Annotated in this window: 54 protein-coding genes and 5 pseudogenes (1 of these 59 running past the window's edge); 29 read left to right on the top strand and 30 right to left on the bottom strand. The window is 58.9% G+C overall.

The window, feature by feature from the left end; all coding sequences use genetic code 11:
- Both AB4Z52_RS17530 and AB4Z52_RS17525 read right to left on the bottom strand, forming a co-directional pair.
- Window positions 1-185, bottom strand: the 5' end (the start) of a protein-coding gene (locus AB4Z52_RS17530; protein WP_442219203.1) for a nucleotide sugar dehydrogenase. 1105 nt of this gene lie to the left of the window's left edge; 185 of the gene's 1290 nt are visible here — the first part of the coding sequence; the start codon lies at window positions 183-185; its stop codon lies beyond the left edge, outside the window.
- 101 nt (window positions 186-286) lie between these two features.
- The gene (locus tag AB4Z52_RS17525; protein ID WP_442219202.1) at window positions 287-1351 is read right to left on the bottom strand and encodes a cyclic nucleotide-gated ion channel; all 1065 of its coding nucleotides are present in this window, start codon (window positions 1349-1351) and stop codon (window positions 287-289) included.
- A gap of 251 nt (window positions 1352-1602) precedes the next feature.
- On the opposite strand from AB4Z52_RS17525, the gene AB4Z52_RS17520 reads away from it, so the two are divergent.
- The 3 genes from AB4Z52_RS17520 to AB4Z52_RS17510 all read left to right on the top strand — a co-directional run bounded on the left by AB4Z52_RS17520 (window position 1603) and on the right by AB4Z52_RS17510 (window position 7332).
- Window positions 1603-2733, top strand: a complete 1131-nt coding sequence (locus AB4Z52_RS17520; RefSeq protein ID WP_442219201.1) for a calcium:proton antiporter — start codon at window positions 1603-1605, stop codon at window positions 2731-2733.
- Window positions 2734-2900: 167 nt separating this feature from the next.
- On the top strand, window positions 2901-4133 hold the full coding sequence (locus AB4Z52_RS17515) for an efflux RND transporter periplasmic adaptor subunit (RefSeq protein ID WP_442219200.1): 1233 nt from the start codon (window positions 2901-2903) through the stop codon (window positions 4131-4133).
- Between the two features lie 40 nt (window positions 4134-4173).
- Window positions 4174-7332, top strand: coding sequence for an efflux RND transporter permease subunit (locus AB4Z52_RS17510; protein WP_442219199.1), 3159 nt, complete (start codon window positions 4174-4176; stop codon window positions 7330-7332).
- Between the two features lie 12 nt (window positions 7333-7344).
- On the opposite strand, the gene AB4Z52_RS17505 is transcribed toward AB4Z52_RS17510, so the two are convergent.
- A complete protein-coding gene (locus AB4Z52_RS17505) occupies window positions 7345-8076 on the bottom strand; it encodes a hypothetical protein (RefSeq protein ID WP_442219274.1) in 732 nt (243 codons plus the stop codon).
- Between the two features lie 834 nt (window positions 8077-8910).
- Here AB4Z52_RS17505 and kdpF point away from each other — a divergent pair.
- From kdpF to AB4Z52_RS17445, 12 genes are all read left to right on the top strand, one after another.
- Complete coding sequence (gene kdpF, locus AB4Z52_RS17500) at window positions 8911-9000, top strand: K(+)-transporting ATPase subunit F (protein WP_442219198.1); 90 nt, start codon at window positions 8911-8913, stop codon at window positions 8998-9000.
- Between the two features lie 32 nt (window positions 9001-9032).
- On the top strand, window positions 9033-10736 hold the full coding sequence (gene kdpA, locus AB4Z52_RS17495) for a potassium-transporting ATPase subunit KdpA (protein ID WP_442219197.1): 1704 nt from the start codon (window positions 9033-9035) through the stop codon (window positions 10734-10736).
- 10 nt (window positions 10737-10746) lie between these two features.
- Window positions 10747-10905 (top strand): hypothetical protein, encoded by a 159-nt coding sequence (locus AB4Z52_RS17490; protein ID WP_442219196.1) that lies wholly within the window; start codon window positions 10747-10749, stop codon window positions 10903-10905.
- A gap of 47 nt (window positions 10906-10952) precedes the next feature.
- A complete protein-coding gene (gene kdpB, locus AB4Z52_RS17485) occupies window positions 10953-13043 on the top strand; it encodes a potassium-transporting ATPase subunit KdpB (protein ID WP_442219195.1) in 2091 nt (696 codons plus the stop codon).
- A gap of 13 nt (window positions 13044-13056) precedes the next feature.
- A complete protein-coding gene (locus AB4Z52_RS17480) occupies window positions 13057-13662 on the top strand; it encodes a K(+)-transporting ATPase subunit C (protein ID WP_442219194.1) in 606 nt (201 codons plus the stop codon).
- A gap of 61 nt (window positions 13663-13723) precedes the next feature.
- Window positions 13724-16435, top strand: coding sequence for a DUF4118 domain-containing protein (locus tag AB4Z52_RS17475; protein WP_442219193.1), 2712 nt, complete (start codon window positions 13724-13726; stop codon window positions 16433-16435).
- The gene (locus AB4Z52_RS17470) at window positions 16432-17124 is read left to right on the top strand and encodes a response regulator transcription factor (protein WP_442219192.1); all 693 of its coding nucleotides are present in this window, start codon (window positions 16432-16434) and stop codon (window positions 17122-17124) included. The genes AB4Z52_RS17475 and AB4Z52_RS17470 overlap by 4 nt, the downstream gene beginning before the upstream one ends.
- Window positions 17125-17179: 55 nt before the next feature.
- A complete protein-coding gene (locus AB4Z52_RS17465; protein ID WP_442219273.1) occupies window positions 17180-17635 on the top strand; it encodes a PTS sugar transporter subunit IIA in 456 nt (151 codons plus the stop codon).
- Between the two features lie 158 nt (window positions 17636-17793).
- The gene (locus AB4Z52_RS17460) at window positions 17794-18822 is read left to right on the top strand and encodes a sulfate ABC transporter substrate-binding protein (RefSeq protein ID WP_442219191.1); all 1029 of its coding nucleotides are present in this window, start codon (window positions 17794-17796) and stop codon (window positions 18820-18822) included.
- A gap of 6 nt (window positions 18823-18828) precedes the next feature.
- On the top strand, window positions 18829-19686 hold the full coding sequence (cysT, locus tag AB4Z52_RS17455) for a sulfate ABC transporter permease subunit CysT (RefSeq protein ID WP_442219190.1): 858 nt from the start codon (window positions 18829-18831) through the stop codon (window positions 19684-19686).
- Window positions 19676-20548: a sulfate ABC transporter permease subunit CysW gene (cysW, locus tag AB4Z52_RS17450; RefSeq protein ID WP_442219189.1), complete on the top strand. Its 873-nt coding sequence runs from the start codon at window positions 19676-19678 to the stop codon at window positions 20546-20548. The genes cysT and cysW overlap by 11 nt, the downstream gene beginning before the upstream one ends.
- A 10-nt stretch (window positions 20549-20558) precedes the next feature.
- Window positions 20559-21605: a sulfate/molybdate ABC transporter ATP-binding protein gene (locus tag AB4Z52_RS17445; RefSeq protein ID WP_442219188.1), complete on the top strand. Its 1047-nt coding sequence runs from the start codon at window positions 20559-20561 to the stop codon at window positions 21603-21605.
- Between the two features lie 21 nt (window positions 21606-21626).
- Here the strand turns inward: AB4Z52_RS17445 and AB4Z52_RS17440 are convergent, their stop codons facing one another.
- Window positions 21627-22424, bottom strand: coding sequence for an NAD-dependent epimerase/dehydratase family protein (locus AB4Z52_RS17440; protein WP_442219187.1), 798 nt, complete (start codon window positions 22422-22424; stop codon window positions 21627-21629).
- A 101-nt stretch (window positions 22425-22525) separates the two neighbouring features.
- On the opposite strand from AB4Z52_RS17440, the gene AB4Z52_RS17435 reads away from it, so the two are divergent.
- From AB4Z52_RS17435 to AB4Z52_RS17425, 3 genes are all read left to right on the top strand, one after another.
- A complete protein-coding gene (locus AB4Z52_RS17435) occupies window positions 22526-23287 on the top strand; it encodes a FadR/GntR family transcriptional regulator (protein WP_442219186.1) in 762 nt (253 codons plus the stop codon).
- A gap of 74 nt (window positions 23288-23361) precedes the next feature.
- On the top strand, window positions 23362-24264 hold the full coding sequence (gene kdgD, locus AB4Z52_RS17430; protein WP_442219272.1) for a 5-dehydro-4-deoxyglucarate dehydratase: 903 nt from the start codon (window positions 23362-23364) through the stop codon (window positions 24262-24264).
- The gene (locus AB4Z52_RS17425) at window positions 24264-25397 is read left to right on the top strand and encodes a mandelate racemase/muconate lactonizing enzyme family protein (protein ID WP_442219185.1); all 1134 of its coding nucleotides are present in this window, start codon (window positions 24264-24266) and stop codon (window positions 25395-25397) included. Before kdgD ends, AB4Z52_RS17425 begins: the two co-directional genes overlap by 1 nt.
- 30 nt (window positions 25398-25427) lie before the next feature.
- Here AB4Z52_RS17425 and AB4Z52_RS17420 read toward each other — a convergent pair whose 3' ends face one another.
- Together AB4Z52_RS17420 and AB4Z52_RS17415 are read right to left on the bottom strand one after the other, a co-directional pair.
- On the bottom strand, window positions 25428-26285 hold the full coding sequence (locus tag AB4Z52_RS17420; protein ID WP_442219184.1) for an endonuclease/exonuclease/phosphatase family protein: 858 nt from the start codon (window positions 26283-26285) through the stop codon (window positions 25428-25430).
- A gap of 108 nt (window positions 26286-26393) precedes the next feature.
- Window positions 26394-27857: a phospholipase D-like domain-containing protein gene (locus AB4Z52_RS17415; protein WP_442219183.1), complete on the bottom strand. Its 1464-nt coding sequence runs from the start codon at window positions 27855-27857 to the stop codon at window positions 26394-26396.
- Between AB4Z52_RS17415 and AB4Z52_RS17410 the strand changes: the two genes are divergently transcribed.
- Window positions 27834-28088: a hypothetical protein gene (locus AB4Z52_RS17410; RefSeq protein ID WP_442219182.1), complete on the top strand. Its 255-nt coding sequence runs from the start codon at window positions 27834-27836 to the stop codon at window positions 28086-28088. The genes AB4Z52_RS17415 and AB4Z52_RS17410 overlap by 24 nt on opposite strands.
- 231 nt (window positions 28089-28319) lie before the next feature.
- On the top strand, window positions 28320-28586 hold the full coding sequence (locus AB4Z52_RS17405) for a DUF2934 domain-containing protein (protein ID WP_442219181.1): 267 nt from the start codon (window positions 28320-28322) through the stop codon (window positions 28584-28586).
- Window positions 28587-29052: 466 nt separating this feature from the next.
- Here AB4Z52_RS17405 and AB4Z52_RS17400 read toward each other — a convergent pair whose 3' ends face one another.
- Entirely contained in the window at window positions 29053-30948 is a 1896-nt protein-coding gene (locus AB4Z52_RS17400) for a diguanylate cyclase (protein ID WP_442219180.1), read from the bottom strand.
- 215 nt (window positions 30949-31163) lie between these two features.
- On the opposite strand from AB4Z52_RS17400, the gene AB4Z52_RS17395 reads away from it, so the two are divergent.
- Entirely contained in the window at window positions 31164-31424 is a 261-nt protein-coding gene (locus AB4Z52_RS17395; RefSeq protein ID WP_442219179.1) for a hypothetical protein, read from the top strand.
- A gap of 418 nt (window positions 31425-31842) precedes the next feature.
- Window positions 31843-32094 carry an Lrp/AsnC ligand binding domain-containing protein gene (locus tag AB4Z52_RS17390; RefSeq protein ID WP_442219178.1) on the top strand — a complete coding sequence of 84 codons (252 nt, stop codon included), beginning with the start codon at window positions 31843-31845 and terminating at the stop codon, window positions 32092-32094.
- Window positions 32095-32251: 157 nt separating this feature from the next.
- Here AB4Z52_RS17390 and AB4Z52_RS17385 read toward each other — a convergent pair whose 3' ends face one another.
- From AB4Z52_RS17385 to AB4Z52_RS17360, 6 genes are all read right to left on the bottom strand, one after another.
- Window positions 32252-32497 (bottom strand): helix-turn-helix domain-containing protein, encoded by a 246-nt coding sequence (locus AB4Z52_RS17385; RefSeq protein ID WP_442219177.1) that lies wholly within the window; start codon window positions 32495-32497, stop codon window positions 32252-32254.
- Window positions 32498-33202: 705 nt separating this feature from the next.
- Window positions 33203-33400: a ribosome modulation factor gene (locus AB4Z52_RS17380; protein ID WP_442219176.1), complete on the bottom strand. Its 198-nt coding sequence runs from the start codon at window positions 33398-33400 to the stop codon at window positions 33203-33205.
- A gap of 38 nt (window positions 33401-33438) precedes the next feature.
- Window positions 33439-33624 (bottom strand): DUF3008 family protein, encoded by a 186-nt coding sequence (locus AB4Z52_RS17375; RefSeq protein WP_442219175.1) that lies wholly within the window; start codon window positions 33622-33624, stop codon window positions 33439-33441.
- 129 nt (window positions 33625-33753) lie between these two features.
- Window positions 33754-34128 carry a response regulator gene (locus AB4Z52_RS17370; protein WP_442219174.1) on the bottom strand — a complete coding sequence of 125 codons (375 nt, stop codon included), beginning with the start codon at window positions 34126-34128 and terminating at the stop codon, window positions 33754-33756.
- Window positions 34121-35176, bottom strand: a complete 1056-nt coding sequence (locus AB4Z52_RS17365) for an HWE histidine kinase domain-containing protein (protein ID WP_442219173.1) — start codon at window positions 35174-35176, stop codon at window positions 34121-34123. The genes AB4Z52_RS17370 and AB4Z52_RS17365 overlap by 8 nt, the downstream gene beginning before the upstream one ends.
- 1440 nt (window positions 35177-36616) lie before the next feature.
- Window positions 36617-36889 carry a hypothetical protein gene (locus tag AB4Z52_RS17360; RefSeq protein WP_442219172.1) on the bottom strand — a complete coding sequence of 91 codons (273 nt, stop codon included), beginning with the start codon at window positions 36887-36889 and terminating at the stop codon, window positions 36617-36619.
- 171 nt (window positions 36890-37060) lie between these two features.
- On the opposite strand from AB4Z52_RS17360, the gene AB4Z52_RS17355 reads away from it, so the two are divergent.
- On the top strand, window positions 37061-37384 hold the full coding sequence (locus AB4Z52_RS17355; protein ID WP_442219171.1) for a hypothetical protein: 324 nt from the start codon (window positions 37061-37063) through the stop codon (window positions 37382-37384).
- Between the two features lie 121 nt (window positions 37385-37505).
- Here AB4Z52_RS17355 and AB4Z52_RS17350 read toward each other — a convergent pair whose 3' ends face one another.
- The 3 genes from AB4Z52_RS17350 to AB4Z52_RS17340 all read right to left on the bottom strand — a co-directional run bounded on the left by AB4Z52_RS17350 (window position 37506) and on the right by AB4Z52_RS17340 (window position 39171).
- Entirely contained in the window at window positions 37506-37697 is a 192-nt protein-coding gene (locus tag AB4Z52_RS17350) for a hypothetical protein (protein ID WP_442219170.1), read from the bottom strand.
- 467 nt (window positions 37698-38164) lie between these two features.
- Window positions 38165-38491 (bottom strand): hypothetical protein, encoded by a 327-nt coding sequence (locus AB4Z52_RS17345; protein ID WP_442219169.1) that lies wholly within the window; start codon window positions 38489-38491, stop codon window positions 38165-38167.
- Window positions 38492-38724: 233 nt separating this feature from the next.
- On the bottom strand, window positions 38725-39171 hold the full coding sequence (locus AB4Z52_RS17340; protein WP_442219168.1) for a transposase: 447 nt from the start codon (window positions 39169-39171) through the stop codon (window positions 38725-38727).
- Window positions 39172-39394: 223 nt separating this feature from the next.
- Here AB4Z52_RS17340 and AB4Z52_RS17335 point away from each other — a divergent pair, with 223 nt between their 5' ends.
- The 3 genes and pseudogenes from AB4Z52_RS17335 (at window position 39395) to AB4Z52_RS17325 (ending at window position 40742) form a co-directional block, all read left to right on the top strand.
- Entirely contained in the window at window positions 39395-39556 is a 162-nt protein-coding gene (locus AB4Z52_RS17335; RefSeq protein ID WP_442219167.1) for a hypothetical protein, read from the top strand.
- A gap of 149 nt (window positions 39557-39705) precedes the next feature.
- Window positions 39706-40015, top strand: a pseudogene (locus tag AB4Z52_RS17330) (DUF3175 domain-containing protein).
- A complete protein-coding gene (locus AB4Z52_RS17325) occupies window positions 40005-40742 on the top strand; it encodes a glutathione S-transferase (RefSeq protein ID WP_442219166.1) in 738 nt (245 codons plus the stop codon). The pseudogene AB4Z52_RS17330 and the gene AB4Z52_RS17325 overlap by 11 nt, the downstream one beginning before the upstream one ends.
- 24 nt (window positions 40743-40766) lie before the next feature.
- Here the strand turns inward: AB4Z52_RS17325 and AB4Z52_RS17320 are convergent, their stop codons facing one another.
- Window positions 40767-40931 (bottom strand): hypothetical protein, encoded by a 165-nt coding sequence (locus AB4Z52_RS17320; protein ID WP_442219165.1) that lies wholly within the window; start codon window positions 40929-40931, stop codon window positions 40767-40769.
- A 142-nt stretch (window positions 40932-41073) separates the two neighbouring features.
- On the opposite strand from AB4Z52_RS17320, the gene AB4Z52_RS17315 reads away from it, so the two are divergent.
- Window positions 41074-41448, top strand: coding sequence for a hypothetical protein (locus tag AB4Z52_RS17315; RefSeq protein ID WP_442219164.1), 375 nt, complete (start codon window positions 41074-41076; stop codon window positions 41446-41448).
- A gap of 8 nt (window positions 41449-41456) precedes the next feature.
- Here AB4Z52_RS17315 and AB4Z52_RS17310 read toward each other — a convergent pair whose 3' ends face one another.
- From AB4Z52_RS17310 to rfbA, 5 genes are all read right to left on the bottom strand, one after another.
- Window positions 41457-42326 carry a GGDEF domain-containing protein gene (locus AB4Z52_RS17310; protein ID WP_442219163.1) on the bottom strand — a complete coding sequence of 290 codons (870 nt, stop codon included), beginning with the start codon at window positions 42324-42326 and terminating at the stop codon, window positions 41457-41459.
- Window positions 42327-42769: 443 nt separating this feature from the next.
- Window positions 42770-43669, bottom strand: coding sequence for a dTDP-4-dehydrorhamnose reductase (gene rfbD / locus AB4Z52_RS17305; protein ID WP_442219162.1), 900 nt, complete (start codon window positions 43667-43669; stop codon window positions 42770-42772).
- Window positions 43666-44739, bottom strand: a complete 1074-nt coding sequence (rfbB, locus tag AB4Z52_RS17300) for a dTDP-glucose 4,6-dehydratase (RefSeq protein ID WP_442219161.1) — start codon at window positions 44737-44739, stop codon at window positions 43666-43668. Before rfbB ends, rfbD begins: the two co-directional genes overlap by 4 nt.
- Before the next feature lie 14 nt (window positions 44740-44753).
- Window positions 44754-45305: a dTDP-4-dehydrorhamnose 3,5-epimerase gene (rfbC, locus tag AB4Z52_RS17295; protein WP_442219160.1), complete on the bottom strand. Its 552-nt coding sequence runs from the start codon at window positions 45303-45305 to the stop codon at window positions 44754-44756.
- Window positions 45305-46186 (bottom strand): glucose-1-phosphate thymidylyltransferase RfbA, encoded by an 882-nt coding sequence (rfbA, locus tag AB4Z52_RS17290; protein ID WP_442219159.1) that lies wholly within the window; start codon window positions 46184-46186, stop codon window positions 45305-45307. Before rfbA ends, rfbC begins: the two co-directional genes overlap by 1 nt.
- 313 nt (window positions 46187-46499) lie before the next feature.
- On the opposite strand from rfbA, the gene AB4Z52_RS17285 reads away from it, so the two are divergent.
- Window positions 46500-46733: a hypothetical protein gene (locus AB4Z52_RS17285; protein ID WP_442219158.1), complete on the top strand. Its 234-nt coding sequence runs from the start codon at window positions 46500-46502 to the stop codon at window positions 46731-46733.
- Window positions 46734-46798: 65 nt separating this feature from the next.
- Here AB4Z52_RS17285 and htpG read toward each other — a convergent pair whose 3' ends face one another.
- Entirely contained in the window at window positions 46799-48694 is a 1896-nt protein-coding gene (gene htpG, locus AB4Z52_RS17280; protein ID WP_442219157.1) for a molecular chaperone HtpG, read from the bottom strand.
- A gap of 236 nt (window positions 48695-48930) precedes the next feature.
- Between htpG and AB4Z52_RS17275 the strand changes: the two genes are divergently transcribed.
- Window positions 48931-49332, top strand: a complete 402-nt coding sequence (locus AB4Z52_RS17275; RefSeq protein WP_442219156.1) for a DUF1236 domain-containing protein — start codon at window positions 48931-48933, stop codon at window positions 49330-49332.
- Between the two features lie 102 nt (window positions 49333-49434).
- On the opposite strand, the pseudogene ligD reads toward AB4Z52_RS17275, so the two are convergent.
- The 7 genes and pseudogenes from ligD to AB4Z52_RS17240 all read right to left on the bottom strand — a co-directional run.
- A pseudogene (gene ligD / locus AB4Z52_RS17270) lies at window positions 49435-50286 on the bottom strand (non-homologous end-joining DNA ligase); the annotation flags it as partial.
- Window positions 50287-50490: 204 nt separating this feature from the next.
- On the bottom strand, window positions 50491-50694 hold the full coding sequence (locus tag AB4Z52_RS17265) for a DUF2188 domain-containing protein (RefSeq protein ID WP_442219155.1): 204 nt from the start codon (window positions 50692-50694) through the stop codon (window positions 50491-50493).
- 50 nt (window positions 50695-50744) lie between these two features.
- Window positions 50745-50990 (bottom strand): annotated as a pseudogene (locus AB4Z52_RS17260) (hypothetical protein); the annotation flags it as partial.
- Between the two features lie 248 nt (window positions 50991-51238).
- Window positions 51239-52004, bottom strand: a pseudogene (locus AB4Z52_RS17255) (DNA topoisomerase IB); the annotation flags it as partial.
- Window positions 52005-52015: 11 nt separating this feature from the next.
- Complete coding sequence (gene glgX, locus AB4Z52_RS17250) at window positions 52016-54175, bottom strand: glycogen debranching protein GlgX (RefSeq protein WP_442219154.1); 2160 nt, start codon at window positions 54173-54175, stop codon at window positions 52016-52018.
- Window positions 54176-54350: 175 nt separating this feature from the next.
- Complete coding sequence (locus tag AB4Z52_RS17245) at window positions 54351-55145, bottom strand: SDR family NAD(P)-dependent oxidoreductase (protein ID WP_442219153.1); 795 nt, start codon at window positions 55143-55145, stop codon at window positions 54351-54353.
- A 152-nt stretch (window positions 55146-55297) separates the two neighbouring features.
- Window positions 55298-55547, bottom strand: a pseudogene (locus AB4Z52_RS17240) (3-oxoadipyl-CoA thiolase); the annotation flags it as partial.

The following is a 55547-nucleotide window of genomic DNA, read 5'->3' as shown; positions in this document are numbered from 1 at the left end:
GTCGTCTCGCGCAGCCGCGATGCGGAAACCTCGCGCGTATTGTCCTCACCTCTTGCAAGGGCTGCGACCCGCGCTTCCTTGATGTCGAAGCCGACAACGCCTTGGAATTTTGCAGCCAGGGCGATTGCAACTGGCAATCCGACATAGCCAAGGCCGATCACTGCTATCTTTTCGTTCACGCTCATTTTCCTAGCCAACCGCAGCAATTAGCGCATAGGCGACAGGGATGTCAGCTCAAATCTTTCTGAAGGAAATGAGAGAAAGGTCCGCGATCTTGCACAATTCGTCATCCGTGCGGAATGGCTCCTCGCCGTTCGAGCGCGGTCTTGCGGATGATTTCCGCGATCTCAGGGCTGCTGCTGGACAGCATCTGGAAATCCACCGAGAAGAGGGACAATAGCGAAACTTCGGTTATGGCACTGACCGTTGCCGAGCGGGGTTCGCCGGTGATCAGCGCCATCTCGCCGAAGAAGCTCCCGGAGCCAAGCTCCACCGGGCTTGATGTCGCGACGCTGACGCGGCCCTCGACGATGAAGTACATCTGGTCGCCGGCTTCGCCCTTGCGGCAGATGACCGTACCGGCCGGCACGACGCGAGGCCGCAGCGCCCGCACGATCTCGATGAGAGCGGCCGAACCAAGCTTCTGGAATAGCGGCACCGCCGCAACCTGCTGCCAATTGCGCACGAAGTCCTGGCGACGAACTTCTTCGTAGAAGGCGGTGGCGAGAATGCCGGCCCAGAGTGCGAAGATGCCGATCCCGCTCATCATGACCAGCCCGGCAAGAGTTCGGCCGGCCAGACTTTGCGGGATTTCGTCGCCGTATCCGGTCGTCGACAGCGTCACTACGGCCCACCACATCGCCAGCGGAATGCTGCCGAATTTGTCGGGCTGGACGTCGCGCTCGGTCAGGTAGGCGGCAAGTGCTGCGGCAAAAAGGACAATGCCGAAGATTGTCGTGACGCCGACCAGGTTGCGAGCCTCGTTGGTGAGAACCCTGGCCATCAACCGGAAAAACATCGAACCACGCAACGGCTGCAGCAACCAGACGGCGCAGAAGAGACTCCAGTCACGGCTGCCGACGAACAGGAACGCTGCAGCTGGGACGATCACAGCCAAAACGTCGGCGACAACTGCGGACCTGTCACGAACGCCCGTTGCCCGGTGCAAGACCATGGTCGCGAACAGTTGCAGGAGATAGGCCGCCCAGACGCCAAAGAGCACGATCTCCAAAATGAGACTTGCTCGCTCTGTCAAATCGGGCGTCGTCAGTGCGGCGACTGCCAAAAGACCAATCGCGGCGAGTAGCGCATTGAGCAACGAATAGATCTTCGAGAAAAACAGTCGCAGCATTCGATACCCCCGGCGGACCACTTGCTCAGGATAGGACGCCTTCAGATCAAGCGCAAAGGGGTGCCGCGACAATCGAGCGACCAAAGTCTATTCTCGCTGAACGCAGCAAACGTATGTTAGTATTTCTGAATAAGACGCCGTTACCGTCGCTTGCCAGACGGCAAACGCCTGTCGTGGAAAATCTGCTTGGGGGGACATGATGGCATCGGTTATCGCTTCGCAACGACAGCCCCTTCCCGACTGTCGCTTCGATGGCTGACGGCGTTGAGTTTCGCCATCGCGGCCTGGCACGCCTCTTCCGTGAGGAATGGTTCCTGGCGATCAGCGTCCTCACGAGCCTTGCCGTCCTTGGCTTTGAGGGAGCAGTTTTCGAGCAGCTTTCCGATCCGTTTTGGCTCGGTTTCGTATTCTTCACGCTTTTTGCCGCGGTGCTCGGGTCGGCGCTTTCAGTCGTCCGGCATGCCGACCATCTGGCGGAGGAGCTGGGCGAGCCTTACGGCACCTTGATCCTGACGCTTGCGATCACCTCGATCGAAGTGATGGCCATTTCCGCCGTGATGATCCATGGCGAGAACAACCCGACCCTTGCCCGGGATACTCTTTTTGCCGTCATCATGATCATCCTCAACGGCATGGTCGGATTGTCGTTGCTGTTTGGCGCTTGGCGCCGGCCCGAGCAATTCCACAATATGCAGGGCGCCAATGCCTATCTCGGGGTCATCGTGCCGCTGGCGACGCTCAGCCTCATCATGCCGAGCTTTCTGCACACTCCGGGCGGTCCGCATCCGTCTGCGCCGAGACAGATAGTGCTCGGCGTCATCTCAATTGGCCTTTACGGCATATTCCTGATGCTTCAGGCCGGCCGTCATCACAGCTATTTTGCCGAAGAGAGCGAGCCGTCTGTTGCACAAGAAAATGGTTCCGGAGCCCGCTCGATATGGCTCCATACCGCGCTGCTGTTTGCCTATATGCTGCCGGTTGTCTATCTGGTCGAGCAACTGGCCCGACCGATCGACTACGTCATCGAAACGCTGCACGCGCCTGCGGCCTTCGGTGGCGTCGTGATGGCGGTGCTGGTCGCCACGCCCGAAGCGATCAGCGCGGTGCGCGCCTCCATATCCAATCATCTGCAGCGTTCGATAAACATCTTTCTCGGGTCGGTGCTTTCGACGATCGGGCTGACGGTGCCGGCCATGCTGGCCATCAGCTATATCGTCGGGCGCCCTGTGACGCTCGGTGTGGAAGGCTACGATCTCGTGATGCTCGTCCTGACGCTTGCGGTCAGCATCATCACTTTTTCCAGCGGACGGACCCATGTTATGCAGGGCGCCGTTCACCTCGTTCTTTTTCTGGCTTACGTGCTGCTCATTTTCCAGCGGTAATGTTCAAGCCATCCGGGTTGGCAGAGATCACAGTTGTATCCAGGCGACTCTTGCAATTTTTCGCAATGCCGCCTCATAGTGTTTTGAGCCTTGAAGCTGGCGCCCATGGTTGCCAAACCAGGCGCGCATGAAGACTGAAACGCGTAAATTGCTGGGGAGCGTCAGGAATGCGTGGAGAGTTTTCTCGAGGTCTGCAATTTCTTGTCGTGCTCCTCTGCGCGATCTCCCTTCAAGCGTGCAACGGAAGCAACAACACCTACGTGCCGCCGCCACCGCCGCAAGTGCGCGTGGCGCTGCCGTTGCAGCAGACTGTCACGCGATACTTCGAGCTGACCGGCAATACCGCGGCGATCAATTCCGTAAATATTGAGGCACGCGTCCAGGGTTTCCTCGAAACGATAGACTATCGCGACGGCATGATGGTCAAGAAGGACACGCAGCTTTTCAGCATCCAGAGCAATACCTACCAGGCTCAGGTCGACCAGGCGCAGGCGACACTCGCCTCAGCGCAGGCATCTCAGGTCGGAGCCAACCTGGAATATCAGCGGCAGCTCAATCTCTCAAAGCAACAGGTGACCACGCAAACGGCCATCGACAGCGCCAAGGCTACGCTCGATCAGGCGAATGCGACAATTCTCAACGCGAAGGCCAGTCTCGACCTTGCGATGATCAACCTTGGATACACCAAAGTCTTGGCGCCGTTCGATGGCACGGTTACCGCCCATCTCGTCGATATCGGCGCCCTCGTCGGCGTATCCGGCCCGACCATGCTTGCGACCATGGTCCAGACGGACCCTCTATATGCCAATTTCAGCGTCAGCGAACCTCAGGTGCTGTCTATCAAGCAGAGCATGGCCGCTCAGGGACGGACTTTGACGCAAGTCGACCTTCCGACCATCCCCGTTGAAATCGGCCTGCAGGGCGAGATTGGCTATCCCTTCAAGGGACATCTCGACTACGTCTCGCCGCAGATCGATTCGGCAACCGGCACCCTGTCCGTGCGCGCCCTCATCGACAACAAGGATCATGCGCTTCTGCCCGGCCTCTTCGTGCGCGTGCGCGTTCCCGTTGGACACGAGGACAAGGCGCTTCTGGTGCGGGACGACGCAATCGGCACCAACCAGCAGGGCACCTATGTGCTGGTCGTCGGCAAGGATGAAACAGTCGCGCAGAAGCTAGTGAAAACCGGCCAGCGCGAGGGTCCCCTGCGTGTCATAGACGCTGGGCTTGATGCCGGCGACCTGGTGATAACGGAAGGTATTCAGCAGGCAACGCCCGGAGCCAAGGTCGCTGCGGAGAAAGTCGCGATGGACGCGGTTGCGACGGCGGGTGCATCGGGCGATGCCGCCCTCAACCCGGATATGCCCAAATCCGACGCGTCCAAGACGACAACGCCATGAGTTCGCTTCCGTCTTCACGCGAACATACGAGGGGGACAGCATGATCTCGCGCTTCTTCATCGAACGGCCGGTGCTTTCGAATGTCCTGGCGCTTGTCTTCGTGCTGATCGGCGCGGTGGCATTGTTTCAATTGCCGGTCGCACAATATCCAAACGTCGTGCCGCCGACGGTCCAGGTCACCACCCGTTATCCCGGAGCGAGCGCCAAGACACTGATCGATACGGTCGCGCTGCCGATCGAGCAGCAGGTCAATGGCGTCCAAAACATGCTTTATATGCAGTCGACGAGCGCCAGTGACGGCACATATTCCCTGACAGTCACCTTTGCGATCGGCACGGACGCGGATCAGGCGCAGGTTCTTGTACAGAACCGCGTTGCGATCGCCATGTCCTCGCTGCCGGAAGCCGTTCAGCTCCAGGGCGTCACCACACAGAAGAAGTCGACCTCGATACTCGAATTTGTCAGCCTGACCTCACCGGACAGCAGATATGACAGCCTGTTCCTGTCCAACTACGCCGTCATCAACCTGCAGAACGAGCTCGCTCGCATACCGGGTGTCGGAAATGTCTCCGTGTTCGGCGCCGGCCAATATGCCATGCGCATCTGGATGAACCCCGAGCTGCTGCAGGCGCGCGGCCTGACGCCGCAGGATATCATCAACATCGTGCAGCAGCAGAGCCAGGAAGTAGCAGCCGGCCAGGTGGGCATACCGCCCGTGCCAGCCGGCCAGAATTTCCAATATACGCTCAATGTCAGCGGACGGCTGAACGACGCGGCGGATTATGAGAACATCATCGTCAAGGTCGACCAGCAGAATGGCGGCCGCATAACCCGCATCCGTGATATCGGTCGCGTCGAACTCGGCGCCCAGACCTACAGCCAATCGTTTACACAGAACGGCCGGCCGGCGGCCGGCATCGGTATTTTCCAATTGCCTGAGGCAAACGCCATCACGGTCGCAAAGGATGTTGCCGCAAGGATGGCGGTGCTTAGCAAGAGCTTCCCGCCGGGCCTCGACTACCAGGTTCCATTCGACACGACGAAATTCGTGACGGCCTCGATCGACGAGGTCTACAAGACGCTGATAGAAGCCGGCGTGCTGGTGCTCGTGGTCATTCTGGTCTTTCTGCAGGATTGGCGTGCAATGCTCGTGCCAGCGACAACGGTTCCCGTGACGATTATCGGCGCCTTTGCGGCAATGGCGGCGCTTGGCTTCACCGTCAACCTCTCGACGCTGTTTGCCATCGTTCTGGCGATCGGTATCGTCGTTGACGATGCCATCGTCATCGTCGAGGGCGTCTCCCGCCATATCGAGGAAGAAATGCCCGGCAGGCAAGCCGCCGAAAAAGCCATGGACGAGCTGTTCGGCCCCGTGATCGGCATCACGCTCGTGCTGATGGCGGTGTTCATCCCGGCGGCCTTCCTGCCGGGCCTGACGGGACAGCTCTACAAGCAATTCGCGCTGGTGATCGCCGCCACCGCCTTGATCAGTGCCATCAACGCCATGACGCTCAAGCCGACGCAATGCGCGCTCTGGCTGCGCCCGCCGGTGCCGCCCGAGAAACGCAATTTCTTCTATCGCGGCTTCAACAAGGTCTACGACAGGGCCGAGAGTGGCTATGCCAGGCTTATCGGCTCCATGGTTCACCGCAGCGTCATCGCCGTTCTTGTCGCACTCCTGTTGATAGGCGTGGCCGTCTGGGGCCTCACCCGGCTGCCGACTGCCTTTCTTCCGGTCGAGGATCAGGGCTACGTGCTGATCAGTGCGCAGCTGCCGGACGGTGCCTCGAAGGAGCGCACGGACGCGGTGATGGATCAGGTCAGCCAGATTGCCGAGAAGACGCCTGGCGTCGAACAGGTGCTGACCATCAGCGGCATCTCCATCCTCGACAACAGCGCCAGCCTGCCGAACGCCGGGGTTGCTTATGTCGTGCTCAAGGATTGGGGTGTTCGTGGCAAGGAAAAGGGCCAGGATCTGCAATCGATCTATGCCCACCTGAACAACGCATTGCGGGATGTGCTGAAGGCAAAGACGCTGGTGGTCGTGCCGCCGCCCATCCAGGGCATCGGCAATGCCAATGGCTTTACGATGCAGGTCGAGATCAAGAGCGGGAATTTCGACTATCCGCTGCTGCAGGGACTGGCCGACACGATTGTCAAGAACGGCAACGCGCAATCGGCACTGCAACGCCTGAGCACATCCTTCAGGGCAGACGTTCCGCAGCTCTCGGTCGCCGTCGACCGCATCAAAGCGGAAACCCTCGGCATTACGGTTGGGCAGGTCTTTTCGGCACTATCGGGCTATGTGGGATCGAGCTATGTGACGCAGTTCAACAAGTTTGGCCGAACCTTCCAGGTCTATGTGCAGGCCTCTCCCGATTTTCGCGTGCGACCCGAAGACATTCGCAGCCTGAAGGTCAAGGCCGGCGACGGAACGATGGTGCCGCTCGGCACTGTCGTAGACGTCACGAGTGTCCAGGGACCGTCCCTCATCAGCCTCTACAACCTCTATCCCACCGCGACCATCGTCGGCGGGGCTGCAAGCGGCTTCAGCTCCGGCCAATCGCTTGAAGTCATGGAACAGCTCGCGGACAAGACGCTATCGTCGGGCACCGGCTTTGAATGGACCGCCTTGTCCTATCAGGAAAAGGTGGTTGGTGGTCAGATCTATTTCGTCTTCGCCCTTGCCATGCTTCTCGTCTATTTCGTCCTTGCCGGCCAATACGAGAGCTGGATCCTGCCGTTGGCAGTACTGCTGGCGGTGCCGCTTGCTCTGCTTGGCACGGTCGCGGCATTGAGCGCCGTCGGCGTTGCCAACAATCTCTACACCCAGATCGGCCTCATCCTGCTGATCGCACTCGCCTCGAAAAACGCCATTCTGATCGTCGAATACGCGCGGGAGAAACGCGAGCAAGGCATGGAGATCCTTGATGCAGCCGTCGAGGCGGCGCGCTTGCGTTTCAGGCCGATCCTGATGACGTCTTTTGCCTTCATCCTCGGTGTCCTGCCGCTTGTGCTTGCAAGCGGCGCCGGCGCATCCGCCCGCAAGTCCATCGGCATTTCGGTCTTCAGCGGCATGATCGCCTCGACCTGTCTTGCCGTACTGTTCGTTCCGTCTTTCTACGTTGTGCTGCAACGCTTCGAGGAATACCGGCGGCGGCGCACGACCGCGCAGCCAGTCTCGCAAACGGCGGAGTAATGAACGGCGGCTCTACAATCCGCTGGTCAGTACCCTATGGCATTGCGGGGACAGCCGTTGCAGGTTGCCCCGCAGGCAGGCAATGCCTCGCCCGCCACCAAGCGGCACGGAACTGCAATAAGCCCGGAAATCCGCCCCGCACGACCGGCGCATGATCATCAGCTCCTCACGGGGCGAGAAGGACGGCATCGCCGCGCGGGCAGCAGGGGCAGGCATTGCTGCCGCTCCACCACCTGCGGGCGCAGACGCACCTGCGCCCAGAGCCGCAACTGCCTGCTGGCAGGATGGGGAGAGGGACGCATCGTGCTGGCGCAAACAGGCAAGCGCTGCCGACCCGCCCGGCGTCACGCCCGAACATTGAGCCATGAAATCCGAACGGCAGGCCGATTTGATGGCGTTGCGCTCGGCCTGTGATGGCTGACGCGCTTGCATCCCGGCGGCCGGAGCCGCGCCAGATTGTGCAGGCGCCACTCCAGGAGTTTGGGCAGGCGCGGCAGCGGTGGACTTCGACTTGGTGGTATCTATCGCCGACACGGCGTTGCGGCAGGCCGGAGCAAGCGTTGCGCTATGTTGCTGCAGGCAAGTCAGCGCTTTAATGCCGCCCGGCGTCACGCCTGAACATTGCGCCATGAAATCGGAACGGCAGGCGGACCTGATGGCATTGCGCTGCGCATCTGTCGGTTGCTGCGCATAGGCGGTCGCGAACGGCACAACGAATACACAAAGCAATGCTCGCAAGACCATAGAACAAAACGCGTATTTTCCCATTGCTTCCTCCCATAGAAAAATCTTTCGCGCACATCGCAGATACTTTCCGGCCGAAATCAAGATTTGAAATCGGATGCAACGGAAGACACGAACGATCGATATGCGAAGGTATCCCGACTACCTATATATTAGAGTATCAAAATATTCGCGAAAAGGTAGTCGAGCAGAACATAAAATTTGGCCGACCTGGAGCCTTGGAACAGAGAGCCGCGAAACGTGTTGAGCTTTTCATGGGTAGCAATCCGCTTCGACGTCGATGAATAGCGACGTGTCAGGTTCGTTGAACGGCGATCCGGGTGGTTTGGGACAACCCACGCCCAGCGTGTTCAATTTGGTGCAGCGTACATCGTACCGACGTGAAATGGCATTTGAATTGGATCTGATTGACATCCGAAGATTGGAGCAAGCTCCTACTCAGCAGCGACACTCGTTTCGCACCCCAAAGTCGCGCCGAGCATTCCAGCGCACCACTAAATCGCCGGGCGATCGATAGCCGTGGACAAGCCACAATCGCTGAGCTCGTCCCATCGGGCATTTATAAAATCTTTATATCTTTCCTCCCCGCGCCGTCTCGAACCTTAATGCGGTTCGGCCGCATATATCTGGGCGAGATGATCGACTGATCGTTTTCACGCCGGGAAGAAGACGGGCGCCTCCTAGAGGCCTGCCCAGCTTTTTCGACGTTCCACAACACAACCAAGGATAACGATCGATGATGGATATTCTTCTTATCGGGGTTGGCGCTTTATTTTTTGTGCTGTGCGTTGCCTACACCAAGGCCTGCGACAGCCTCTAGTCGGAGAGACAGCAATGCTCCTGGATTACATTCTCAGCGGCGGCGTGACGATCTTCCTCACCGCCTACCTCATCTACGCTCTCATTCGCCCTGAGCGCTTTTAGTCTCATAGCGCCGAATAGGGAAAGTTGGACCCATGACCCTCAATGGATGGCTTCAGATCCTGCTTTACTGCGGGATCGTACTTTTGCTCGTCAAACCGCTCGGCGGTTACATGACGCGCGTCTTCAACGGTGAGCGCACGGTGCTCTCCTATGTCTTCGGTCCATTGGAACGAGGACTTTATCGCATTGCAGGAACAAGCGAACGCGAGGATCAGCATTGGACGACCTATGCGATCTCGATGCTGCTCTTCAATTTCGCCGGCTTCCTCGTTCTCTACTTCCTTCAACGCCTGCAGGGTAGCCTGCCCTTCAATCCGGCCGGAATGACAACAATCGGGCCTGAGCTCTCCTTCAACAACGCCGCCAGCTTCGTGACCAACACCAATTGGCAGAACTACGGCGGCGAGAGCACGATGTCCTATCTCGTTCAGATGGCCGGTTTCACGGTGCAGAACTTTCTATCGGCCGCCACAGGCATCGCACTCGCTATAGCGCTCATTCGCGCCTTCGCTCGCGCTTCCGGCAAGTCGATCGGCAATTTCTGGGTCGATCTGACCCGCGCTACACTTTACATCCTGCTTCCCGCCTGCATCGTCATGACGATTGTCTTCGTCTATCTCGGCGTACCGCAGACGCTTGGCCCCTACGTCAATGCGACGACGCTCGAAGGCGCTCAGCAGACCATCGCTGTCGGACCAGTTGCCTCGCAATTGGCCATCAAGATGCTCGGCACCAATGGCGGCGGCTTCTTCAACGTCAATTCGGCCCATCCATTTGAAAATCCGGACGCGATCTCCAACCTGATCCAGATGGTTGCCATCTTTGCAATCGGCGCCGCGCTTACCAACGTCTTCGGGAGGATGGTCGGCAATCAGCGCCAGGGCTGGGCAATCCTTGCCACCATGGGCGTCCTGTTCATGGCCGGTGTCATCGTCACCTACTGGGCGGAAGCCGCCGGCAATCCGCTGATCCATGCGCTCGGCATCGACGGCGGAAACATGGAGGGCAAGGAAGTCCGCTTCGGCGTCACGCTGTCCTCGCTCTTTGCCGTCATTACCACTGCGGCCTCCTGCGGCGCGGTCAATGCCATGCACGGCAGCTTCACGGCCATCGGCGGCCTGATCCCGCTCATCAACCTGCAACTCGGCGAAGTGATCGTCGGCGGCGTCGGCGCGGGCTTCTACGGCATCCTGATGTTCATCGTCATCGCCATCTTCGTGGCCGGCCTGATGGTTGGGCGCACGCCAGAATATCTCGGCAAGAAGATCGAGGCGAAGGAAGTGAAAATGGCGATGCTGGCGGTCCTTTGCCTGCCCGCGGCCATGCTGACATTCACCGCGATCTCGGTCGTCCTTCCCTCGGCAGTTGCGTCCATCGGCAACCCCGGACCGCACGGCTTTTCGGAAATCCTCTATGCCTATAGCTCAGCCGCGGCAAACAACGGCTCGGCATTCGGCGGGCTTTCCGGCAACACGTCCTGGTACAACATCACACTCGGCATCGTCATGCTGGCCGGCCGCTTCCTGGTCATCATTCCCGCGCTCGCTATTGCCGGATCTCTGATCGCCAAGAAGACCGTACCGGCCTCTGCCGGGACTTTCCCGACAGACGGACCGCTCTTCGTCGGCCTGCTCGTCGGCACGATCCTCATCGTCGGCGGCCTGACTTTCTTCCCTGCCCTGGCGCTTGGACCCATCGTCGAACACCTGGCGATGATCTCAGGCCAGGTTTTCTAGGACGATGGTCATGATGCAGCGTTCGCTTGCGAGACGTCGGATATCGATCGGCAAAGGCTCCCCTTTCTTGGGGCGCCAGCCGACGATGATGGAGCGTCCCTCCACCTTCATCCTGGTGATGATGGTCGCATTGTTCGCCGGCACCGCCGCCTGCCGTTTACTTGGTTGACCGGGATATCCCGGTCCGCCGTTTCCCTCTTCCCGCTGGAGTCTCTCATGAGCCAGTTAAAATCCGCGAGCATTCTTGATTCTCGCATCCTCATCCCGGCCGTCGGCGCCGCCTTCGAGAAACTCAATCCTCGAACGCTGTCAAAGAACCCGGTCATGTTCGTCGTGGCCGTCGTGTCAACACTGACGACCATCCTATTCCTGCGCGACCTTGTCACCGGTGGCGGCAATCTTGCCTTCACGCTCCAGATCAACATCTGGCTGTGGTTCACGGTGCTCTTTGCCAATTTCGCCGAAGCGGTTGCCGAGGGCCGCGGCAAGGCACAGGCGGAATCGCTGCGCAAGTCGCGCACGGAAACCCAGGCGAAGCTCCTGACCGGCACGAGCCGCACCGAATTCACGTTGGTGGCCGGCACGAGCCTCAAGGTTGGCGACATCGTCATCGTCGATGCCGGCGACATCATTCCCTCCGACGGCGAAGTCATCGAGGGCGTCGCCTCGGTCAACGAGGCAGCCATCACGGGTGAATCGGCGCCTGTGATCCGCGAATCCGGTGGCGACCGGTCTGCCGTGACCGGCGGCACGCAAGTGCTGTCGGACTGGATCCGCGTCCGCATCACCGCCGCAGCCGGCTCGACATTCATCGACCGGATGATTGCGCTGGTGGAAGGTGCTGAGCGTCAGAAGACGCCGAACGAGATCGCCCTCAACATCCTGCTTGCCGGCATGACGCTGATCTTCGTGCTTGCCACGGTCACGATCCCGAGCTTTGCCGCCTATGCCGGCGGCTCGATCCCGATCGTTGTCCTCGTCGCCCTCTTTGTCACGCTGATCCCGACGACGATCGGCGCGCTACTGTCGGCGATCGGCATCGCCGGCATGGACCGTCTGGTGCGCTTCAACGTGCTCGCCATGTCCGGTCGCGCCGTCGAGGCTGCCGGCGACGTCGACACGCTGCTGCTCGACAAGACCGGCACCATCACGCTCGGCAACCGCCAGGCGACGTCCTTCCGCCCCGTCAAGGGCGTCACGGAGCAGGATCTTGCCGATGCGGCGCAGCTGGCATCGCTTGCCGACGAAACGCCGGAAGGCCGCTCGATCGTCGTCCTTGCCAAGGAGCAATATTCCATCCGCGGCCGCGACATGGCGAGCCTCAAGGCCACCTTCGTGCCCTTCACCGCACAGACCCGCATGAGCGGTGTCGACCTTGAAGGCTCCAGCATCCGCAAGGGTGCAGTCGACGCGGTTCTCGCCTATGTCAACGGCGGCGCCGGCGTTGCGTCCGGAGCCGGATCGACAGTCATCACCCGCACCGGCAGCGATGTCGTGCGCGAGCTCCAGGCGATCGCTGACGAGGTGGCCAAGGCCGGCGGAACGCCGCTTGCCGTGGCCCGCGACGGCCGACTGCTCGGTATCATCCAGCTCAAGGATATCGTCAAGGGCGGCATTCGCGAGCGTTTCGCGGAACTGCGCCGCATGGGCATTCGCACTGTCATGATCACCGGCGACAATCCCCTGACCGCCGCAGCAATCGCGGCTGAAGCCGGCGTCGACGACTTCCTTGCCCAGGCTACGCCTGAGATGAAGCTGGCGCTGATGCGCGAGGAACAGGCTAAGGGCAAGCTCGTCGCCATGTGCGGCGATGGCACCAACGACGCACCGGCGCTTGCCCAGGCCGACGTCGGCGTCGCGATGAACACAGGCACAGTCGCTGCTCGTGAGGCCGGCAATATGGTCGATCTCGACAGTGATCCGACAAAGCTCATCGAGATCGTGGAAATCGGCAAGCAATTGCTGATGACGCGTGGAGCGCTGACGACGTTTTCGATCGCCAACGACATCGCCAAGTACTTCGCCATCATCCCGGCCATGTTCATCGCCTTCTACCCGCAGCTGAAGACGCTCAACGTCATGGGACTGGCAACGCCCCAGAGCGCGATCCTCTCGGCCATCATCTTCAATGCCCTGATCATCATCGCGCTGATCCCGCTGTCGCTGAAGGGTGTTCGCTACCGTCCAATCGGGGCTGGTGCGCTGCTTAGCCGCAATCTGCTGATCTATGGCCTCGGCGGCATCATCGTTCCATTCGTCGGCATCAAGGCGATCGACATGGCCATTTCCGCCCTCGGCCTCGTCTAAAGGAGCTACCTCAATGTTCAAGCAAATCAGACCTGCCATCGTCATGATTGTCGTCATGACCGCTGTGACCGGCCTCCTCTACCCGATCGGAATGACCAGCGTCGCGCAGGCCTTCTTCCCCCGTCAGGCCAATGGCAGCCTGGTCGAGAAGGATGGCAAGGTGATCGGCTCGACCCTCATCGGCCAGGCCTTCACCAGCGACCGCTACTTCCATGGTCGCCCCTCGGCGACGACCGCCACCGATCCGAATGACGCGACGAAATCGGTCGCCTCACCTTACAACGCCGCCAATTCGGTGGGCTCCAATCTGGGCCCGACGAGTTCAAGCCTGATCACCCGTATCAAGGGCGATGCCGACGCATTGAAGGCGGCCAACCCGAACGTGCCGGTTCCGATTGATCTGGTAACAACCTCGGGCAGTGGCCTCGACCCGCATATCTCTCCCGAGGATGCCTACTACCAGATACCGCGCGTCGCCAAGGCACGTAGCCTGGGCGAAGCAAAGCTTCGTGAGCTTGTCGATGGCGCGATCCAACCGCGCGAGCTTGGGGTTCTCGGAGAACCGGTCATCAACGTGCTGGCATTGAACCAGTTGCTTGATGCTTCTATGACTCCGTGAGCCTGCGAACCGGAGGTGGTGCAAATGACTTCCGGTTCGGACCCTTCAGAAAGACCGATTGATGTCGGACGATAGCCGCGACACCCAGAACAGGCCCTCGCCGGACGCTCTTCTTGAAAAGGCGCGGCAGGAAACACGCGGCCGATTGAAGATTTTCCTCGGCGCGGCCCCGGGCGTCGGCAAGACCTACGAGATGCTGATTTCAGGTCGCGCCAAGATTGCCGATGGCGTCGATGTCGTGATCGGCGTCGTCGAAACGCACGGTCGCCGCGAGACCGAAGCGCTTGTCGGCGGATTTGAGATCGTCCCGCGTCGCATGGTCGACTACAAGGGCCGCAGTCTAGAAGAGATGGACCTCGACGCCATTCTCGCCCGCCGCCCCGAGCTGGTGCTGGTCGATGAACTGGCGCACACCAACGCCGAAGGCAGCCGCCACTCCAAGCGCTATCTCGATGTCAAGGAACTGATCGATCGCGGCATCGACGTCTATACGACCCTCAACATCCAGCACGTCGAAAGCCTCAACGACGTCGTCTCGCAGATCACCCGCATTCGAGTTCGCGAGACCGTCCCGGACTCGATTATCGATCTTGCCGACGACGTCGAAATCATCGACCTGACACCGGATGACCTGATCAAGCGGCTCCACGACGGCAAGGTCTACGTGTCGAAAACCGCCGAGCGCGCGCTCACCAATTATTTCACGCCGGGGAACCTGACGGCGCTGCGCGAACTGGCATTGCGGCGCACCGCCCAGCGCGTCGACGACCAGTTGCTGACCCATATGCAGGCCCATGCGATTTCAGGACCCTGGGCAGCCGGCGAGCGCGTCGTCGTGTCGATCGATCAGCATTCGCACTGCGCTTCGCAGGTGCGCTACGCCTCGCGCATGGCATCACGCCTTCGCGCCCCCTGGGCCGCCGTCTATATCGAAACGGCCCGATCGATCAATCTGACCGAGAGCGAGAAGGACACAATCGCTGCAACATTGCGGTTGGCCGAGCAGCTTGGCGGCGAGGCGATAACCATACCCGGCCGAGATGTCGCCGAAGAGTTGATCCGCCACGCCGAGAGCAACAACGTCACCCATATCGTCGTTGGCGCGCGGAAGGGCAGACGCTGGTGGCACCTGTTTCAACCCTCAGTCACCGAGGAGCTCATCCGCAGGGCGGGCAATATCAGTGTCCACGTCGTCTCGGGCACCGCCAAGGAGACTAGCCTGGATGGGCGCGGCGTCAAGACAGCGGCGGCGCCGACACCGTTTCAGTGGCGCGCCTATCTGCTGGCATCCCTCTACGTCGTCGTTGCCCTCGGCTTCGGCGCCGTCCTCGACCAGGTGTTGGACGTGCGCAATCTTGCGCTGGTCTTCCTGATGGCCGTACTGGCGTCCGCCGTGACGCAGGGCCTGCGTCCTGCACTCTACGCCTGTCTTCTGAGCGCGCTCGCCTATAATTTCTTCTTCCTGCCTCCGCGCTACACCCTGACGATCGCCGATCCGGAAAGCGTCGTTGCCTTTTTCTTCTTCCTCGGGGTGGCGGTTGTCGCGAGCAATCTTACCGCTACCGTGCAGCGGCAGGCGACTGCGGCCAGCCGGCGCGCGCGCACCACCGAAGACCTTTATCTATTCAGCAAGAAACTTGCCGGCACAGGGACACTCGACGACGTTCTCTGGGCAACTGCCTTTCAGCTGGCGTCGATGCTTAAGGTCCGTGTGGTGCTGCTGTTGCCCGAGAACGGAACTATCGCGGTGAAGGCCGGCTACCCGCCCGATGATACGCTCGACGACGCGGATATTGCCGCTGCGCGCTGGGCGTGGGAACACAATCATGCGGCTGGCCGTGGCGCCGACACCCTGCCCGGCGCAAAGCGCCTCTACGTGCCGCTGCGCACCGGCCGCGCCGCCGTTGGTGTCATCGGTCTCGACAGCGATCGGCGCGACGGGCCTCTTTTGACCCCCGACCAGCAACGCCTGCTCGACGCACTGGCCGACCAGGCCGCTCTCGCCATCGAGCGCGTCCAGCTTGTTGCCGATGTCGACCGTGCACGGCTGGCAGTCGAGGCGGACCGCCTGCGCTCGGCGCTGCTGACGTCGATCTCCCATGACCTGAAGACACCGCTTGCGGCCATCCTCGGCGCCGCCGGCACGCTCAGGGACTACCTCATGCACATGCCTGAGGAAGATCGCCTCGATCTTTTGTCGACCGTCATCGACGAATCGGAGCGGCTCAACCGCTTCATTGCCAACCTTCTCGATATGACAAAGATCGAATCCGGCGCCATGGAGCCGAACAAGGCCCTGCACTATGCGGGCGACATCGTCGGCAGCACGTTACGTCGTGGCGCCAAGATTCTCGCACGCCACCGGGTGACCGTTGATATGCCGGTCGACCTGCCGATGATCCGCGTCGACCCTGTCCTGTTCGAGCAGGTACTTTTCAACCTCCTGGACAATGCCGCGAAATATGCGCCCGAGGGAACTGCCATTCGCATTGAAGCCTGGGCCGACAGCGACAGCGTCGTATTCCAGGTTATGGATGAAGGGCCGGGCATTCCTCCCGCGGATCTCGAGCGTGTGTTCGATACGTTCTACCGTGTCCGCAAGGGCGATCAGGTGCGAGCCGGTACCGGCCTCGGCCTGTCGATCTGCCGCGGCTTCATCGAGGCGATGGCCGGCACGATCACCGCCGGCAACCGTCCTGGCGAAACCGGCGCGGTTTTCACCATACGCCTGCCCAGACCCACAGACATCCCGAAACTGTATGAGCTCAAATGACCAGTTCAACCGTCAAGATACTCGTCGTCGATGACGAGCCGCCGATCAGGAAGCTGTTGCGTGTCGGGCTTACCGCCGAGGGCTACGTTGTCAACGAGGCTTCGAACGCCGCAACGGCCCGACAATCCGCAAACGAAGACCAACCGGACCTGATCATTCTGGACCTTGGCCTTCCCGATGCATCCGGACATGATCTGCTTTGCGAATGGCGGGAGGCCGGGCTGCTCGTCCCCGTCGTCATTCTATCGAGCCGCACGGATGAGGCCGGCATCGTCAAGGCGCTCGAGAACGGCGCCGACGACTACGTCACCAAGCCTTTCGGCATCCATGAACTTGCCGCCCGCATCCGCGTCGCCCTGCGCCACCGACTGCAGCAACAGGGCGAGAAGGCGATTTTTCAAACCGGCGGCCTGTCGCTCGATCTTGTCAAACGCATCGTCCGGGTCGACGGCAAGGAAATTAGGCTCTCGCCGAAAGAATACGACATTCTTCGGGTGCTGGCGCAGTATGCCGGCAAGGTTCTGACCCATCAGTTTCTGTTGAAGCAGGTCTGGGGACCGGCCGCGGATGTCCAATACCTCAGGGTCTATGTTCGCCAGCTGCGCCAGAAGATCGAGGAGGTCCCCGACCAGCCGCACTACATCACGACCGAGACCGGCGTCGGCTACCGTCTGCGCGAGCCGGACTGATCATTCATCCCGTTCAGTTGAACCCTATGCAGCCTAATACTGAGCAAGAATGACCATGGATCTGACCAGCATCATCAAACCCGAACATGTCTTCATCGGGCTTTCGGCACCGACGAAGTGGCGGGCGCTACAGCTCGTGTCGCAAAAAGCGGCAACCTGTCTCAACGTCGAAGAGGCCGTCGTCCTGCGCGCACTTGAGGCCCGCGAGCAGCTTGGCACAACAGGGATCGGCCACGGCATCGCCGTGCCTCACGCCGCAATCGCCGGCATGACCAAGCCGCGAGGGCTGATCATCCGTTTTGCAAAGCCGATCGACTTCGAAGCAATCGACAACGTCGGGACGGATCTCATCTTCATGCTGCTGTTTGGCGAGAGCGGACGCGGTGAATATTTGAACGTCCTTGCCGCCATCGCCCGCCGATTGCAGACGGAGGGCGTGTTGGCAACCATTCGCCAGGCAAAAACAGCCGACGAACTCTACGCCGATTTCATCGGCGACGCGCTGCGGTAGCAGAAAGATCGGTTCGCTGCGGGCCGCCGACAGCAAGGCGATTTCACTTTACACCGTTTTATGGGAATGCATTCTAAGCAGGCGACCGGAACCGGAACAATCGTTGTTACATTATACGACCAAGTTGATAGAGTTTGGGCATATTAATGGAGGTGACGATGCAGACGGTACGACTTTCCCGCCTACTCGCAGCAGTAGTTTTGATTGGCAGTTTTTCATTGGCAGAACTTGGCCAGGCTTTTGCCGCCGACACGACGCTCCTTAACGTTTCCTATGATCCGACAAGAGAATTATACAAGGATTTCAACACCGTATTTGCAGCAAAATGGAAGAAGGACACCGGTCAGGACCTGACGATCAAGACCTCCCACGGCGGCTCCGGTGCTCAGGCACGCTCGGTTATCGATGGTCTTGACGCAGATATCGTGACCCTCGCCGTCGAGAGCGATATCGACGCGATCGCCAAGGCGACGCACAAAATCCCAGACGACTGGAAGACCAAGCTGCCGAACGGCAGCGTTCCCTACACCTCGACCATTGTCCTGCTTGTCCGCAAGGGCAATCCGAAGGGCATCAAGGACTGGGGCGATCTGGTCAAGGACGGCGTCCAGGTGATCACGCCCAATCCCAAGACCTCGGGCGGCGCCCGGTGGAACTTGCTAGCCGCCTGGGCATGGGCCAAGCAGACCAACGGCGGCGATGACGCCAAGGCGCAAGACTTTGTCACGCAGCTCTACAAGCATGTTCCGGTGCTTGATAGCGGCGCCCGTGGCGCGACCACGACCTTCGTTCAGCGCGGCCTCGGCGATGTGCTGCTCGCCTGGGAAAACGAAGCCTATCTCTCGCTCGAGGAGCTTGGTCCCGACAAATTCGAGATTGTGACGCCATCGGTTTCGATCCGGGCCGACCCACCGGTTGCCCTGGTTGACGGCAATGTCGATACTAAGGGCACCCGCAAGGCGGCAGAGGCATATCTGCAGTATCTTTACGCCGACGAAGGACAGAAGATCGCCGCCAAGCACTATTATCGACCGATTAAGCCGGACGTTGCCGATCCGAAGGATATTGCCCGTTTCCCGGCGGTCAAATTGGCGACGATCGACGATTTCGGCGGATGGAAGCAAGCGCAGCCGAAATTCTTCGCAGATGGTGGTATATTCGACCAGATCTATAAGCCGGGGCAATAATTCTTAATGCATGCAGCAGTCCGCAAGCGGTGGCGGTTCAGGCAACCGAGCGTCATTCCAGGATTTGGATTGGCGCTCGGCTTTACCTTGATCTGGCTCACCCTCATCATCCTGATCCCGCTTTCAGGTCTTGCCTGGCGCTCGAGTTCGCTTGGCTGGGTCAAATTCTGGTCGATTGCCTCTGATCCACGAACGCTGAGCGCATTGCGCATCAGCTTCGGTGGCGCGCTGATCGCGGCTATGGTCAACGCAATCTTTGGCGTGATCCTCGCCTGGGTGCTGGTTCGCTACCGGTTTCCGGGCAAGCGCATCATCGATGCAATGGTGGATCTGCCCTTCGCGCTGCCGACCGCGGTGGCGGGCATCGCCCTTGCAACGCTCTACGCACCGAACGGCTGGATCGGGCAATTTCTGCTGCCGCTCGGCATCAAGATCGCCTACACGCCGACAGGCGTCGTCGTCGCGCTGATTTTCGTCGGCCTGCCCTTCGTGGTCAGAACGGTGCAGCCTGTCATGGAGGAGATCGACAGGGAAGTCGAGGAGGCTGCCGCGACGCTTGGCGCCTATCGCTTCCAGACGATCGCCCGCGTGCTGCTACCGGGTCTTGCCCCTGCGGTTCTTACCGGCTTCGCGCTCGCCTTTGCGCGCGGCGTCGGCGAATACGGCTCCGTCATCTTCATTGCAGGAAACCTGCCTTATGTATCTGAAATTGCGCCGCTTCTGATCGTCATCAGGCTGGAGGAATTCAACTATCCCGCCGCAACCGCAATCGCGGCGGTGATGCTGATCATCTCCTTTGTCATGCTTCTTCTCATCAACCTCATCCAATCCTGGAGCAGACGGAGGTATGGTTATGGCGCTTGACGCTTCTGCCCCTCCCAAGGTGCACCACTCGGCCGTCACCGAAAGCCGGATTGCCCGGTGGACGCTGGTCACGTTTTCACTGATCTTTCTGGTGCTGATCCTGCTGCTGCCGCTTGCTGCCGTCTTCGTCGAAGCGTTCAGCAAGGGGGTGGGCGAATTCTTTAGCTCCCTGCAGGACCCGGAGACGTTCTCCGCCATCCGGCTGACTTTGCTGGTTGCCGCCATCAGCGTGCCGATGAACGTGATCTTCGGCGTTGCGGCCGCCTGGACGATCGCGAAATTCGAATTCAAGGGCAAGGCGTTCCTGACCACCCTGATCGATCTGCCCTTCTCGGTTTCGCCTGTCATCTCAGGCCTGGTCTTCGTGCTGCTATTCAGCTCAAACAGCCTTATCGGGCCCTGGCTGCAAAGCCATGGCATCAAGATCCTCTTCGCCGTGCCCGGCCTGGTCCTGGCGACGATGTTCGTGACCTTCCCCTTTGTCGCGCGGGAGCTCATCCCGCTTATGCAGGAACAGGGAACGGCCGATGAAGAGGCCGCACTTTCGCTTGGTGCCAGCGGCTGGCAGACCTTTTGGCATGTCACGCTGCCGAACATTAAGTGGGGCCTGCTCTACGGTGTTCTGCTTTGCAACGCGCGCGCCATGGGCGAATTCGGCGCGGTTTCGGTTGTCTCGGGCCATATCCGTGGCGAGACCAACACGATGCCGCTGCAGGTCGAGATTTTGTACAACGATTATAGTTTTGCTGCAGCATTTGCCGTTGCAACGTTGCTGGCGCTGCTCGCGCTCGTTACGCTTGTTTTAAAGACGCTGCTGGAGATGCGCTTCAGCGAGGAAATCGCTGCCAGCCGCCGTCACTAAAGGATTATGAATGGAAGTTCGCGTTCAAAATTTGCGCAAGGAGTTCGGTCGCTTTCCGGCCCTGCACGATGTTTCTCTCGATATCAGGCCGAGCGAACTGATTGCGCTTCTCGGTCCCTCTGGCTCAGGCAAGACGACGTTGCTACGCCTGATCGCCGGGCTGGAAACACCGACAGAAGGGCGGATCTTTTTCGGCAACGAAGATGCGTCGAAAAAGACCGTGCAGCAGCGCAATATCGGTTTCGTATTCCAGCATTACGCCCTGTTTCGCCATATGACGGTGCTCGACAATATCTCCTTCGGCCTGAAAGTGCGGCCGGCGGCTCGCCGCCCCGCCAGCGCTGAAATTCGCAGACGTGCTCTCGAATTGCTGGATCTGGTTCAGCTCTCCGGCCTTGAGAAGCGATATCCGGCGCAGCTTTCCGGCGGCCAGCGCCAACGCGTGGCTCTCGCTCGCGCCATGGCGGTCGAACCGAACGTGCTGCTGCTTGACGAACCTTTCGGTGCGCTGGACGCCCAGGTCCGCAAGGACCTTCGCAAATGGCTGCGCGAAATCCATGACCGGACCAGCCACACGACCGTCTTCGTAACCCATGACCAGGAAGAGGCGCTGGAGCTTGCCGACCGTGTCGTTGTGCTGAACAAAGGGGCAATCGAGCAAGTCGGGACGCCTGACGAAATCTACGATTCGCCAAATTCGCCTTTCGTCTTTGGCTTCATCGGCCAGTCCAACTGTCTGAATGTGCGGGTATCGAACGACGAGATCTGGTTCGAAGACCGTCCGCTGGGCCTCAGCGCCCGCGGCGAACCAGATGGCGAGGCCCAGCTTTACTTCCGCCCACACGACGTCGAGCTTCGCGACGGCTGCGGCGGCTGCATTGCCGGTCTGCTGACGACGAGCCGCCGCGTTGCGGGGACGCGCCATATAGAAATCGACATTGGCGCCAACCACCCGCATATCGAAATCGAGCTGCCGCCGGACACGGCGGGCGGCCTTGATCGCTCGCGGATCGCCTTCCGGCCAACCCGATGGAAGCTGTTTCGCAGCGACGACTGAGCGCGGGCGGCGCTTCTACTCTCAGTCCTCCGGGTGGCCAGCGGCTGCAAAATCACCGCCGTGATACAGCACGGCGGGGTCGCTGATCGCCTCCGGCTCGGCATTGGCCAGGATCTCTGCGCGCCATTTTGACGAACTGTCCTGTGGTGCCCAGCCGAGGAAGCCGGCATTGCCATTGTCCCACCATTGCTCGTCATTGGCGGAAGCGCCATAGACGATGGTATGGCCGAGCCATTGGGCATCGAAGGCCCGGCCGCACAGCGTCATCAGATCGTGCGCGCTGAGCCACGTCGCAAGCATTCGCCGGTTGCGCGGCTTGGGAAAGCACGAACCGATGCGAACCGACAGCGTCTCCTGGCCGAACTTGTCGAAATACATGCTGGCGAGGCCCTCGCCAAACACCTTGGAGACGCCGTAGAGCGAATCGGGCCGCGGCGGCACCTTGTTGTCGAGGCGCTGGTCGCGCCTATAAAAGCCTATTACATGGTTGGAGCTTGCAAAAATGATCCGCGGCTTGCCATTGTGGCGGGCGGCCTCATAGAGATTGTAAAGGCCGAGAATGTTTCCCTCCAAAATCATGTCGAACGGTTTTTCAGTCGATACCCCGCCAAGATGGATGATGCCGTCGACCCCTTTCACCAAAGCGTCGAGCCCGGCGCGATCGGCCACGTCGCAGCGGACAAACCGTTCGTTCGCCCCGAGATCGTCGATGGCGGCAATGTCCGAGAGGACCACGGTCTCGGCGAGCTCCGATAGTAGCGGACGCAGCGCAGTCGCGACCCCGCCTGCAGCTCCTGTCATCAACAAGGTCTTCAACATCAATCCATCCTTCAATCAATTCTGACGGCGAACCTATAATATAAGCTTTTGTTCGTCATCATATATCTGTAGAATATATCATTCCAGAAACGGGGGAGTCCATGGCGCAGCAGGCGACGAAGCATAAGGAGGCCGCGGAAAAGGTGACCACGGGCCGGCGCAATCTCGTTGACATCGTAGGCTCCCAGCTGCGCCACGATATCGCAAACGGGTTGCTCAAGCCTGGAGAGAAGCTTCCAAGCGAAAGTGGATTGACGGAGAAATTCGGAGTGAGCCGCACGGTGATCCGCGAGGCCATCGCCTCGATGCGTGCCGACGGCCTGCTTGAGGCAAGACATGGCATAGGTGTCTTCGTCGGCACGCTCAAGTCGCAACCCTTGCAGGGCTTGCTGGACACCGACCCCGGCCGGGTTTCGTCGATCATCGAAATGCTCGAGCTGCGGGCAGCCGTCGAGACGGAAGCTGCGGGCCTTGCTGCAGTACGCCGATCGCCCGCGCAGGAACAAATGATCATCGAACGGGTCGAGGAGTTTGGTCGCGCGCTCGCTGACGGGCTGGCGACTTCGCAGCCTGATTTCCGTTTTCATCTTGCGATAGCAGACGCCACCAACAATCCGCGCTTTCGCGATTTCCTGGAGTTGACGGGCCAGCAGATGATCCCGCGCTCGACGCTGCAACAGGGCGGGCGGGAAGCGCCGAAAGATTATCTGGCCCAGATCCACAGGGAACACCAGTCTATCGCCGATGCCATCTGCGAGCGCAACGAGGATGGCGCCCGTCAAGCAATGCGGCTGCATCTCAAAGGGAGCCAGCAACGCTACCGCAGCCTCATCAGGAAGGCATTCTCGGCCGATGTCATATGATGAGTTATTGACACATATCATATGACAGATATGATGACGAAATTGGATCAAGCATTTCGGAGCAAGTCGTGACCCTGGACCCATTGGCACTGAAAGCGGCGCTCGGCGCTGGTCTTCTTTCCTTCCCCGTGACGCCTTTCGGCAAGGACGGTAATTTCAATCGCGCGGTCTATGCCGACCATGTCGGTTGGCTTTCCGGCTTCAGGGCGAGCGTTCTCTTCGCCGCAGGCGGCACAGGCGAATTCTTTTCATTGGCGCCGGATGAAATTCCGCCAATTGTCAGCGCGGCAAAAGCTGCGGCCGGCGATACGCCTATCGTTGCCGGTTGCGGCTACGGCACCGGGATGGCGGTGCAGATTGCCCAGTCTGCCGAGAGTGCAGGAGCTGACGGCATCCTCCTTTTGCCGCACTATCTGATCGATGCGCCGCAGGCGGGGCTTTTCCAGCATATCAAGGCCGTCTGCGATGCCGTATCGATCGGCGTCATGGTCTATAACAGGGACAATTCGATCCTGACGGCCGAAACGCTTGCCCGGCTCTGCGAGGCCTGCCCGAACCTCGTCGGCTTCAAGGACGGCTCGGGGGATATCGGCCTGGTTCGCAAGATCACTGCCACGATGGGCGACCGGCTGACCTATCTCGGCGGCATGCCGACTGCGGAACTGTTTGCCGATGCCTATCTTGGCGCAGGCGTGACAACCTATTCTTCCGCCGTCTTCAACTTCGTGCCGGCCTTAGCGCAGAAATTCTATTCGGCGCTGCGTGCGGGCGAGACCGAGACTACCAACAGGATCCTCGTCGATTTCTTCTATCCGTTCATGGAGATCCGCAATCGCCAGAAGGGCTACGCCGTCGCCGCGATCAAGGCCGGCGTTCGCCTGCTCGGCCACGATGTCGGTCCGGTCCGCGCGCCATTGACGGATCTCAGCGAACAGGAGGTCGGAATGCTTGAGGATCTGATGAGGCCTTATCGCTGATGAAGATCGCCGCTGTCCACACGCATCTGCTGGATCACAAACTTGACCATGCCTTCGAAAGCGCCTCGATGCGGTTCGATCGCCGCCAGCACTGCTTGGTGGAGATCGTCTGCGATGACGGCACGGTCGGCTGGGGCGAAGCGCTGGGGCCGGCGGCGCCGAACGCCGCCGTCATCAAGGCCTACACCCCTCGCCTTGTCGGCCGCGATCCCCTGGATACCGAGGTCCTGTGGCTCGAACTCTATAATCTCCTGCGCGATCAAGGTCAGCGCGGCCTGGCGGTCACGGCGCTCAGCGGAATCGACATCGCCCTTTGGGACATCAAGGGCAAACATTACGGCGCATCGATATCGCGGCTGCTTGGCGGTCGCTTTCGTGAGGATGTTAAGGCCTATGCCACCGGCTCGTTTCGCAAGGACGGAGTTGATCCGGTCTCCGATGTCGCTTCGGAAGCGGCTGCCTACGTCACCCAGGGCTTTCATGCCGTCAAGATCAAGATCGGCTTCGATGTCGATCAGGATATCGCCGTCATCCGCGCCGTTCGTGAGGCAATAGGGCCCGAAAAAGGCTTGATGATCGACGCCAATCATGGCTACGACGTGCTGGAAGCCTGCGTGGTCGGCAAGGCTGTGGCGGAGCTTGGAATAGGCTGGTTCGAAGAGCCGGTCATTCCCGAGCAGCTCAGCGCCTATCGCGCCGTTCGCGAAGGCCAGCCGATCCCCGTCGCCGGCGGCGAGACCTGGCATGGCCGGTTCGGCATGCGTGAACCCCTGGAGACACGCGCCGTCGACATCCTCCAGCCCGACGTCTGCGGCGCCGGCGGTTTCAGCGAGATGCGGCGGATCGCAGATATGGCAGCGCTTCACGGCGTCAGGCTGGTCCCGCACGTCTGGGGCACCGGCGTTGCCATTGCTGCCGGGCTACAGTTCATAGCCGCTCTACCTCCGGACCCACCGCGACGCAACAGCCGGCCGCCGATCCTCGAATTCGACCGGACGGTCAATCCGTTTCGGCAGGCGGTGCTGACCGCGCCGTTGGAACACGTCGACGGCGTCGTCACCATCCCCGATGGCCCAGGTCTCGGAATCGAAATCAATCGCGACGCGCTGGCGCTGTATAAATTGAAGGACTGATCCGCTCACTGGCGGCAACTGGCTCATAGCTCAGGCCAGGCCGCCGGCGGATTTCGTCTCAACGGAGACGTAGTCAGCCTGGGCCAGATCGAGGTTCAATGCCGCCTTGATCGGCAGATGGTCCGAGGCGACGCGTGCCAGCACCGATGCATGCGCCTCGACTTTCGAGATCAATCCAATGCGATTTGCAAGAATCCGATCGAGCGCCAGCACAGGCAGGCCCGCCGGGAAGCTCGGCACCGCCGCCGGCAATGGGCCGAAGGCTGACTGGAAGGTATTGAGCGACGATCGATCACCCAGCCGCCATTCGTTGAGGTCGCCAAGCAGGATCGTCGGCGTTTCGTCGTCGCGGGTCATCAAATCCACGATCATCCGCGCCTGTTGCGCTCGGGAGCGCCTGAGCAGGCCGAGATGCGCGGCGATGATCCGCAAAGCACCACCTTGCGCAAGCTCTATCTCGGCGATTAGCGCGCCGCGCGGCTCCAGGCCCGGCAAAGCAACCTGATGAACGTCACGCAGCTTTCCGCGCTTAAAGAGCACCACATTGCCATGCCAGCCATGCGCCTTGACCGCCCCGGCGACAGGCACGGGAACAAGCCCGGTTTCCCGTTCCAGCCGGTGCAGGTCGAGCAAGCCGGTGCGCTCGCCGAAGCGGCTATCTGCCTCTTGCAGCGCCATCACATCCGCATCGATTTCATGGATCACCCGGCTGATCCGCTCCGGATCAAAACGACCGTCCGACCCGACGCATTTGTGAACGTTGTAGGACGCGATCAGCGTTCCGGCCGGGCGCGCAGGGTCACCGCCCATGGTTTCCGCCGCGTGCCTCTTCCGGTTCCTGATGGAATCGAAGATACTATCGCGCAGAGTTACCTTCTTTTTGTGCATCTAGCCGCCGAACGTTTCTTTGCAAACAACGCCAGTAATTCCTTGGCAAGTATAGGGACTGCCGCGGAACTTGCCATTGCAAAAGCCATTTTTTCGCGGAAGCACACATCAAAGATAAGGCGACCCCAGCCACAGGATTTTCTCCAGCAGGCGAATGGCGAAGGGCCGTGATTGCAGCGCATGAAGGTCGACCTGCACAGCCTTTTCCAGAACCGAGGCAATATGCGCATCGATCCGTCCGGCAAAGCCCTTGTCGAACACTTCGAGGTCGACTTCGAAGTTCAGTCGCAACGAGCGTGGGTCGAGATTGGAGGAGCCGACATAGGCCCAGATACCGTCGATGGACAGCAGCTTCGAATGATTGAACGGCCCCTCGGCGCGCCAGATGCGGCAATAATTCTTGAGCATCTGGTCGAATTGCGCCGTCATCGCACGGTCGACCAGCGTCAGGTTGTTGACGGCGGGAACGACGACATCAACCGCGACGCCGCGCCGCGCCGCCGTCGTCAGCGCGCTGATCAATTCGCGGTCCGGCAGGAAATAGGGAGACATGATGCGGATCGAGGTGCGCGCAACCGAAAATGCCCCGATCAGCATTTTGTGATTGGTTTCCAAGCTCCTGTCCGGTCCCGAGGAGACGACGCGCATAAAGAGCGGCGAGCCGGGCTCGTTGGCGGGCGTCGCGATGCGCCAGTGGTCGCCGCGTAGGGCTTCGTTTGTCGCAAAACGCCAGTCTTCGGCCGCAGTCTGAAAGAGGTCGGCAACCACCGGCCCGGTCACGCAGAAATGCATATCACGAGCATGGTCTGGCCCGGCAAATTCTGAAGTAAAGGCCTGGCGGATGTTCATGCCACCCGTCAAGGCGATGCGGCCGTCGACGATCAGTATCTTGCGGTGGGTCCGTAAATTGGCGTAGGGCAGGCGCAGCCCGATGATGACGTTTCCGTTGAACACATCAACCCGAACCCCGCCGTCGCGAAGATACCCCATGATGCTTGGAACCGAATAGCGGGCACCGACGGCGTCGATCAGAACGCGAACGCTGATGCCGCGCTTGACGGCCTCGATGAGCGCATCGGCGATCCGGTGACCGATGGGGTCTCGGTCGAATATATAGGTCTCGAGCAGGATACTGCGTTCGGCGCCGTCGATGGCGGCCTTCATGGCGGGATAGGCCTCGTTGCCGCTATCGAGCATCTCGATCGTATTGCCGGTCATCAGGGGGCGGCGGGCAACGCGGTCGCCCAGTGTTTTCATGCCCCTGAAGCGTCCGCCAAATAACTTCGCAACTTCATCGTCCTTGGCATCGAAGCTCGCCAGTTCTCCAAGCGCATCCGTCTGGAACAACATTCGGCGCTGCGAACTCAGCGTCGCACGGCGAATGCGATTGATGCCCGCCATGGTATAAAGAACGGCACCGACGATCGGCGACAATAGGATGACCGCCACCCACCCTGTTGCAGCGCGAACCTCCTCCTTGGTCATCGCCGCATGGATAGCAGCCGCGGCCCCCATCGTGATGGAGAGGATCAAAAGGACATGTGGCCAATGGGTGGAAATCAGATTGAACATGCGGCGCAATATAGCTTTGCAGGCAATCCGCGCAATGTGCCGCTAGCAGCCGAATGGTTCCTGGCAACAGCTGAAATCAGTCGCCTTCTCGGTCCGTATCGACCCAGGGCAAAACAATCCAGATTTTCTGCAGCTTCGAGCCAAGAAAGCAGGGTTTTTCCATTGAACGTCGGCCGATCTGAGGCCATAGTCACGGTCTGCCGGTTCGCGTTAAAAGATCATTTCAACTAGTCTAGGGCATTCGACCGCGCGAGGGCTGAGCAGGACGTCGATGAGCGTGTTGTTTCGTGAAATATTTCCTTCAGTTGCAAGAGCCTCGTTCTCTCGCCACGCGCTCTGACCCGTAAGCCCGCACCTCAGAACGGGCATCTCTCGACATCGAAATGCGAGGTGTCGCAGGTTTTGAACTTTCGGTACCTTGTGAAGTTTAGCGAAATCCTATGGTGCGAATGGAGATAGGCGATGACAGAATCCAAGGACGAATGGATTAAAAAACGTGCATATGCCCTTTGGGAAGAAGATGGATACCCAACCGGCAAGGACGCCGCCCATTGGGAACAGGCGACAAAAGAACGAGCCATCATGGAAAAGACAGCGCCCGCGGCGCTGGACGTCAAACCCAAAGCGAAGCGTGCGGCAGCCCCGAAACGGTCGGTCGCCAATGGTGCGGTGCCGCCAGCCGCGGCTGTAAAACGGACAGCCAAAAAGGCCCCTACAGCAAAAGCCTAGATCCCCGGTTCTGTTCAGCTGGCGGTGGTTTTTAACAGTCGGCCCGATGTTCATGCATCGGGCCTTTGCTTTTTATGACCATTCACGGGGGCAACGTTACCACCGCTGAACAATTGAATAGCTCCGAGATTTGTAGAGGTTATCTTTCCAAGATTTGAGGCAAGAAGACCATCATGAGCACATCAAAAGTAGCCTGAGGGCGTCTACCAAACCCGGGGCTATTCGGTCCTGGAAGCGCTAAGGTCCAACGATCCGCAATAGATCCGGACAGAGACGTTCAACACCGAGTTCGATCTCTTCGCCGTTCTGCATGACGGAGGTATGATAGATGCCTGTTGCCTCACTCATCGCAGACCCTCGACTGACAAGTGATTTCTGCTTCCTTGGCTATACTCGCGTCTAACCAGTGATTTTCGCAATACGTCCGGCGCCGGCCTCGGACCAACACTTGGTCCATTGCAAGTTCTCAACTGGCATATTTCTCTGCGACCGCCGCTCCCTCAGACACGGCAACCTGATCGCGGCCGTTTCGTTTTGCAGAATAGAGCGCTTGGTCGGCCTCTTTCAAGAGACGCGACGCGGTGATTTCCGGCGCGTGGCTATTCCTCGTTGCAACCCCGATACTTACAGTCACGTGACCGAACTCACTTGCAGAATGAGGCAGGTACAGGCCATTCAAGCGACTTCGAAACGCGCACGCGACCTCGAGCGCGCGGACCTCGTCGGTTGCAGGCAGAAGCACCACGAATTCTTCACCGCCGAACCGGGCGACGACGTCGGTGTCGCGCCTGACGACATCCCGAAGGCAATCGCTAACCGTCTTCAGGCACTGGTCTCCCGCGAGGTGGCCATAGGTGTCATTATACAGTTTGAAGCGATCGATATCGATCATCAGCATGCTCAGCGATGTGCGGTTTGTGATGCTATACGCCAGTTCGGTTGCAATTGCCGCATCGAGAGCGCGCCGGTTGACCGTCCCGGTCAGACCATCGGTCTCCGCCAGATACTTCATCTGATCAGCGACCGTCCTCAGCGACTGTTCAGCCTGCTTCATGATGGTAACGTCCGATACGACTACAATCGCCATGCCGTCGGCCGTCAGTCGCGTGCGAAGGCTAAGCCACCGCCCATCATGGAGATCAATCTCCTCGTCCTTGTCCCTGTGGAGGTCGGCAGCGGCATGTTCGATCCACTCCTCAGTCGAATGTGTTGGCAAGCCCCGGCGCTCATTCGTCTCCACGACCTTCCGAAGAATATCCTTGATGTTTGATCCCGCCACCCGGAGCGCTCCCGACAGCGGGAAGAGATTGGAATACTGTGCGTTACAGAACACCAGCCTCCCCAGTTGGTCAAACATCGCAAAGCCATCCGACATACCCGCCATGGCGTGAGACAGCGTGTTTCGGCTCCGCAGCAGCTCCTGCTCGACCTGCCGTTCCTCGGTGATATCACGCGTGACCCCCGCCATCCCGATGATTGAGCCCTGACGGTCGCGCAAAGGAACTTTTGTTGCCGAATACCACCGCTCGTCTTCGCCCTCCCGCAGAAACTCCACCTTGTCGATCTGAGCAGCGCCGCTGCGCATCAGCTCTTGTTCTTCAAAGTAGAGTGTCTCGGCCCGCCGTTTGGAGGTGAGGTTGAAGTCCGTCATACCAACCATGTCGGCTGGCGAGGTGAAATGATTGTGTGCCGCCATCTTCCGATTGACGATGACGAACTCGCTTTCGCGATTCTTGACGTAATGGAAATCGGGCATTTGCGTAAGGGCGGCGGTTAAGAGATCGCGTTCGAACGCAATGCGGCGAAACTGCAAAAGAACCAGACCGGCGATCACGATGGCGAGTGAATTCAAGAGGACGGCGGGCAGGACGACATGGCTGAACGTGGTTGCGTCCCCTTGGCCCGAAACCGCAACAATGGTAACGAGAAGCGCAATCCCAACAGTAGTCGAAAGTACCGCAATATCGATCAGCGTGATCACGCGGCCTCGAACTAGTACACGGGCTCCAATGCCAATGATCGCAACAATCACCATGCCAATTACACCAACGAAGACGCCGGCGCCGCCCTGGAGCAACCTGTAGGCGATCGCGATGACGCCCGTTGCAAAAGCCGAAATCGGACCGCCGAATATTGCGGAAATCGCAATCAGGGAGAAACGAAGATCGAGAAATGCTCCCGACTTGACCGGCACTGAAAGTATCATCGACGCGATGGCACCAATCCCCATGGCCACTCCGAACATTAATTTTGTCTGGAGGTCGGAATATTCCCGAAGCCGATCGTACAAGTGCGCCCAGATCGAGATCACGAGCGCGACGGTCGCAAGATTGCCGATCAATATCTGCCAGGTCGTGCTCATCGTCACCCGATTTACGTCATGGGGATGTTCCCTTTTGCTTTTAAGCTATTTTCCTTTCGGGCTGCTTAATCGCGCGGTGCCGGATCACCGGTAGTTGGATTCATTTGTCAATCGGGAATGAGAAGGGGCTCGCCTTCGCTCATGAGGTCGGTCCAGTCAGCACATCGGAATGGAGCCCAATTAGATTCCTAGCACGCTGATAACCTTGAGCGCGAATGGTGGACATTTTTGGTATCGCAAGAGTTGTCCAATCGGTAACCTGCCTTAAGTATCAGCTCATGGCGAAGCGGCGATATTCTGTGAGGAGCGACAAGAGCGGCACCTGGTCGGTGATCGATGCCGTGACGGATGACGTGGCCGACGTGCGCGGAGTGTTGCTCGTCGGACTTGGCTTGGAGCTGGCCGAAGACACGGCCCAGATGCTCAACCTAGAGGAAGCCATCAGGAACGCGCGGTGGACGAAGGGAGATCGCTAGGGGCAAGCGGCCCACGTCGGTCGTATCGAAAACGACCGCAAGACCGGTGTGTCGTTTTAAAGGGCGGGGTTTCAGGGAGATGCGGGGGGCCGGTGCTACCAGCGTGCGTTTCGCATCCGTATGCTCAGCGGCTGCTCTGCCGCTCTCTCCCGCCTCACCCGGCGATCTGCCGGCTGAGGGTGAGCCTCAAAGCCGCACTTGCCGAAAGTCGGGAGAGGACTTCGTTTATCTCACCGAGGCGACACCGGCAGCAGTCTCCAACGCAATGTTCAGAAGCGGGATGAACTCCATGGCGTCTTGTCATGCACCATGAAGACGTTCTTTCCCTTGAACGCCTTCAGGAGATAGTTGCCGGCGACTGTACCCTGCTGATCAAAGGGCGATCGTAGGCCAAATCGCGCTCGGGCTTCCTCTGAGCGTGCACGTTCTTGTGTCGCTGGAACGTGAAGGAGCCAGAGAACTCGACGATTTCATCAGGAAAATAAAGAAGCGCTCGGAAGTATCCCAGGCCTCGTACGTGACCGGAGACGCTGACTTCGTAATGCTCCTCCGGCTTTCCGGAATGGATCAATACGACGCGTTCACGCAAGAGGTTTTCCATGACGACGCCAATGCGAAGTCCTTCCGGACCTTGGTGACAATTCGAGACGTGGTGCCTGTCACCGATTAGGTTCACGCTACTTGCGCTACACACTGCAAGGCCCGCCTTTGGCGGCGCCAAGCTACCGTTTAGTTTTCTCAACGGACGACTGGTGGCGCTTACAGATTGTGACCGTCCAAAAAAAGCACGACGCAACTCCATGGATGCGTCGCGCTTTTTCCAGCTGCTAGATCGTCAGGAACGCAGATGGTGCGATCTGAAGAGCGGCTGCGATACGTCGGAGTTTGGAAGGATCGGTATCCGCTCCGATCTCGACATCCGAGATCTCTCGATTTGTAAGGCCGCAGGTGACCGCGAGGTCGTCGACACTGTAACCGTACGACTCCCGAGCGGCGCGAACGGCGTTTCCGACGTCGATTTCCGATACTGGAGACACACTGGAGGCATCGACATTTTGGATTGATATGGACATGAAAATCTCCTTCCAAAGTCCGGCGACGAGACAACTCGTCGGGTGAAGGTGGCTACGAAGGCCAGTCAGACGTCGGATCAAAATACAACAGCCGACGCAGCGCCAATATAAGCGTAGATCGCTTCCAGGCAAGCATTTAGACTCCTTCAGCGGAGTTTGTGCTGCTCAGATCGCTTGATGCTTGCGCGGCGACAATCAAGGTGAGACGCCTCATCCTGATCGTCGCGCTATATGATGCTAGTGGATTTCATACGTTCCCCTGAATGGCCAGGCATGACCCATATTTGTTAAGTTCCATATCATTTCGACCCATTTTTCCATTCACAGCGAGCCACGACGATACGAATAAACAAAGCATCGCAAGGATTCTCGATGGTTTTGATGGATTGCCGCGAAATGAAAATCAGGGTGAAAACGACGTGGAATTCATTCAAGGAGCCGACTGCTGCGTTCTTCGTCTCCGGGAAGACACTTCCGTTCGAGGGCAGTTCAGAGAACCGGCGAAATACCTCGATCTAGTCGCCGATCACCCGCAAGGGCCTTCGAGCGTTCAAAACGTTACCGTAGCATGGCATCCACTCTGCACCTAGGAATGGGTCTCTTTCTCAGATCGCAGCCAATCGGGCCCCTCCGATTTCCGACACCAGTGACTTGCCCATAGGCACTGCGATCCACCGCAGCAGGCGGTCCGGATGCACCTTTCGTTCAGGCTCGCGAAGATCCCAGCTTATCGGCTGTGGCAGACGCCTTCTGCGCATCGAGAAATCCGTGCTCCCAATATTTGGCGACGTCGCTCCCCTCCGCATGCGGGTTCTTTGCCTTTTCACCCCCGCCCCGGAACGCCCGAGCACCCGCGTCATAAGCCTTCTTCTGCGCTTCAGTCGGTTTCCTCAGCTCGTCCATCTGACTTGTCCTCCCACGTGGCAGCAAAAGCCATCAAATTATTTTCGGACATGTTCCGGCTTCCCTTTGGTCTTCGTGGCAGCGAACTCTTCGAGCTGCTTCTCGCTCATCGACTCGACCATCTGTTTGGACGCGCCCTTGAGTTCCGCCTTTGGGGTCTCACCGCGTTTTGCGGAAAGGGCTGCACCTGCGGCTTGCTGCTGTGCTTTCGACTTGGCTGGCATGATGTTGGCCTCCTGCTTTCATATGGAACTCCCAGTCTCGGCGCTGGTTCCAGGAGGTCCTAAGTTGGTGTTCAATGGACACGCCAGGGGCCGGAGACCGGATCCCATCGGCCTGGTGGCGGGAGCGGACTATGATTTTGCAAGACACAGAAGCAGCGTAAGTATCTCGACCAGTTCCTTAGGCATAAACGGCTTCATCAGGACGGGCCGGTCGCGGTAGCCGTCCCTGAGATCGTCACCGCTATAGCCTGTCGAGAAGACGAACGGCACATCTCGTGCAGCAAGTGCTTCGGCCACTTCATAGCTGTCGTGGCCATTCAGATTCATGTCCAACATCGCAACATCGAAACTTTGCACTTCAATCAGAGCGATGGCTTGATTGACCGTAGCAGCGGCGATCACCGACATACATCCGAGATCTGCCAACATGTCTTCGATCATGATGAGAACCAGCATTTCATCCTCGACAACGAGGACGCGCCGACCGGATAGCAATTTATCCATTACGACCACCGTTCGTGGCAATAAAGTCGACCGTGCAAACGACGCCCTCAGTCCGGTAGTCGAGATCAACCGTGCCCTCCAGCTCATGCGCCAGGCCGCGCTCGATCACGCGCGAGCCGAACCCTTTCCTCAAGGGATAGATTACGGGCGGACCGTTCTTTTCCTGCCAGCGCAGGAGAAGCCGACTGCCTTTAGGTGTGGGTTCATTTGTCCATGAGATCAGCACCGACCCTGCCTTATTGGAAAATGCGCCATATTTTACGGCATTGGTCGCAAGTTCGTGGAAGGCGATGCCGAGAGCAAGGGCAACCTTCGGTGAGACACGGATATTCCCGCCGGTGATGGCAATGTGCTCCGACCGACCATTTCCAACCCCAAACGGCTCCAGGGCCGCTTTGACCAGGTCGCGCAACCCTGCACCCTCCCAATTCTCGTGGGTCAACAAATCATGTGACCGGGAAAGGGCAAACAGGCGTGACTCGATGGATTCCCGGATCACTTCGGGATCGGACGCATTCCGCAAGGCCTGCCAGACAATCGACTGCACCGTCGCAAGTGTATTTTTGACGCGATGGTTCAACTCGTCGATCAACATCCGGAACTGGGCTTGCTCCCGCTTATGATCGGTTAGATCGACGAACGAGGCGAAATGCTGGACGATGTCGTCGCTTTCGTTTCGAACCGGGCTGATGAGGATTGCCGACCAGAAGAAGCTGCCATCCTTGCGGCGATAGGAAATTTCTGAACCGTCGACCGCGTTGCCTGCAAACGCGGTCTCAATCCGCGCCAGCGAACCGGGATCGGTGCCACGCGCCATTAGGAAGTTGAAGCTCTGCCCGAGCACCTCTTCGCGGCTGTATCCGGTCAGATCGAGGAAAGCGTTATTGGCAAAAATGATCGGGTTGGCGAGTTCTTTCGCGTCCGTAAACACCATGGCCATTCGTGTCGTCTCGGCGGCAACGACGAACGGACCAAGGTCTCGTCGAAAGCTGTCGACTTTGGCTTCGGCAGCTTGTTGGCCCTCGGATTTGGGTACTATTTCAGGCATGTCCTGGCCTTGTCCGGTTGTTTGACGGCCCGCAGCCGGTCAGCGATTTCAAACATCGCGCGGAATGCCGACGGCAGTGAACGTGTACCCATGCCGCGTTGGGTATCAGCTAATACCAGCGCCCTCGGCCGAACATGCCGCCGCCGCCGATGAGCAGAACTATAACAACGATGATGAGAAGTGTTGTGATACTCATGTACGTCTCCTGGGGAGCACCCGACCATCTCCATCGCGCTTATTGGACGATGCGTTGCTCGCAATGGCACTCCGACCTAGCTCAACGTCCAGAACCGTATTTGGTTCGTTTCGACGGAAAGACCCCTGCTTTCGCGGCCGCGCAATAGTGTTTTGGTAGAGGCCGATCCGAAAACCGCCTTTCAGATGGTCGCCGGTTCTGCCTTTTGGGCGATTTCGCGCCATGATCAGCCAACATGATGTGGGCGAGTTTGCTGACTGCCCTTGCGGATATTTCGCCAGATAGGCTTCGATCATTCCAGCATTGCCTGTGTCTCGCACGGTCTCCCAGGCGACTTCGACGCCCGGATCAGCTCGCCCGTTCCACCATGTTCAAGATGGGCTCTGGCCAGCTCGGCAAATTGTCCTGCAGGGAAACGCTTCAGATAGAGGAGGTATTCGGCAGCATCGTCGCTCACCTTCAGCTTTGACGCAGTATAAGGTCCAGGCTCTGGCCCCGACCTGGCTTGGTTCCGCGCAATGTCAAAACCACATCGTGATCCCTTCGCGTGATTGTCAGCCGCGCGGGCGGGTTGGGACGAATACTCTCTGGCGTTTCGGTAAAAGCGAGCGATAGCGCGTCCCCCTGGCGAGAGCCTACGAGGTCTGCAATGGTGCCCATGCTCTCGCGAAACGAGCCCGAATAGCGCCCGGTCCCCGTATCGTATCGGATATCGATCCGCATTGATGTGGCAAATATAATTGCTATCGAGCAGCGCCCATCAAGGACGACGTGCCGCGCTTCGCTAGTGCCTTTGAACTTACAGGTCAGCGTGTGGCCAGAGCCATCGGCACGCTCCAATCTGCCAGTTCCGGCAAACGACCCATCAAACGAATGAAGAAAGGTCGTCTCTCGACCAACTGCACTGGGCATGGCCTGCGCGCACGTCGTGGTAGTCATAGCGGCAAAGAGCAAGGCCGTCATAAACGCGTTGATCATTGCAGCATGATGAGGCATTGGTCAGTCCTCCACCCTCAACACATTTGCGCCATGTTCGGGCTTGCCGGTCGTTTTCGTCGAAGCGCACTCGCTTCTCGCCTGGACAGATAGCTCGGTCGCGGCGTCGATGCAGGCCACATCCCGCCACCGATGGGCTCAGGGAACGGTTTCAATGGGCGGCTTTTGGCCATTCTGGCCGTCCGTCAGCTCTAGGGCTCGCGCCAAGTCGCCGCCCCGCAACGGGACGGCTACCAAACAATTCGACGCTACATGGCGCCCATGTCCTTCATGGCCCTGTCCATGTGCATACCGCAGGACTTCATCTTGTGAGCCTTCATGGAAGTCTTGGCCATCGTCATCTCCTTCATGGCCATCTTCTGATGAGACTTGTCGGTCATGGCATCAATCTTGTCCTGCATCGACGCCATCGACGCGTCATCGCATTTCGACATTGGCATGGAAGTAGACATGCTTGCGGAATAAGCAGGCATTGCGGCCACCGCGATCAAAGCCGCAGCAATCAGTGTGGATTTCAACATCACATTTCTCCAATTTTGGTACTGTATGGTAAGTTTGCCTAGTCGGAACACGCAAGAGAGAAAACTGTTCCACGCGCCGAAGAAAATCGCGAGCCGGTGGGACCTTCATCCCGCCCGCGGATCAGTTCCGGACCGGGCCCATGTTGCTGTCGTGGGATATAGGGGAAGCATATGCCGCTATCGATGAGAGACGAGATGTTACCGTTCATCACAAACGAGAACGCACACATTCCCATGACCGACGGCAGCACCGATTGGCTCGTGATCGTCACTCGTGAGGCCATGGAGGATGTCGCCGCTCCGCCGGAGATCTCGATGGACCGGTTGGTGGCCCACCGAGCCCTATTCGGGCAGGTGGCGAGCTACAAGTTGGAGCACGGCCGCGCCGGAAATGAGGCCACAATCTGGGTGCAGGCCGAAGACGTTGTGGAATGGAAAGCGCTATCCGCAGAGCGCCAATGTCCTGCCGAGGGCGACGCGAGGAAGGGCAATTAAAGCCCCGCGAACGCTTTGACAGGATCCGTGATCAGGTAGCTGCAACGGGCCCGTGGCCTTCAACTGCACATCAGCGATGGAGTATGGAGGTCAAATCGCCGGGATAGTCCCGATGAAACAATCAAGTTTCGCCCGTGGAGAAAAGGCCATGGGTAGCACCGCAGACAAAGTTTCCGGCAAGCCCAACGAATTCACGGGCAAGGCTCATCAGGGCGCCGGTAAGGCAGTAGGAAACGATGAAATGCAGGTCAAAGGCATAGTCCAGGAAGCCAAGGGCGACGCCCAGAGGCAAAGGACGGGCCAAGGATGTCATCAAAAAGGTCGTCGACAAGGCCTGACTTGGACGATTCTAACGAGACCCGTCACCCCTAAGCGGCTGGCATTTCCATTAGAGTTTTCCCGATCGCGGCTCGCTAGGGAACCGAAGCGCAGAGAACGCCAGTACGGACTTGAGGCTAGCGTCAAATGCTCCAGCAACGCCGAGGCGCTCGTCATTCAGCTTGAGAGAACCGTGTCCCCAAGACAGGTTTGCTTTGAACGAACCAGCACATTTTCTTTTCGGGGAAACATCCTCATGACTCGGCAAGTTGATCAAGCCGAAAACTCGGCTATATTGGCAGTCTCGCGCAATTCCCAAACAATGAGTACAGCCTGTCGCGCGTCAAGCCTAGTTTGTACGCTTTATCGCGCTGAATTGCAGGGCATCGAACTCCAACTGTATGCGCAAGCTGGGCCCGAACATGACGAACCCGGCTCGCTCGGCCGGGTTCTTTGAAGTTGTTAGTCGCAACGGCGGATTGTCTTGGTCACTTGATCGCCGTTATCCGTCTGGCGTGTCATCGTCCTGGTGGAGCAACGATTGCGATTGCGATACTGGTCGCGTTGCTCGACAGAACCAATGGTAACGCCGCGGTCGCTGATCACGACACCTGGCCGATGATGACGATGATGGCGATAGCCGTTGTCGTTGCCGTTATCGTAGCCATTGTCGGATCCGTTGTCATAGGAGCGCTGACCGGTGACATAAACGTCGTCAGCGAAGGCGGGCAAAGCAACGGAACCGGCAGCGAATACTGCCATCGTACAGGCGATAATTGCGTTTCTCATATACATATCCTCCTAGTTGGATGCCTGTACAACGACTAGGCCGCAACATCGTTCCAATATTTAAAGCACTGGCTCAATCATATTCCAAGGATCGTCGATCGTGATGGCCAAACTGTAGTCGCTCACTCCACGCCTTAAGCCCCTCGGCTCTCGTATTGCTGAACCTCGCGACAGCAAGCGGCAGCCGAGCAGCTCAAGGCAACGATCGTCTAATGATCTCCGTCAGGCACACGTCAAAACGCGCAAGGAGCTTCCAATGATTCCATGGATTGGTAGTGCGGCGATCGGCGACTTAGGCCAACACGCGACCATGCTCGCGTCTCAAATGCGCCGCTTGTGTAAGCTGTGGGAACAGATGCTGCGCCATTGCCGGTGAAGTGAAGCGGCGGTCGGAGGACCCCTATCACGAGATGACGGAGGGTCGGAAGCAACCGATCGATCTGATAAATGCAACCGCGCCCGTCAACTTTCCCATTTTCAGTCCATGATTGCCTCGCAGAAATTCCACGGTTTGTACGTCGGATCCAGCCGGACGTCGAAGAAAACCTCTTCTTCCACTCGTAGCCAGAATGCTGGCTCGCACCCAGCTGCTGCGAAACTTCGGAAATGGGATAGCCGCGTTCGGTCATCCGACACACCGCACCCCGCTTAAACTTTTCATTGAAATTGGATTTGCTCATGATGGTCTTCTTGCCTCAAATTTTGGAAAGAAGACGTCTACAAATCTCGAGGCTATTCAAATATCAGCAGACAGCCTGACGCTGCAATAACGTTCACAAAGAGGTGTTACGTAGCAGAATGAGTAGCCGTCGATGAAACCTTATACGGAATGCATGGCAGTATGATCCTGACATTTGCAATCGTCAGTTTGCCAGCCGAGCACCTTGTCGAGGTGCGGCTTTGATGTCGCTTTTGATCCTTGCTTCAATCTATCTTGTAACGGCCTTGGGGCTGGTGTTCCTCATCGACCAGATCGTCGGTGTGATGTTCCGTGCGCCCGACGAGAATGTGCCGGCTTCACCCTATGGCGCAGCAGCGCGACTGTTCCGCAAAATGGTCAAATAGGTCGCCTTCAACGGTTGGAACCCTCCCTTCTCCGAACCTCTCCCTTGAAAGAGCAGCGCCCTTCTGGCGCAGGCATATCCCGCAGGACGTCGGTGAAATTTTACCAGTGATTTCGATCTTTGCGGAACCATCACCTTGCCACGGCAAAGTTGCGCAACAAGAACAACTGGTCGCAGAATGTTACCGAGCAACGGCGACGTCATGGATTTGCAGGGCGGCGTCTTCAAATCGTTCCACCCAAAGAAAGTCACTTTCGTAAATCCAGTCCCTTCCGTTCGGCGATGTCGATGCTAGGTTTTCCATATCAACCGCGCTGGCCGACAGTTGGGCAAAAAACAGCGAGAGAGGTTGGACAAGGCTAAAGACGAAGTGCGCAAGGACTTTCACCTCCAGCTAAAATTAGACACCAGCTGTCCGGATAAGGGCGCTTCAAAACAAGGACAACCGTATGCCATATGAACTCTACTACTGGGACGGCATTCAGGGCCGGGGCGAATTTGTGCGCTTGGCGCTTGAAGAGGCCGCAGCGAGTTACATCGACGTCTGCCGTGGCTCGCACAAGGACGGCATGGGCACCGCTGCCATGATGAAGCTCCTGAAAAGCAAGACGGAAGCGCATATTCCCTTTGCACCGCCTTTTCTGCGCGACGGCGATCTATTGGTATCGCACGTCGCCAATATCCTCATGTATCTTGGCCCGAAGCTTAGATTGGCGCCTGATTCAGAAGGCCAACGCCATATTGCCAACGGCCTGCAATTGACGATCACGGATTTCGTCGCGGAGGTTCACGATACCCACCATCCGATCGCCTCGTCACAATACTACGAAGATCAAAAACAGGAGGCCAAGGCCAGGGCGACCGACTTTATCGAGAACAGGATGCCGAAATTTCTGGGCTATTTCGAACAGGTCATGCAACAGAACCCCTCCGGTTCGAAGCATATCATCGGCGATCGTCTGAGCTACGTCGACCTTTCACTGTTCCAGGTGGTCGAAGGTTTGCGTTATGCCTTTCCAAATGCCACAGCCCGTTTCGCGATTACCTATCCGGGGCTGGCGGCGCTACACGAGATGGTCGCCAAACGACCTCACATCGCAGCCTATCTCGGCTCCGAGCGACGCCTTGCGTTCAACGAGGACGGAATTTTTCGCCGCTATCCGGAGCTTGACAAAGAGGCTCCATAGCCGTCGTCAGAGGCGAGCGACCGTTTACTTACCAAACCGTGTTTGAAGAAAGGCGGTCTGGACGGCGAGCTGCGGAAGGCGCGCTGTCTTTTGTGCCGCCACGGGAGTGACCGGATACCAGTTGTAACCAACGATCAGCACGACCGCGACGAAAAATCCGAATGCGACGGGGATAAAGCGGGCAAACATGGCCATCACTCCTTATGCCACCTAAACTCATCCGCCGACCCGAAAGTTCCCGAGTTTGAGATTGATTTCAATCCGCCTATTTGATGAGTTGATCGAACATCCGCGGATGCCTTATTCAGAGTAGCAGAATGGGTGAATCGTTTTGAAGCACCAAGAACCAGCACCTGGCGTCGATAGTAGTCCCGAACAGCGCAGAGCTGCGGCTGAAAAGGTGTTCGAACGAGCAACGCTGAGCGGGATGCCGATTGAGGACGACCGGCGCTTCATCGCCTGGATCGATGAATGGATCGCCGGGGATCTAACGATGGCACAGGTCAGCCAACGCTACGGCCAACTTCTTGACGCCCGGCGCAAGGCCCGAAAGATGCCGATGCCCGAGGCAAGCCTCTGGCCCGAAACGGAATCCGAGACCGAGCAGGTTTCGGGTAGCCAATTTACGTTCGACGAAGAGGAACTCAGCCGCATGCTGCTGATGGAAATCGACGACGACGGCGAAGCACCCAAGACCGGCAAGTAGACTTTGAGTTAGGCGGCAAGCGCCGTCTCTACCCTGTTTCGGCCGTTCCTCTTTGCAGCATAGAGCGCCGCGTCCGCTGCCTTTAGTGCATGCGCGACGCCCGTCGTTCTGGTATTGGCGCCGGCGGCACCCAGGCTGAAGGTGACCTTCATATTGGCATGTGTGCCGGCAAATTCGTTTGCTTCAATCCTGCGGCGGTTTTTTTCTGCGACCACGACTGCCTTGGTATCGTCCATTCCGGGGAGCAAGACCGCGATTTCCTCGCCGCCGAACCGGGCCACGACATCGGACTTCCGCACGCAATCGCTGACAATCGATGCGATATCGGCCAGAACACCGTCACCGGTATCGATGTCGATCATGATCACCGAATATTTGCCACTTGGATTTTGCGCTGGCGTCAGGACACTTGCGGCTTTGGCATCAAAGGCACGCCTGTTGGCGAGCTTCGTCAAAGGATCGACTGCCGCGTCTCGCTCAAGGGTTCTAAACAGATGCAGGCTCTTGCGCTCGTGAGACAGGAAGTCGTGAAGGATCAGCACGCCAAGGATGTTCATCGCCGAGACGGCGAGAATGATCTCCCAGCTCAAAGCCGCCAATGCGGCATGCGGCATGCGGCATGCGGCATGCGGAAGAGCGATGACCGAAATGGACGAAAGCGAGGCAGCAATCCCAAGGGCAAGAGGTTTCAGCAGACGCCCTTTGAAAAAGCGATTTGGAACCCGCCCGATAAATAATCCGGCTGCCGCCGCGATCAGAATCCCCGACACACCCGTCATCGCGCCCGCACCGCCGAGCCAGAGGCGATAACCACCGATCACCACTGTCGTAATAATGGCGCCCGGCAGATCGGCGAACGTATAGGCCAGCGCCAGCATCTGGACGCGTCCGCCGTAGAACCCCCGGGAGCGAAGGTGATAGGATCACTCATCGATGCAAAGCCCGCCGCCGCAAACAATATCCCAACCAGGATATTCGTCAAAAGGCCGCCGGGGGTCATGCGGATTATCTTCGAGAACGCCAATATGATCAGCGCGGAAAAAGCAAGACTCCTACAGAGACCGACAAGCAGCGAGCCGTCGTCCATTTCAGTCGCCCACATTCTTGGATTCAATATTTGAGTAACATGGCGCCGAGAACCATCGTCAAGGCCAAATGTGGGTGAGCCTGATCAAAGGTTTGGTAAATCACATTCGCATGACAGGTAAACAAACCGCGCAGACCAACATTGGTCGTCCAGCTTGATTCTGCAGCCAAGCACCGGTCGTGGCCGCCTGTGCGAATAGCATGGCCGATAGCTCAAACTGTCGGTAGCAGCGGCTTAATTTTCCGAAGTTGATTCGGCAAGGATTCGTTCAACGACATCAAAAGTCGATTGCTTCCATACCGGCATGCGCCAATTGAAGGCGTCCTCGAATTTCTTGGTGAACAGCCGCGAATTGAACGGCCGGGTTGCCTTTGTTGGATAGTCCGACGTCGGGATGTCCCTGACCTCGGCAAACGGCCCCTGTCTGCTTTTGCTGGCTTCAAAGATGGTCCGGGCAAAGGAACTCCAGTTCGTGCTTCCCGTTCCCGCGACATGGTAGGTCCCGAAGCCTGCAAACGGTCTGTCTGCTCCCAGCACATCACAGATCTGGAAGATTGCATCGGCGATGTCGATCGCCGACGTCGGATTTCCCCATTGGTCCGAGACGACGGAAACCACGTCACGGCTTTCGGCAAGCCGCAGCATCGTTTTCACGAAATTCTTGCCGAAGGGACTGAAAACCCAGGCCGTCCGCAAGATGAGATGCCGTGGGTTGGCGGCCACTACCTCTCTTTCTCCGTCCAGCTTGGTCTGTCCATAGATGCTCCGCGGCCCCGTGGGATCGTCCTCGCGATAGGGCTTGTCGCCCTCGCCGGAGAAGACATAATCGGTAGAGAGATGAATGACCGGCGCATTCACGCTGGCTGCGGCTCGTGCTACGGCGGCGGCACCCAGCGTATTCACGCTGCGCGCCAGATCCAGTTCGTCTTCGGCCTGGTCGACGGCGGTATAGGCGGCGGCCGAGACGACCATGTCGGGTCTGGCTGCCGTGATCGCATCGAACACCGTGTCCGGCCGGGCAAGATCAAGTTCCGGTCGGCCGATGGCGATGATCTCGATGGATGGATACAAGGCCGCCCTCTCGATGAGGCTGCGCGCGACCTGGCCCTCCCGACCGGTGACGACGACCCTCATGGGGTGGAATCCGCAGCCGTGACGCCAAGCCGTGCACCCGCATAGCGTTCTCCGCGAATCGGCCCCCACCACCAATCATTGTCGAGATACCATTGCACCGTGTGGCGAAGACCTGACTCAAACGTCTCGACCGGCGTCCAGCCAAGCTCGCGCTCGATTTTCGCAGCGTCGATCGCATAGCGACGGTCATGACCCGGCCGATCGGTGACGAAGGTGATCAGGTCGCGATAGCGCCCGGCATTGGTGCGCGGTCGCTTCTCATCAAGAATATCGCAGATGGTTTCAACGACGCTGAGATTGGTTCGTTCGGCACGGCCGCCAATATTGTAGCTTTCACCCGCCCTGCCCTTTGTGGCGACAAGCTCCAATGCCCGGGCATGGTCTTCAACAAAAAGCCAGTCGCGAACGTTGGCGCCGGCGCCGTAGACCGGCAGCGGCTTGCCGTCGAGCGCGTTCAGGATCACCAACGGAATGAGCTTCTCTGGGAAATGAAATGGCCCGTAATTGTTGGAGCAATTGGAGATGACGATCGGCAGGCCATAGGTCTCATGCCAGGCCCGAACGAGATGATCCGAAGACGCCTTTGATGCCGAATAGGGAGACGACGGCGCGTAAGGCGTTTCCTCGGTGAAGATGCCGCTATCGAAGGGCAGGTCTCCGAATACTTCGTCCGTGGAAATATGGTGGAAGCGAAACGCTGACTTCGCCGGCTCGGAAAGTTCGCGCCAGTGGGCAAGCGCCGCATTCAGCATTCGAAAGGTGCCGACAATATTGGTCTCGATGAAGGCGGCCGGTCCGTCGATGGACCGATCGACGTGACTTTCTGCCGCCAGATGCATCACGACGTCGACCTGCTCCTGGCGCAACAGGCTCAAGATGGTGGCGTCGTCGCAGATGTCGGCCTGCACGAAGCGGTAGTTCTGATGATTTTCAATCTGGCGCAGCGAGGCCAGGTTCCCGGCATATGTCAGCTTGTCGACATTGATGACGCGGTTTTGCGGATTGGCCACAAGCTGGCGGCAGACCGCTGATCCGATGAAGCCCGCACCGCCGGTAACAAGGATGTTCATAAAAAAATGCTCCCTCAGGGAAATACGTCGACACCATCGAGGTATGGTGCATTGCGATCTTTGTCGGACAGCTGCATCGCCGCCGGATCGAACGGCCATTCGATCCCGATCGACGGATCGTTGAAACGCAACGATCGATCGTGCTCGGGTGAATAGTAGTCGGTTACCTTATAAACGACTTCCGTATTTTGCTCCAATGTGACGAAGCCGTGGGCAAAGCCCTTCGGAACGAGAATCTGGTTCCATTTCTCCGCCGAGACTTCGTGCGAGATCCATTTTCGGAATGTCGGTGAGCTCTTTCTGATGTCAACGACCACGTCCAGTATTGCGCCCTTCACGACGCGCACAAGCTTGTCCTGCGCCCGCGGCGGCAGCTGAAAATGCAATCCACGCAGCACGCCTCTAGCAGCCGAGAGGGAGTGGTTATCCTGAAGGAATTGAAGCGTAATGCCGGCTTCCGCCAGATGCGCTGCATTGTATGTTTCGGAGAAGAAGCCCCGTTCATCGCCGAATTTGCGCGGCAATATTTCGAGAACCCCGGGAAGCCCCAGCGGCTTGACGTCCATTACGGCCTCTCCACTTCCTGAGCGCGACGACGGAGATAGCTCGAATACTCGGTTTTGCCCATTTTCGACGCTCTTTCGAGGACCTGATCGGCACTCACCCAACCCCATTCCAGGCCGATCTCCTCCGGGCAGGCGATCTTGATTCCCTGCCGAAGCTCGATCGTCCGCACGAATGACGAGGCGTCGTGAAGACTGTCATGGGTACCCGTATCGAGCCAGGCATAGCCACGGCCGAGCTGCTGGACGCGAAGATCGCCGCGTTCGAGATAGATGTTATTGACGGTGGTAATCTCCAGTTCGCCGCGCGAGGACGGCTTTATGGATTTGGCGATATCGACGACATCATTGTCATAAAAATAGAGACCGGTGACAGCCCAGCTAGATTTCGGGATCTCCGGTTTTTCCTCGATTGACAGGGCCCTCCCGGTCGCCTTGTCAAACTCGACGACACCGTAGCGTTGCGGGTCCTCGACATGATAGGCGAACACCGTCCCGCCCTTGTCATTTGTCGCGGCGCGCTGGCATATCGCCGACAGGCCGTCTCCAAAGTAGATGTTGTCACCAAGGATCATCGCGACACTGTCGCTGCCGATAAAGTCCTGGCCGATGATGAAGGCTTCCGCCAGGCCGTTCGGTTGGGCTTGTTCCGCGTAGGAAAAGCGAACCCCGAAATCCTTCCCGTCGCCCAACAGCTTCTGGAACAGTGGCAGATCATGTGGCGTGGAGATAACGAGGATATCCTGGATTCCTGCCAGCATGAGCACGGTCAACGGATAGTAGATCATCGGTTTGTCATAGATCGGCAGGAGCTGCTTGGATACCGCGATCGTCAGCGGGTAAAGCCGCGTACCACTGCCACCCGCCAAAATTATACCCTTCATTCCGAAGCTTCCTTGAACAAGCGTTAGATCGCCCTGATTGCGGCATCTCGTAAAAAGTAAATAGGCCCGCCGAAACGAACGAGGAGACTCAACTTGCCCTTCCCCGCGAGCCGCGGGTGAATCCTAGTCCATCCCCCGCCTCGTTGCTACAGTCGGGACCTGTCTTGAAGCTGGTCCGTTCGTTCGAATGGACGGCGCTGACGCAGTTCCCAAGAATAGGATTCCATTCCTCCGGGCGCCCTATCCTGGCAAAAGGATAGCTTGCTTTTTTAGCTTGTGCGTAAATGATTAGGGGGCAATCCGGGAGGAACGCATGAGCGACCAAACAGCTCTTTATCATGCCTCGGTCTACAGCAATGGCGTCCCCATCGAAGAGGGCATTTTCACCTTTCCGAAGTTGAAAGCGGTCATCTCGTTGACGGCACCGAAGACACACAAGGTCACACCAGGCGATATCCTGCGCACCGTCACCGACAGGGACGGGACGTTTGAAATGAACGGTTGGCGTATCAAGACATCGAAGATCAGTCTGACCGATCAACTATGATCGACCGGCGTTCTTGCCGGCCGGATGCCGGCGCTGGGCGAACCAGCGCCGGACAACTCAAAGCTTCAGCCTCTCAATGCCCGCTCGAAGACGCGCGCGAGCCGCTCGGAAAAGGCGCGCGGGTTTTCCGGCCGCTCGCCGTCGAGGACGCGCGCCTGATCGAGAAGCAATTGCACCGCGTCGTCGCGGAAGGCCTCATCGTCGATCGTTGAGCCGGCGATCGCCTTGATAAGAGGGTGATCCGGGTTGATTTCCAGGACGGGTTTGGCCGCAGAATCAAGCCGGCCGGCTCCCTGCAGGATCTTCTCGAGCTGGCGATCCGGCCCGTGCTCCGGCGCGACCAGGCAGACGGCACTCTCCGTCAGCCGATCGGACGCGCGGACATCGGAGACGGCCTCGCCAAGCGCCAACTTTGCGAAAGCGATGAATTTCTCGACAGCAGCCGTGGTTTCCGCTTTTGCGGAAGTGTTGCCGTCCGGCTTGGCGATCTGATCGAGATCGGCTGTGCCCTGACTCACCGACTTGAAGGATTTACCTTCGAAATCCGGCGCATTCGTTACCCAGAAGCTGTCGACCGGTTCGGTCAGAAGCAGAACTTCGATGCCGCGGGCACGAAAACCCTCGATTTGCGGCGAGGCCTTCAACTGGTCCAGGTTGCTGCCGGCCAGATAGTAGATTGCCGCCTGCCCGTCCTTCATGTCCTTGACGTATTCGGCCAGCGATCGGTAGTTTTCCGCCATTGCAGTGCTGCGGAAACGCGACAGGGCCATCAATTGCGCCCGACGCTCGTAGTCCTCGTAAATGCCCTCCTTGAGTACCGTGCCGAAGGCTTCCCAGACCTTGAGGAAGGCCTCGCCGTCGCTTTCGCCGAGCTTTTCCAGGCTGGTCAGAATGCGGCTGGTCAGGCCTTTGCGGATCGCGGAAAGGATCGGGCTTTCCTGGATCATCTCGCGAGACACGTTGAGCGGCAGGTCAGACGTATCGATCAGGCCCCTGACAAAACGCAGATAGCGCGGAAGCAACTCGGCGTCATCGGTAATGAAGACGCGCTTGACGTAGAGCTTGACGCGGCCTTTACGATCCGGATCGAAGAGATCGAAGGGTTGCGAGCCTGGTACGAAGGCAAGGGCCGTATATTCGTGTCGCCCCTCGGCGCGGAAATGTACCGTCACGGCCGGTTCGTCGTACTGGCCCGAGATACCCCGATAGAAGTCCGTATATTCTTCCTTGGTGATTTCACTTTTCGGCTTCGTCCAGAGCGCCGATCCATCGGTAAGCTCGGTCGCCTGCGCGCCGGGCTTCTCGACAATGTAGATCGGGACCGGCACATGGCCGGACTGTGCCTTGACGATGCGCTCGACCGTCCAGCGCGAGGTATAGGTCTTCGCGTCCTCCATCAAGTGAAGCGTGATCCGCGTGCCGCGCGCCGGCGCATCGGCGACATCGATCGAGCCGATGGTATAGCTGCCCTTGCCGTCAGACGACCACAACGAGGCTTCGTCCGACCCCGCCCGGCGGGATACCACGTCCACGTTGTCGGCAACCATGAAGGCGGAATAGAAGCCGACGCCGAACTGCCCGATGAGCTCGGCGCCCTCCTTCTCCTTCGCTGCCTCGACGCGCTCCATGAAGGCGCGCGTTCCCGACCGGGCGATGGTGCCCAACGCCTCGACCATCTCGTCGCGGCTCATGCCGATCCCGTTGTCCTCAAGCGTCAGCCGACGATTTTCCTCGTCGAGCGATACGGTGATCCGTGCGGCCTGATCATCTGAAATCAGGCCCGGCGAGGTGATCGCCTCATAGCGCAGCTTTTCACAGGCGTCTGCACTGTTCGAAATCAGCTCGCGCAGGAACACGTCCTTGTCGCTGTAGACCGAATGCACCATCATATGAAGGAGCCTGGCAACATCCGCCTCGAAGACATGCTGCTTCGGTGTGCTATCACTGGTGTTCGTCGTCATTCGGTGTCCTCAACTTGTCATCCGATGCAGTGACCTCAAGTGGCAAAATGACCAGCGGAATTCAAGTGTGAAAATGGTGGCATATTGCCAGCACATGCGCGAACGACACGCTCTTGCTATCACATCCCGTGTCGGGCTGTTTGAAAGTGTGACCCTTAAGAGAAACCGATTGAAGGGAACAACCGCCACTCCCTTCCGTTCCTCTCCTGTAGCTTCGAGCTAAGGAGAAAACGAACATGTACAAGACCTTACTTGTCACGAGCGCCCTTGCGCTTGCAACCCTGTCCACGAATTCCTTTGCTGCCAATGGCGCCGTAACCGGTGCAGTCGGCGGCGCAGCAACGGGCGCAATCATCGGCGGCCCTGTGGGCGCCGCAGTCGGCGGTGTTGCCGGCGCGGTAACCGGCGCAGCACTCGATCCGCCGCCGCGTGAAGTCATAACTTACGTCCGCGACCAGCCGGCCCCGGCAACAACCGCCGTCGTCGAAGAACCGGTCGTCGTCGGAAGGCCGCTACCTAGCACCGTCGAGATCGTCCCTGTGCCGGACAACCCCCATTACGCCTACGCGGTCGTCAATAACCAGCGCGTTATTGTCGAACCGCGGAGCCACAAGGTGGTCCAGGTCATCGGTGATTAATGCCGCTGAAGATGGGAACCCCGCCTACGTCGGGGTTCCCATCTTCATTTTTCAGCAAGACGCAGATGGCACGACGTTTCTGGAAGGGTTCCTCGACCTCTCTCAAGGTCTGTTGGGCAATGGCTTGGCCATCTCAAAGAAACGTCCCCATGGATCGCTCCGCTGTGCGGCGAGACGCGCCGAGGCATTATCGACGTTGAAGTCGGCCGGCCCGTTGATCTCCTCCAGTTCACCCCAGGAAAGTGGCATCGAGATCGGTGCACCGGGTCTTGCCCGCGTCGAATAGGCAGCGACCGCCGTATTGCCGCGACCGTTGCGCAGATAGTCGATGAATATCTTGCCGATGCGCTTTTCCTTGGACGCGGTCGCCAGGTATTTTTCCGGATGGTCGGCACTCATGCCCTCGGCCATCGCCTCTGCAAAATCCTTGACCTCAGTCCAGGAAGCCCTGGGCTTGAGCGGGGCCACGACATGCAGACCTTTTCCGCCAGACGTCTTGACGAACGCGGCAAGACCGGCCGTCGCGAAATGCTTTTTCAGCTCCGCCGCCGCCGTAACGACGTCTTTCCAGGCGACATCCTCGGCAGGGTCGAGATCCATCGTGATCCAGTCGGGCTGCTCCCAGTGTTGGCACGTTGTTCCCCACGGATGAACTTCGAGCGCTGCGGACTGGACCAAGGCGATCAGCCCGTCGAAATCGGTGATCCGTAGCAGCTTTTCTCCGCCATCCGCTTCCGGATCGGCGATCTGCTCGATGTGGGGATTGACCCCTTTCCATGCATGTTTTTGAAAAAACTTCGGGCCATCGATCCCATCTGGGCAGCGCATAAGCGCCAAAGGCCGATCGACGACAAAGGGCGCCATGCGAGGCCAGACCTCGGCATAGTAATCCGCCAGACGCTGCTTGGTCACAGCGCAATCGGGCCAATAAACCCGATCGGGATGCGTTAATTGGACGGACGATTTCGCCAGCGCCTTATCCATTCCCTCCACCACGGCAAGACGCCTTGCCTCTGTCGCCGATTTCAAAGCTGAAGATAGGGTCATACCTCCGTTGCCGAAAGCATGAAATTGCTCCCGCGTCGCCTAGCTGGCCTTCGCTCGCCGATGGTCATCTTCAAAAAGCCTTTCCAGTTCGCCCGCGACGCCATTTCAGTTCTACCTGTTGCCGAAAAGACGGCTGCTATGCGGCGGACGATCACGCACCAAGGCGCCGCCATCGCCGATCTTCTGCCGGGAAGCAGCACTTCTCGCCCCCATCAGCGCCTCCTGTCGCGAGCGGTAGGTTTCCGAAAGCGTCTCGCCCAGCTTGTAAGCCCAACCACCATCGTGCTCGACGATTTCATATGTGATGTCAGCCATGGTGCACATCCTTTCCGCCCCGCGACCTCTTGGGTCTGGCGCTCGGTTTTCTTTCTGCGGCTGTCGAGCGCGATGATCTTTTCAACCGCTGCCACGTTTTCGCTGGTGACAACAGGAACCGGGTCACCTGCGATTGCTTCAAGGACCTCCTCTGAAAGCCCGCCATTGCGGATGACCCATTCGAAGGTCTCGCATGTTTCACGTTCCGCCCGCAACTGCGCATAGAGGGCGGTGATCAGTCGCTCACGGGCGTCCATGCTTGAAATCGTACGATCGGTCTTTCGTATATTTGCCATAGGAAATCTCGAAGGTCACCTCAGGAATCGAAACCGCCCGCGGCCATAAAGGTTCCGGCGCGGCAGGAGCAAGTGCCCTTGGCGCTTTTCACCACCCCCAAATGGGCTATATGGAGCAACATCGGAGAATTGGCCGAGGCTCCATGGCAGAGACAGAAACCGCACACGCGCCATTGGCGCTCTTCATTCCTGTCTGCTGGCTCATCTGGGCAACGATCTGGTTCGTCGCGGCGCGAAGCGTCAAGAAGACGACCCGTCGCGAGGATGATATTTCGCGGCTGACCAAAGCCGGCAAGACTGCCGGCGCAGGTACGGAAGGCCTTTGCGGAAACGGCAATTCCGGCGATCTCGGCACAGTAGCCCGCTCTCGTCACGCCAGGCGAATAGCTGGCGCCCGGGCAGATCGGCGATTTCTTCGAGTAAGCTCTGCAACCGCGGATGCTTCAGGCTGCGCTGGATGCGTTTTCCACCCTTCGCCTTGAAGCGAAGTTCTATGCGGCCGTCTGCAAGTTTCAAATGCCGCTTCAGAAGCGTCGCCGCGCCGTAGGTGCCGTTCTGCTCGACGTAGGTCCGGTTTCCGACGCGCAGATGTGCTTCGTCCAAGAGGGTCGCAAGCGCCGCAAGCACGCCGTTTACCTCCTCGGCCCCGCCTTCAAGGTGCCGCATCACCGCATCGCGGATCTTCGGCAAGGCAAGAGCGAAATCGAAGAGCTGGTCGAACTTCGCGCCGCTGCGCAGCGAGGACCAGTTCTTGTGGTAGCGATATTGTTTTCGCCCGCAGACATCGAGACCGGTCGCCTGCTAATGGCCGTTGTCCTGCAAGCATATCCAGACGTCGCGGTAGGCAGGCGGCAGGCCAAGAGACGCTATCTGCCGACGGGTCACCTCGTCGCGAACTAGGCTTCCGTCCGGCAGCTTGCAGCAAAATCCCTTGCCTTTTTCAACTCGGCGAATGCTGGGCTCGGTATCGCTGACATAGACGAGGCCTAGTTCTTCGATCGGCGGGTCGCTCATTGACATACCAGTTACTTCTGGTTCGGACGGCGTCCAAAATGGAACCAGCGATGGCGGGTCTGCGTCTTACTGTCATGTTCGGTTTTCAAGGTTCGCGGTGAGAAAACCGCAACGCTCGCGCCATAGACCATTGCCGACCGATCCGCCTCGTGCTCCTCGAATGATTTTTCCGCCCCGGTATCGGCGACCCGCTGCCAATGCTCGATGCCATTGACGGAAGGAAGCGTGAATTCGCAATCGCCGCCAGCGTTGAAGACCAGGAACAGGTCGTCCAACTTTTCGCTGTCGGCGGCATGGATACTTTTGCCGAGAGACACGCCGAGCACACGCAGTTCCCCGTCGCCCCAGGCCCCGTCGTCCATGAAGCCGCCATCCGGCTTGTACCACGCGATTTCGATACGTCCGTCCTCGCCCGTTTCGCCGGTGAGGAACCTCTCCTGCCTTAGAACCGGATGGGCCTTGCGAAAGGCGACGGCCTGGCGGCAGAACTCGAGAAATGGATCGTTGAGACCGGACCAGTCGATCCAACCGATCTCGTTGTCCTGGCAATAGGCGTTGTTGTTGCCACCCTGGCTGTTGGCGATCTCGTCGCCGCCGACGATCATCGGCACTCCCTGGCTGAGCATCAGGGTGAGCATCAAGTTGCGCCGGCGACGAGCACGCGCCCCGTTGATCTCCGTACTGTCGGTTGCACCTTCGGTACCCATATTGTCGGAATGATTGTCGGAATGGCCATCATTGTTGTCTTCGCCATTCGCCTCGTTATGCTTGTCGTTATAGGAAACGGTGTCCATCAAGGTGAAGCCGTCATGGGCGCTCAGAAGATTGATCGACGAGGTCGCTGCGCGGTCGGAATGGTTGAACTGCCGGGTGGAACCGGCAATACGTGATGCGAGATTGGCCACATGACCAGCATCGCCCTTCCAAAACGAGCGAACGTCGTCACGAAACTTGTCGTTCCATTCCCGGAAGGGGTGCGGAAAGCCGCCGACCTGATAGCCGCCCTCGCCGATATCCCATGGCTCGGCAATCAGCTTGACACCCGACAGGATCGGGTCCTGACGGATCGCGCCGAAGAACCCGCCCTCGCGGGCAAATTCCAAATCTTGCCGCCCGAGCGTGCTGGCAAGATCGAAGCGGAAACCGTCGATATGAATGACGCCAACCCAGTAGCGCAGGCTGTCCAGCACCATACGCATCACCATCGGATGGGCGACATTCAACGTGTTGCCCGTTCCCGTGGTGTCGAATGTATGCCGCTGGTCGTCGGGCGAGAGAATGTAGTAGCTCGCATTGTCGAGGCCACGGAAACTCAGCGTCGGGCCGCGCTCAGACCCCTCCGCGGTGTGATTGTAGACGACGTCCATGATGACTTCGATGCCGGCGGCATGAAACTTCTTCACCATCGTCTTGAATTCGGTGACGCGGCGGCCGGAGAGATAGCGCGCCTGGGGAGCGAAGAAGCCGAGCGTCTGGTATCCCCAGTAGTTTCGAAGGTTGTTTTCCAGGAGGTAGCGATCATCGAGGAAATATTGGATCGGCAGCAATTCGATGGCGGAGATCCCGAGCCTGGTCAGATGGTCGATGATCGGGTCGCTGCACATGCCGAGAAATGTGCCACGCAGCTTGTCGGGCACATCGGGATGCGTCATCGTCATGCCGCGGACATGCGCCTCGTAGATCACTGACTCTGTCCAGGGTCGGCGGATGGCCTTGTCACCATCCCAGTCGAAATCGGGATCCTGCACCACGCCCTTGACCATGAATGGCGCGCTGTCACGATCGTCGAACGACAGATCGTCCCCCTTGCCGATCTTGTAGCCATAGAGCGCATCGTCCCATTTGAGCTCGCCGACAATCTGCTTGGCGTAAGGGTCGAGCAGCAGCTTGTTCGGATTGAAGCGATGGCCCGCCCGTGGATCGTAGGGTCCGTGGACGCGGTAGCCATAGACGGTGCCGGGGCCGATGCCGGCGATGTAACCGGACCATATGTCGCCTTCGCGCTTGGGCAACGGCAAGCGGGCGAGTTCCGTCTTTCCATCTTCGGAATACAGGCATAGTTCCACCTGCTCGGCATGGGTTGAGAAGACGGCGAAATGCGTACCGGCACCGGTATATTCGGCGCCAAGCTCCGGTTTCATGAAGTCCAGTTCCGAGAAAGAAAAACTCATGAGTTCAGATCCGCCTTGTTCGGAAGGGTGAATTGGCGCTGGGACAACCGCGTCGAGAAATCATGCGGGCGCGGCCACTGGTGCCACGCCCGAAATCGCAAACGCCAGAAATGTGCGAAAGTTCCTTCAGCCGAAGCTAATTCGGCAGTCCGTCCGCTGCGATAGGCTTCGATCCTTACGGCATCAGCTGGCCACCGTTGACCTCGATGATCTGCCCGGTGATGTAGCCGGACAGGGTCGACGAGGCCAGGAAAAGATAGGTCCCGACACAGTCTTCCGGCGTGCCAACGATACCCATCGGGATGGACTTGCGCTGCAACTCCATCTGCTCGGCATTGGTATAGCGCTCGTGAAACGGCGTCGCGATGACGCCGGGGGCAACGGCGTTGACCCGGATCCTGTCGCCGACGAACTCCTTGGCGTGGCCCCGTGTGATGGTCGAGACGAAGCCCTTTGATGCCGCATAGAGGATTGCGCCATTGCCGCCGCCGTTGCGGGCGGCGATCGAGGTCGTGTTGATGATGAAGCCGCCCTGCTTCTTCAGCCACGGATGTGCTGCGCGCGTAGCGGCGAGCACCGAGCGAGCGTTCAGGCTCATCACGCGCTCATAATGCGCATCGGTCATCTGTTCGGTCGCAATGCGGCCGAGCATGCCGCCGGCATTGTTGATCAGCCCGTCGAGCTGGCCGAAGGCCTCGGCCGTCTCATGGACTACCCGCTCGCTTTCGCCCTCCTGAGAAACGTCGGCCTGGACGAGATGGACCTTTGCGCCTGTCGACGTGAGTTCCTCCGCAAGCTGCTCGGCCGGCTGTCGGCTTGCATTGTAATGTATACCGACCTTCACTCCCTGCTGGGCGAAGGCGCGCGCCAGCGCCGCGCCGATACCGGTGGAGGCGCCTGTGATCAGCACGGCCTTGCCGGCCAGATCCGGGACACGAACGGATGCAAGTAATTGTGCAAGCTCAGTCATGGCAGCAATGTCCTCCCTGAATGCAACAAGGATGTTGTCGGAAACGTTTCCGCCACAGTCATATCAGTCAGAACGACTGCGCAGCAATTGCGATACAGCGGCCATATGAAAAAGAACTCCGATACGCCGTCACTTCGACGTGAGCACCTTGCTCACACCCGCTCAAGCGCGATGGCGATGCCCTGGCCGACGCCGATGCACATGGTCGACAGCGCGTAGCGGCCGCCGGTTCCCTTCAGTTCCAGCGCCGCCGTGCCGGTGATGCGAGCGCCCGACATGCCGAGCGGATGGCCGAGCGCGATGGCGCCGCCGTTGCGGTTGACCCTGATGTCATTGTCGGCGATGCCGAGTTCGCGCAGCACGGCAAGCCCCTGGCTGGCGAAGGCCTCGTTGAGTTGAGTT

Source organism: Rhizobium sp. 2YAF20 (assembly GCF_052114685.1).
GTDB lineage: Bacteria > Pseudomonadota > Alphaproteobacteria > Rhizobiales > Rhizobiaceae > Rhizobium.
Note: the sequence above shows the minus strand (reverse complement) of the source record. Positions and strands in the feature narration are given on the sequence as shown.

Excerpts from the sequence above, each read along its gene's own strand:
- AB4Z52_RS17525 (WP_442219202.1), bottom strand. The coding sequence starts at position 1,351 with ATGCTGCGACTGTTTTTCTCGAAGATCTATTCGTTGCTCAATGCGCTA.
- AB4Z52_RS17520 (WP_442219201.1), top strand. The coding sequence starts at position 1,603 with ATGGCTGACGGCGTTGAGTTTCGCCATCGCGGCCTGGCACGCCTCTTC.
- AB4Z52_RS17515 (WP_442219200.1), top strand. The coding sequence starts at position 2,901 with ATGCGTGGAGAGTTTTCTCGAGGTCTGCAATTTCTTGTCGTGCTCCTC.
- AB4Z52_RS17510 (WP_442219199.1), top strand. The coding sequence starts at position 4,174 with ATGATCTCGCGCTTCTTCATCGAACGGCCGGTGCTTTCGAATGTCCTG.
- AB4Z52_RS17505 (WP_442219274.1), bottom strand. The coding sequence starts at position 8,076 with ATGGTCTTGCGAGCATTGCTTTGTGTATTCGTTGTGCCGTTCGCGACC.
- kdpF (WP_442219198.1), top strand. The coding sequence starts at position 8,911 with ATGCTCCTGGATTACATTCTCAGCGGCGGCGTGACGATCTTCCTCACC.
- kdpA (WP_442219197.1), top strand. The coding sequence starts at position 9,033 with ATGACCCTCAATGGATGGCTTCAGATCCTGCTTTACTGCGGGATCGTA.
- AB4Z52_RS17490 (WP_442219196.1), top strand. The coding sequence starts at position 10,747 with ATGATGCAGCGTTCGCTTGCGAGACGTCGGATATCGATCGGCAAAGGC.
- kdpB (WP_442219195.1), top strand. The coding sequence starts at position 10,953 with ATGAGCCAGTTAAAATCCGCGAGCATTCTTGATTCTCGCATCCTCATC.
- AB4Z52_RS17480 (WP_442219194.1), top strand. The coding sequence starts at position 13,057 with ATGTTCAAGCAAATCAGACCTGCCATCGTCATGATTGTCGTCATGACC.
- AB4Z52_RS17475 (WP_442219193.1), top strand. The coding sequence starts at position 13,724 with ATGTCGGACGATAGCCGCGACACCCAGAACAGGCCCTCGCCGGACGCT.
- AB4Z52_RS17470 (WP_442219192.1), top strand. The coding sequence starts at position 16,432 with ATGACCAGTTCAACCGTCAAGATACTCGTCGTCGATGACGAGCCGCCG.
- AB4Z52_RS17465 (WP_442219273.1), top strand. The coding sequence starts at position 17,180 with ATGGATCTGACCAGCATCATCAAACCCGAACATGTCTTCATCGGGCTT.
- AB4Z52_RS17460 (WP_442219191.1), top strand. The coding sequence starts at position 17,794 with ATGCAGACGGTACGACTTTCCCGCCTACTCGCAGCAGTAGTTTTGATT.
- cysT (WP_442219190.1), top strand. The coding sequence starts at position 18,829 with ATGCATGCAGCAGTCCGCAAGCGGTGGCGGTTCAGGCAACCGAGCGTC.
- cysW (WP_442219189.1), top strand. The coding sequence starts at position 19,676 with ATGGCGCTTGACGCTTCTGCCCCTCCCAAGGTGCACCACTCGGCCGTC.
- AB4Z52_RS17445 (WP_442219188.1), top strand. The coding sequence starts at position 20,559 with ATGGAAGTTCGCGTTCAAAATTTGCGCAAGGAGTTCGGTCGCTTTCCG.
- AB4Z52_RS17440 (WP_442219187.1), bottom strand. The coding sequence starts at position 22,424 with ATGTTGAAGACCTTGTTGATGACAGGAGCTGCAGGCGGGGTCGCGACT.
- AB4Z52_RS17435 (WP_442219186.1), top strand. The coding sequence starts at position 22,526 with ATGGCGCAGCAGGCGACGAAGCATAAGGAGGCCGCGGAAAAGGTGACC.
- AB4Z52_RS17425 (WP_442219185.1), top strand. The coding sequence starts at position 24,264 with ATGAAGATCGCCGCTGTCCACACGCATCTGCTGGATCACAAACTTGAC.
- AB4Z52_RS17420 (WP_442219184.1), bottom strand. The coding sequence starts at position 26,285 with ATGCACAAAAAGAAGGTAACTCTGCGCGATAGTATCTTCGATTCCATC.
- AB4Z52_RS17410 (WP_442219182.1), top strand. The coding sequence starts at position 27,834 with ATGGGTGGAAATCAGATTGAACATGCGGCGCAATATAGCTTTGCAGGC.
- AB4Z52_RS17415 (WP_442219183.1), bottom strand. The coding sequence starts at position 27,857 with ATGTTCAATCTGATTTCCACCCATTGGCCACATGTCCTTTTGATCCTC.
- AB4Z52_RS17405 (WP_442219181.1), top strand. The coding sequence starts at position 28,320 with ATGACAGAATCCAAGGACGAATGGATTAAAAAACGTGCATATGCCCTT.
- AB4Z52_RS17400 (WP_442219180.1), bottom strand. The coding sequence starts at position 30,948 with ATGAGCACGACCTGGCAGATATTGATCGGCAATCTTGCGACCGTCGCG.
- AB4Z52_RS17395 (WP_442219179.1), top strand. The coding sequence starts at position 31,164 with ATGGTGGACATTTTTGGTATCGCAAGAGTTGTCCAATCGGTAACCTGC.
- AB4Z52_RS17385 (WP_442219177.1), bottom strand. The coding sequence starts at position 32,497 with ATGTCCATATCAATCCAAAATGTCGATGCCTCCAGTGTGTCTCCAGTA.
- AB4Z52_RS17380 (WP_442219176.1), bottom strand. The coding sequence starts at position 33,400 with ATGGACGAGCTGAGGAAACCGACTGAAGCGCAGAAGAAGGCTTATGAC.
- AB4Z52_RS17375 (WP_442219175.1), bottom strand. The coding sequence starts at position 33,624 with ATGCCAGCCAAGTCGAAAGCACAGCAGCAAGCCGCAGGTGCAGCCCTT.
- AB4Z52_RS17370 (WP_442219174.1), bottom strand. The coding sequence starts at position 34,128 with ATGGATAAATTGCTATCCGGTCGGCGCGTCCTCGTTGTCGAGGATGAA.
- AB4Z52_RS17365 (WP_442219173.1), bottom strand. The coding sequence starts at position 35,176 with ATGCCTGAAATAGTACCCAAATCCGAGGGCCAACAAGCTGCCGAAGCC.
- AB4Z52_RS17360 (WP_442219172.1), bottom strand. The coding sequence starts at position 36,889 with ATGTTGAAATCCACACTGATTGCTGCGGCTTTGATCGCGGTGGCCGCA.
- AB4Z52_RS17355 (WP_442219171.1), top strand. The coding sequence starts at position 37,061 with ATGCCGCTATCGATGAGAGACGAGATGTTACCGTTCATCACAAACGAG.
- AB4Z52_RS17350 (WP_442219170.1), bottom strand. The coding sequence starts at position 37,697 with ATGACATCCTTGGCCCGTCCTTTGCCTCTGGGCGTCGCCCTTGGCTTC.
- AB4Z52_RS17345 (WP_442219169.1), bottom strand. The coding sequence starts at position 38,491 with ATGAGAAACGCAATTATCGCCTGTACGATGGCAGTATTCGCTGCCGGT.
- AB4Z52_RS17340 (WP_442219168.1), bottom strand. The coding sequence starts at position 39,171 with ATGAGCAAATCCAATTTCAATGAAAAGTTTAAGCGGGGTGCGGTGTGT.
- AB4Z52_RS17335 (WP_442219167.1), top strand. The coding sequence starts at position 39,395 with ATGTCGCTTTTGATCCTTGCTTCAATCTATCTTGTAACGGCCTTGGGG.
- AB4Z52_RS17325 (WP_442219166.1), top strand. The coding sequence starts at position 40,005 with ATGCCATATGAACTCTACTACTGGGACGGCATTCAGGGCCGGGGCGAA.
- AB4Z52_RS17320 (WP_442219165.1), bottom strand. The coding sequence starts at position 40,931 with ATGTTTGCCCGCTTTATCCCCGTCGCATTCGGATTTTTCGTCGCGGTC.
- AB4Z52_RS17310 (WP_442219163.1), bottom strand. The coding sequence starts at position 42,326 with ATGCTGGCGCTGGCCTATACGTTCGCCGATCTGCCGGGCGCCATTATT.
- rfbD (WP_442219162.1), bottom strand. The coding sequence starts at position 43,669 with ATGAGGGTCGTCGTCACCGGTCGGGAGGGCCAGGTCGCGCGCAGCCTC.
- rfbB (WP_442219161.1), bottom strand. The coding sequence starts at position 44,739 with ATGAACATCCTTGTTACCGGCGGTGCGGGCTTCATCGGATCAGCGGTC.
- rfbC (WP_442219160.1), bottom strand. The coding sequence starts at position 45,305 with ATGGACGTCAAGCCGCTGGGGCTTCCCGGGGTTCTCGAAATATTGCCG.
- rfbA (WP_442219159.1), bottom strand. The coding sequence starts at position 46,186 with ATGAAGGGTATAATTTTGGCGGGTGGCAGTGGTACGCGGCTTTACCCG.
- AB4Z52_RS17285 (WP_442219158.1), top strand. The coding sequence starts at position 46,500 with ATGAGCGACCAAACAGCTCTTTATCATGCCTCGGTCTACAGCAATGGC.
- htpG (WP_442219157.1), bottom strand. The coding sequence starts at position 48,694 with ATGACGACGAACACCAGTGATAGCACACCGAAGCAGCATGTCTTCGAG.
- AB4Z52_RS17275 (WP_442219156.1), top strand. The coding sequence starts at position 48,931 with ATGTACAAGACCTTACTTGTCACGAGCGCCCTTGCGCTTGCAACCCTG.
- AB4Z52_RS17265 (WP_442219155.1), bottom strand. The coding sequence starts at position 50,694 with ATGGCTGACATCACATATGAAATCGTCGAGCACGATGGTGGTTGGGCT.
- glgX (WP_442219154.1), bottom strand. The coding sequence starts at position 54,175 with ATGAGTTTTTCTTTCTCGGAACTGGACTTCATGAAACCGGAGCTTGGC.
- AB4Z52_RS17245 (WP_442219153.1), bottom strand. The coding sequence starts at position 55,145 with ATGACTGAGCTTGCACAATTACTTGCATCCGTTCGTGTCCCGGATCTG.